This is a genomic window from Streptomyces sp. NPDC040718, from assembly GCF_055593565.1.
In genome coordinates, this window is sequence record NZ_JBVIXO010000005.1 from 1 (window position 1) to 57,671 (window position 57,671).

The following is a 57,671-nucleotide window of genomic DNA, read 5'->3' on the forward strand; positions in this document are numbered from 1 at the left end:
GCCGCCGGCATCTGGCACAACTGGACCACCGGCACCAAGATCAAACGATCCCTGATCGCCTACGACCACTAAGAACATCGGACTCACTCATCTAGGCGGTCGGCAACGGCGGGACACGATCGGGACCGATGCTGACCACTTGCTGACCTGGACCCCGACAGCATGGCGCTGACCTGCGGAAATGCCCAAATACTAGGTGTTGGACTTGAACATGGTCCGAAACATGAAATAACTCCCGATATGTCTGCTCCCTGCCCGCTTCACGCAAGTCAAGGGCGGTCCCGGCAGCCTACAACCGTTCGCAAGTTCGGTCAGCCTTCCCCAGGTCTTTCAGGACTCATGCTGACCGATTGCTGACTTTCCTGACCCGTCATCATTCCCTTTCCGAGTCGTGCGCAGGGGATGCCGGAAGGTCGTGAGGTCACCGGTCCGCAATCGCGCTTGAGGACCTCGATGCCTTCCCTCATGCGGAGGTGCCCCCGCCGCAGCTCGGCCCACCCATTCGCGCCCAGGACGCTTTCGCGGTCCTCTGTCTCACCCTGCCAGCCTGGCCTGCGCCACCCAACCACACAGCGATCTCTGTGTGACCGAAGTCCCATCACCTCGGGAACCGACCGGTCACCTCAGCGGCAAAACACCACGCTCTCTGCGTTGAGCTCCGGCATGAACTGTCACCAGCGTCTTGACCTCTTCATCAGCATGCTCTCCATCCATTGAATTCATTCCGGGGCACGATCCCAGATCTCCGGATGTCCGCCAAACCGGTCCGACTTCGTAGGCTGAGTCAGCCTATCCACGCGCCAACACGGCGTGAGGGATGTCCTTAAGGTGCCCCGGCTCTCTCTCCCCTGCATGTCCAAAGTGCAGATCATGAAACGCCCGAGTCGACAGCACGTAGTACGCCATCCGCAGTTCCGCGGAAGTGGGGTCTGTTCCTGCGTCGGTCTCCGTGTCAGGCACCACGACCGTGTCGAACTGGAGCCCCTTGGCACTGGCGCGGTGGACGATGACGATGCCGGGGCGCGATAGGTCGAGTGTCCGGTACCGGCCAGCCGTCGCTTGCGCCGTGTACATCTGTGGCCGGAGCTGCGGGGCTCTGCGTTCCAGCCGGGTGAGGAGTTCGAACTGGGACTGGGTGGAGTGCAGGACCACGCCGATGCTATGGCCGGGCCGTCTCTCGGCAAGACCGATCACCAGGTCCGCGACCGCCCCCTGGTGCGAGAGCGAGTGCAATCGGGGCACGGGGCCCTCCCGCTCCGGAAGTGCGGGCGCACGGGGACCCAAATGGAACCTGGCCCCCAGCTCGGCTGTCTGCCGGGTGTTGCGGTAGTTGGCGTCGAGCACGTGGGGGGAGCACTTGCCCAGGCTCTGCGCGATCTCCACCAGGGTTGAGCTCGACTCGGTCAGCCTCTGGCATTCGTCGGCGAAGACTGTGGTGCGGGCCCCGAGTATCCGGCACAAACGGTAGAAGGCAGGGGGCAGATCCTGCCCTTCATCGACCACCAGCGTCAACGGACCGCCGGGCTCCGCGAGCGCGGCTCGCTCGTAGAAGGCCGGCCAGTCGTACCAGCCGTCGTCGGAGCGGGGGGCGTCCGGGCCGTACCACCTGGCGAGCCAGGAGTGGGCGGTCGCCACGGTAACGGCCGCACTGCTGGAGCACAGCGCCGACACCATCGGCGCCAGGGACTGCCGCAGGAGGTTGGAGCGGGTCAACAGGACCGCCGGCGTACCGGTGAGGGCCAGCATGACGGCCCGCTGGGCGGCCAGCACGCTCTTCCCGCTCCCCGGTGGCCCGTCGATCACGTGGTTCCCGTCGAAGGGCAGCCCATCGAGCAGCGCGCGCTGCGTGGGTGTGAGGTCGAGGTAGGTCAGAGTCACGGTTCCGCTCATTCCCGGGTGGCCGCGGTCCGGGCGGCCGCCACGATCGGCTCGAAGAAGCCGGGGACACCGCCTCCGCCCACGACGAGGGCTCGGTCCAGCAGGGTGTTTCCGGTCTCGCAGCTGGTCTCCGGAAGCAGCGCGCAGGCATGGCAGGCGGCGCGGTTGAGATTGCCGAAGCCCTGACCGGTGTGCTCCGAGCACAGCGGGTCCGCGGAACACCAGGCGGCGGCCTCGGCCATCCGCAGCAGTGTCTCGGCGAGCCGAGGCTGCTCTCCCTGCTGTACGAGGCCCCCGAGCGTCCCCTCCGCATCCCCGGCCGCCGTGTACACGAGCACCCCGTACTGGTCGTGTTCGGGCCGGGCATAGACACGCTCGCGCAGGCTGGCCGTGGTGTAGCCCGACTCGAAGGACAACTGGCGCACCAACAAGTGCCCGAGAGTGTGCAGGAGCACGAAGCGAGGGGGGAGCTCCGAGCCCGTCAGGGCCTGGAGCCGGTCCTTCTGGAACGAGCGGTCCAAGTCGGCTCGCAGGCCCGCCACCCGGGCCCGTACGGCGTCATTCTGTTCCCAAGCGGTCAGCGCAGCCGGGTCCAGGGTGATCAGAACCCCTTCACCGAAGACTTCCACTGCGGGCAGCCAGCGCAGCCTGCGCGAGGTGTCGGCGGGGACGATCGCGGCATCCGGGGAGACCCGGCTGAAGCCGGACAGGGCGCGTACCTCCCGGAGCCGGTCGGCGAGGATGATGCGCCCGACGCGCCGGTGCAGTGCGGCCCAGGGCTCAGCGGTCTCCCCGTCCAGCCCCAGCCCGGAGCCGCGTACCAGGAAGTCCGGCGTCATCGGCGGTTCGGTGGCCGTCAGCGCCGACCATTCCTCGCGGCGCAGGTCGGATCCCGCGGCAGACGCCGTAGCGGCGGTGGCACCACCGGCAGGGGCAGGCGTGCCCGTCCCCGTCTCCTCGGCGATGAGCGCGTCCAACAGCTCGTCGCCCGCCCCCGTGTCCTCCTTGACCATGTCCCGGAGGATCTCACCGCGGGGGGTCCCGGCGGCCTTGCACAGTGGTACCCAGTAGTCGCTCTCGCGGACCCGGTCGGCGAGAGCCGATCCATCCGGAACCGGCGCCTCGGCTTCGGGGAGGGAGAGAGCCGAGTGGACCACCGGGTAGTAGAGGTTGCCCGCGGTGCGCTGCACGACCTGGACGGGCTTGGCGCAGTCGGTGGCTTCACGCGCCCTCTGCCAGGGGTTCCGTCCGGAACAACGCATGCCGTGAGTGCCCAGGACGTCCAACAGGTCGCGGGACGCGCCGCACCCGGGGGCCGCGCAGGAGACGGAGAGCGCCTCCAGACCGGTCGCCCGGTCCGAGACACGGAAGCGCAGCTGCTCGCGCGAGCCGCAGGACTGCCGCTGCGCGGCGTCGAGCCGTGCGTGCGCCCAGAACCACCAGTCCACGTCGCCGAGGTGCCCCCCGGCGCAGATCTGCACGAAGCGCATGGGGGCGAGTCGGCGTACGGGCGGGCAGGACGGGCAGCTCGGAGGTGTCCCGGGCTTCTCGTCGGTGATCCGCCAGCGCACCATGCGGCGACACGACCCGCAGAACAGCCAGGCCGGGAAGCGGATGTACGGTGCTCCGGGCGCGTCGGGGCGGTCAAAACGGTCGTTGAGGGTTGCTGGCGCGGCGAAGAATCCGGTCACGCCGAGCCGCGAGGCCAATCGCGGGGATTCCACCGCCTGGCGCAGCCGCGGCCAGTCCCCGATACCGGTCGCGACGAACGACTCGCCCTGGATGTCGAAGACCGCGCCGACGCCGAACGGGAGCACCGTCTGGGCCTGACGGACTCTAAGCTTGCGGTTCACTGGTCGGCTCCCTTCACCGTCACCTGGCATTCACGATCCACGCTGCGCATGGAGTGGAGGGTCTCCCACAACCCCCCGTGCTGTTCGAAGTTCTTCAGCAGGTTGTGCTGCCCCTTGCCCTGACTGCGGTAGTAGAGCTCCTTGCCCTCCTGCCTGGCGTTGCGGGCCGCCTCCTCCCAGGCAGTGAGCAACTCCGCGAGTTCGGTACGGACCGCGTGCGCCGCGCGCCGGTCACTGGCTCCTGCCTTCCGCGCGAGAAGTTCTGCCAGCGCCCGTGCCGCACCGGTGTGGTCCGGCAGGTCCCCTGCCTGGTTCTCGGCGCTCAGGCCGAGCCGGTGCCGTACGAGGATGACGAGCGCTGCGTGCAGGGCGCGTCGGCGCGCCGGCACCGACCACGGTGTGACGCTGGTTGGTTCGACGTTCCGGTAGAGGGCCCGGTGATAGGGGTCGAATGTCTCGTAGTGTGAACGGTCCCTGGGGCGGGTTGCGTTGAAGAAGGTGACGATCAGTCCGGGTACACCATGACGGCCGACCCGGCTGGTGGCCTGGATGTACTCGGCCGTGGTCTTGGGCTGCCCCTGCATCAGCATCAGCGCGAGCCGTTTGACGTCCACGCCGACCGACAGCATGTTGGTGCAGGGCAGGAAGGAAACGGCTTCAGGTTCCGTCCAGGGCTTCTCCAGCCGGTCCAGCAGCACGGGCTGTTCGGCCCTTGCCAGGTTGCTGGTCAGCTCTTGTACCTGGTGGTCGGCGAGTTGCCGGGCACCGGATCCGGCGTCCAGGCCGGTGAGCTGGGCGGGGATGTCGTCCGCCGCTGCGGTGACGGTTCGGCCGAGTTCGCGAAGGCTGTGATGGTAGGCGACGAGGGTCCAGTAGGAGTCCCGGTGCTCCTCCGGTAGTTCCCATGCTCCCTGGAGCATGGCCGCGGCGGTGGCGACCGCTGCACGGCCGGCGGTATGCCCTTGGGCCATGACGCCCAGGTAGCGCCGTCCGGGGCGTGAGGTGTCGGGCTCGGCGAAGTAGGAGTGCCGGGCGTCGAGCCCGGCGGGCGGGAAGAGCTGTACGTCGGTTCCGTAGAGGGAGCGGACCTGTTCGCCGGAGCGGCGGATCGTCGCGGTGGAGGCGACCACCTTGGGGCCCGTTCCGTCGGCCGTCGCGCATAGGCCGAGGATCGCTGCCTCGTACAGTCCGACGGTCGTACCGAGCGGACCGGTCAGCAGGTGCAGTTCGTCCTGGATGACCAGGGAAGGCGGGAGGCTGCTGCCCCCTGCCCCGAACAGGCTTCCCGCTCGTGGCTCCCAGGCGAGCCGCGCGAACTTGTCGACAGTACCGAGAACGAAGGTGGGCGGCCGGTCGTACAGCTGCTGGTCGACCACGGCTACTGGGAGCTCGTCATGGAAGGCGCACGCGTCGCGCGGGCAGAAGAACGCGAAGGAGTCGGCGCCCGCCCGGATGCCGTAATCGGCGTGGTCGGCCGAGCGGTGGGCGGGCACGATGCGGGTGCCGCACCAGGGGCAGCGGTCGAGGATGAAGACGTCCTCAGGTCGGGCGGCGGACCGCACGTCCTGAGCCGCCGCTACCGCTGCCTCGTACGTGTTGGGCGAGGTCGCCTCGCCGACCCACAGACCGATCGAGAACGGCTCGTCACCGTAGCGGGCGGGATCGCCGCGGCGCATCGTCTCCAGGGCGCACACGGTGGTCGCGGCCCGCTGGAACTGCTGAGTGGTCAGCAGGCTGAGGGTGTAGCGGCTGAGGACCGCGGTGCCACCCCCCTTGGGGTCGCGGCGGCGCAGCACCATAACGAAGGCGGCGAGCAGCAGGTAGGCCTCCGTCTTGCCACCGCCGGTGGGGAACCAGATCAGGTCGGTCATGCCCCGGTCGGGGTGGCGGGGGTCGGCGACGCCGTCCAGGGCCAGCAGGAAGAACGCCAGCTGGAACGGGCGCCAGGCGGACTCGGGGTCAGGTGCCGGGTCGACGGACACGGCGTCGCGCCGGGGCCGCCGCTCGCCCGCCTGGTCACGTGCGGAGTGACGCATCTGCAGGGCCATGGCGAGGTTGGCGGCGCGGAAGGCCTCGAGGACTTCGGGGCAGCCGGGATCGCACAGGGTGCGGACGCCGGACTCCATCCGGGCGACGGCAGCGCCGATGCGCTCCAGGATCCGGTCGGCGGCATCCCGGCCCCAGGCGGGTACCTCAGCGTGTCGCTGTTCCTCGTACCAGCGACGGTAGTCGGAGGTGAACTCCGTCAGTTCCTGCCGCAGCTGCGCGACGGGCAGGTCCGGGTCGGCGAGGTGCAGCACGTTGAGTACGGGGGTGCCGCTGAGGCCGGCTGCACGGGTCGCGGGTACTTCGGCCTCCGGCAGGACCACCGCGCGCAGTCCGGTCACGGCCTCGCCGTCGCGGTCCTCCTCGACGGCGCAGCCGTGGCCGACGGCATGGGTCCGCACGTGCCGGTACTGGAGCCGCAGCTCCTGCTCTTCCGGGTCCCGGCTGGCCAGCCGGACGCTGGGGTACTCCAGTACCCGGCCCTCGCAGGGACGGACGTCGAGCGCCACCTGGAACAGCATCCGGTCCCACTGGGCCGGGCGGCCCAGCGCCGGTTCGGTGCGAGCCATGTTCACCAGCGCCACCGTGACCAGCAGGCCTTCTCCGAGCGGGCGGCGACGGATCCTGAGTTCGGCCCGTCCGTCAAGAACGCTGACGGCATCGCGGTCCGGCCCGACCCGGTGGGTCTCCTGCGGCAGTGCGACCCGCTGCCAGCGGCGCCCCTGGTCACCGTGGGCGCGCAGAGTGCGGTAGTGGGCGCCGACGCAGCCGATCTCGATGGTGTCGCTGTCCGTGTAGAAGCTGAGGCCGAGGGAGGACGGCAGCCAGGCGTTGGATTCGGGTACGGGGTCGTCCGCCGGGTCGGTGTCGAGGGCCGCTGCTTCGGTTCCGATGCCGTCGGCGTCTTCGGCTGCCAGCGTCAGCTGCCTCTGGAGATCGGCGTCCTGGGGGTAGAGCGTGCCCATGAGGTACTGACGGTCGGGCGGCGCGTCGAGGACTTCGTCCTCGCCGTGGGCCGGTCCGACCAGCTGGCGGCTCAGATAGTCGACGAGTTCCTGTCGGGGGTCCATGGTGTCCTCGGGAGAAGTACGGGTGTGCGGGCCGGGGGTACGGGGTGCTCAGGCGCGGCGCCACCGGTCACGCAGCGGCCTGCGTTCGGAGGCGGTCATGGCCGCCAGCTGTTCCTGGAGTTGGGCGATGCGCATCCACGCATCGTGCTCGGCCTGAGCCACCCGGCGGTTCGCTGCGGACTCCACCTCGGCGACGCGCTGGGCGGCCCACCTTTCGACGGCCTCCACCCGGGCATCCGCCTGTGCATCGGCGTCCTGGAGAGCCCGCTCCCGCTGCGCGAGTGCGGACTCGGCCGACTGCAGGCGCTCGGCCAGCGCGGAAATACGCGCCTCGTGTTCCTGCTCGGCACGCCGGAGCAGCTCCTCGGCTTCGTCCGCCCTGCGCCGGGCTGCTGCCAGGTCGCGTAGCGCGTCGGCCGCGGACTCGGCGGCCTGTCGTGCTGCCTGGCGGTCCGCCTCGGTCTGGCTCCGCAGCCGGACCATGCGTTCGCCGGCCGCGCGACGCAACGAAGCCGCTTGATGCTGCAGGGACCGGTCGACGCGCTTGAGCAGGGCGGACTCCAGCTCGTCGAGCTGACGCTCGGTGTCGGCGGCAGCGCCAAGGGCGCGCTTCTGCTCCTTTTCGAGCGCGTCCGCGTGCTCCTCCCGGAGTTGGTGCTCGGACGCCGCCGCCTCCGCCCGCAGAGCGGCAATGCGCCGCTCGTAGCTCTCGCGCACGGCGTCCGCACGGTGCCGCTCGGCCGTGCCGTCCTCGGCACGCGGCCCGATCGGCGCGACCGCCCTGACGGGCTCGACCGCCCCCGCGGCAGCCACCGCGTCGGCCGCGGGCACCCGCTCCGTCGCCGGAGCCCCTGCGGCAGCCCGCGCGACGGGTACCGCAACGACCTGCTCGGGGGTCGCGGTCCGCAGGGCTACCTCGACGGGCTCGTTCTGCCGGGCAGGTTCCGCGGCGGCCGTCCCCTCGGCCGCGGACCGCAACGGCGTCGAAATCTGCTCGACGCCAACCGGTCCAGCGGTCTCGACCGGCGTGGACACTGCCGTGGCCTCGCCGCGCGCGGTCGGCTGTGAGATGAACTCCCGCAGGGCATCACGCACCGCGAGCCGCGACTCGCTGCGCACCAGGGGGCGCTCGGCGAGGTAGGCGCGGGGGGACGCGCCGTTCAGGGCCTCGAAGGACCGGTCGAGGAAGTCCGGGGGACGCTGCCCCGCGTCCTTGAGGGCGTCGAAGAGCTTCTGCAGGACCTGCAGAGCCGCGACAGCCGGGCGGTCCAGCGTTCCGCGGCTCTTCACCGCCTCCACCACGTCATCGGCGGCGGACTGCCCCATGAGTCCGGCCAGTTCGACGTCGCCGAGAGCCACCAGCGCGTACTCGGCGAGCCAGACGACGGTCCCTGAGAACACGACGGGAATGGCCAGCGCCTGATCCCAGTCCGGCGGGTACGTTCCGGCCGGGCGCGCCTCCGGCTCGGGCCCGGGGTCCGGCCTCGGCGGCGACTGCGAGCCGGCATCGGGCGCCCGCTGAGGCTGCGGCTCCGATGCCCGCTCCGGGCCCGTCCCGGCGGCCGGCCGTGGGTCCGGCTCCGGCTCCGGGTTCCGATCTGGTCCTGCCTCCGCAGGCAGCACTGCGGAGGCGTCGGACAAGGACAGCTGCACAGGCACCTCCAGCGCCGCTGGAGCCTCGGGCTCGACACCGGCAGCCACATCAGGCTCCCTCGGGGGCTGCGGAGCAAGGGGTACCCGCTGAGTCGGCACGGTTGCCGGTGTGCGCAGTCGGCGGGCCCGCTTCGCCGTCGCCTTGCGTTTGCGCGGCTTCGGGTCCGGCGGTTCGGCATGCCCCGGGCCGATCCCGTGGGCCAGCAGCATCTCGCGGAAGACCGCGAACGCCTTCACTTCCACCTGACGGATCCGCTCCCGGGTGACGCCGAACTCCTTCCCCAGGTCGTCCAGGGTCGACCGGTCGCCGCCGTCCAGGCCGGTGCGGCGCAGCAGGATCCGCGCATCACGTGCGTCGAAGAGGGTGAGCAGGGAAAGCAGGTGCTTGTGCCCGATCGCCTCCATCGCCAGGTGTTCCGCCGACGGCAGCGGCCGTTCCAGCGCGACCAGGTCCCCCAGGTGCACACCGTCTCCGATGACCCGGTCCAGGGAATCCGTACGTCGGCTGACCTTTCGGATCTCCTCGACCCGCTGCACGCTCAGGTCGCAGGCCACGGCGACATGGACAGCGCTCCACGGGCGGCCTTCCGACTGGAGCCGGCGTTCCGCTGCGGCGACCTTGCGGATCTGCTCGTGGAAGTGCACGGGGATGCGGATGACCGCCCCCTCGTCCGCCACGGCCCGGCTCATCGACTGCCGGATCCACCACGTCGCGTACGTGGAGAACTTGTAGCCCTTGACGGGATCGAACTTGACCGCTGCCCGAATCAGCCCGAGAGCCCCGTGCTGGAGCAGGTCCTCGTGGTCGAGTCCCTGTCCCGCGTGGCGGAGGGCGATACTGTGCGCGAGCCCCTGGTTGTGCACGACGAAGCAGTTGCGTGCTCTGACTCGGAGGTCGGTGGCCGCGAGTGCAGCGATCTCTGCCTCGGTCGGCCTGCTCTCGATCCGATCAGCGCCACCCCGCACCAATACAGCGAGGCCCACTTCCTCCTCGGCCGTGAGCATGCGCTTCTCGGGTCGCCGGGTGAACCGGTCCTCGTTCAACACCGCCAGCGCGGCCCGGACCGCTCGGCCGACATCCCCGAGAGGCCGCGTGGGCGCGCCCGAGTCCGGGTCCTGATCCGGCTCGAACTCCTCCTCTTCGGCGCATTCGGGTTCCGTCACGGGAGGTTGCGTCTCCGCCTCGGCCTGCACGTCATGCACACCAGGCCCCCTGGAGGCTCCCGTCACATCCTGCGGCCGGGCCGCTTCCCGGAGCGAGCGCATCTCCGCCGGGGTCAACCCCGAGAGCCGGGCCACCCCCTCCACGACGGTGGCACTCACCCGGCCCTGCGCATCCGCGTACCTGCCCAGCAGCGCATGCGCCGCCGGCACCCGGCCCGTCATCGCCGGATGTACAACCTTTCGCGCGTCACGATCGTCGTGGTCCGTATGCTCCGCTTTCCGTCGGACCTGAAGCCCCAGGCGGGCCAGCTCGCCCCGCAACCGCTCCTGCTCGGCCTGCGCCAGTCCGAGGCTTCCGACGCGGCGCCGGAAGTCCTGCTCGGAGACCACACCGCCCACCGCAGCCTTGCCGAGTTCGGCGTACAGCTCGCGAAGCGCGTTCCGGAGTCCAGCCGCATCCCGCTCGCCCCGAGCCTCTTCACTCACGGCCACCCCTTCCTCACCCGTTCAAGAAATGACCCTAAGTTCGATCTGTTGACAATGTCAACAGGTTTCACACTAGGAATCACACGGAAGACGTGTGTACATTTTGAGCTGCGAGGAAGGCACGAGAGGGCCATGCCATCTCTGCGACCATGAACAGAGCACCTGCCCGCCCATAGGGGGCAGGTGCACGGGGTGGACCAGCAGGGGGCGCAGCGACGTGGCAGGGAGAGGGGCGGCAGTGACCGAGCGGCTGATCGGGGGCCGGTTCCGGGTGACGGGAGTCATCGGGGCCGGGAACATGGGCGAGGTCCACCGGGCCGAGGACCTGCACCGCGCGGAGGGCGACGTGACGCGTACCGTCGCCGTGAAGACCGTGCTCCGCCGCCGCTCCGGAGCCGTGCTCGACACCGGTGCGGATGCCAAGGCCGTCCAGCGGTTCGCCCGTGAGGTCCGGATCATGCGCCGCCTGGACCACCCGAACCTCACCCGCCTCATCGACGGCGGTGTGGACGACGCCGACGGCGGGCGCCCGTACCTCGTCATGGAGTACCTGGACGGCGAGACGCTGCGTGACCTGATCGAGGAGGAGCGGCAGCTCCCCGTTGCCTGGGCCGTCGCGATCGGCGCTCAGATCGCCGCAGGTCTGGCCGCGGCGCACACGGCGGGCATCGTCCACCGCGATCTGAAGCCGGCCAACACCATGCTGATCACCGGCGGCACCGTGAAGGTGCTCGACTTCGGCATGGGCCGGATCGCCGACGATCCGGAGGAGGCCCGGCTCACCAGCACCGGCGTGAGCGTCGGCACGGCCCGCTACATGGCGCCCGAGCAGTTCGAGGCCAAGCAGGTCACGCAGGCGGCCGACCTCTACGCCCTCGGCTGCGTCCTGTACGAAATGCTGGCCGGGGTGCCGCCGTTCACCAGCGGATCGGCCTACGAACTGGGGCGCAAGCACGTCGAGGAAGAGCCGACGTCCGTGCGGCTCGTACGGCCGGCCGTACCTGCCGGACTGGCCCGTCTGGTGGACCGGCTGCTGGCCAAGGACCCCGCCGAGCGGCCCGCCGACGCCGTCGCCGTCCGCGATGCCCTGCTGCCCCTGCTCCCCGATGCCTTCGCGGCGGACGGGACCGACCCCGGCGACGAAGCCTCCGCACTCCCCCACTGGAACGCCCTCGACCCGGTGCGCGTCCTGCGGCACACCACCAGCCCGACGGCGACCACCGCACCCGCACCGGTCGCGGAGAAGCGGCCCTCCGCGGGTCCTGGCGGCACCGCGATGGACGTCTTCGGCGTGCACAGCACCCTGATCGAGGACTACCGCTCCTTCACCGAGGGCGGCACCATCATCCGGGACGAGCGGATCGCCGCGTTCGTCGAGGACGACCTGGACGCGAAGTCGCAATGGCCGGACCCGTGGCTGTCCCTCAACCCCTTCTTCGCGGGCGGCGGCACGGTCGTCGAGCTGGCCGGGCAGGGCGTCCTGCACCGCGAATGCGCGCAGATCTTCCAGGCCCGGAAGACCGAGGGCGCCACAGTGTGCGACGGCCGCCCGCTGACCCTCCACCAGCACCAGCGCGAGGCGATCGACGCCGCCGCGTCCGGTGACTCGTACGTGCTGACCACCGGTACCGGCTCCGGCAAGTCACTGTCGTACATCATCCCGATCGTCGACCGGGTGCTGCGCGAGCGGGAAGCGGAGGGACCGCGCTCGGCCAAGCGCGTGAGGGCGATCGTCGTGTACCCGATGAACGCCCTCGCCAACAGCCAGCTGAAGGAGCTGGAGAAGTACCTGCGGGACGGGTACGGCGAAGGCCGCGAGCCGGTCACCTTCGCCCGTTACACCGGCCAGGAGGACGACCAGCGCCGCAAGGAGATCCGCGACAACCCGCCGGACATCCTCCTCACCAACTACGTGATGCTGGAGCTGATGCTGACCCGGCCGGCCGACCGCGCCAGCCTGATCAGCATGGCCCGCGGCCTGGAATTCCTCGTCTTCGACGAACTGCACACCTACCGCGGCCGGCAGGGCGCCGACGTCGCCCTGCTCATCCGCCGGGTACGTGAGGCCTGCCAGGCGGAGCGGCTCCAGTGCGTCGGCACCTCCGCCACCATGTCCACCGAGGGCACGGTGGACGACCAGCGCAAGGTCGTCGCCGACACCGCGAGCACCCTCTTCGGGACCGCCGTCCACCCCCGGAACGTCATCGTCGAGACCCTGATCCGGGCGACCGACCAGGCGCCCGAGGCCGTCCCGGCCGAGCGGCTCCGCGCGCCCGCCGCCCCCCGCGCCTATGCCGACCTGGTCCGCGACCCGCTGGCCCGCTGGATCGAGACCCGGTTCGGCCTGGCGGTGGACGCCGGACGGCTGGTACGCCGGCAGCCGGCCAAGATCGAGGTCGCGGCCGAGGAGCTCGCCGACGCCTCGGGCGTGGATGCCGAGCAGTGCCGGGACGCGATCCGCGCCACCCTGGAGTCCGGCTCCGAGGCGCACCACCCGGTGACCGAGCGGCCCCTGTTCGCGTTCCGGCTGCACCAGTTCCTCTCCAAGGGCGACACGGTCTACGTCACCCTGGAGGACAAGCTCACCCGCCACCACACCCGCTCCTACCAGCTCGAACAGCCGGGCAGCGGCGGCAAGCTGCTGATGCCGCTGGCGTTCTGCCGGGAATGCGGCCAGGAGTACCTCACGGTGTGGCGTACGGAGAAGGACGGCGAGGTCCGCTACGAGGCCCGCCGGGACACCATGGCCACCGGCGGACGGCAGGGCGACGGCTACCTGTACGTCGACCACGACCGGCCGTGGCCGTCGACCACGCAGTACGCGGTGGACGACCGCCGGCTGCCCGAATCCTGGCTGGAGGTGGACGACAAGGGCCAGGAGGTCGTCAAGAAGACCTACCGCGACCGGGTCCCGCGCGCGATCACCGTGGACCCGCGCGGCATCGAGGGCCAGGGCGACCTGCAGGCCGCCTTCATTCCCTCGCCCTTCCTGTTCTGCCTCCACTGCGGTGTGGCGTACGAGCAGACCCGCGGCAAGGACTTCGCGAAGCTGGCGACCCTCGACCAGGAGGGGCGCTCGTCGGCGACCTCCCTGATCTCCGCCTCCGTGGTGAAGTCGCTGAAGGCGGTCCCGGAGGAGGCCCTGGACAAGGAGGCGCGCAAGCTCCTCACTTTCGTCGACAACCGCCAGGACGCCTCGCTCCAGGCCGGCCACTTCAACGACTTCGTCCAGATCACCCAGCTGCGCGGGGCGCTCTACCGGGCAGCCCTCGAAGCGGGCGAGGACGGCATCCCGCACGAGGAGCTGGCCACCCGCGTCGGGGAGGCCCTCGCCCTCGGCCTCGTCGACTACACCGGCGAGAGCGAGCTCGCGCCGTCGATCGCACGGGCCGCCGCCAAGACCCTCCGCGACGTCATCGCGTTCCGGCTCTACCTGGACCTGGAGCGCGGCTGGCGCATCACGATGCCCAACCTGGAGCAGACCGGTCTGCTGGAGATCGACTACGAGGACCTGGACTGGGTCGCGGCCAAGCAGGACCGGTGGGACGGCACCCACGAGAAGCTGCGTACCGCCGACTCCGCCCTGCGCGCCGAGATCATGAAGGCGCTGCTCAACGAGATGCGCCGGTCCCTGGCCATCGACGTGTCCTACTTCCGGGACGACTTCGACGCACTCCAGCGGGCGAGCGAGGAACGGCTCGTGGACCCGTGGGTCCTGTCCGCCTCCGACCGGCCCAAGGTGGGCACCGCCTACCCGCACCCCTCGGGCAAGGGCATGGACCGCTCGGCGCTGTTCCTGTCCGCCCGCGGCAAGTTCGGCAAGTACCTGGTCCGGGCCGACCGAACGTTCAAGGAGCTGTCCACCGACGACCTCCAGCTGGTCATCGAACAACTGCTGAAGGTCCTGGCGAAGGCCGGGCTGGTGAAGGAGGTCTCCGAGGCCCCGCAGCGCGCCGGCCGCTTCCGCCGCCCTACGGGTCCCGCCACGACCGGCTACCGGGTCGCCGCGCAGTCCCTGGTCTGGCGGGCCGGCAAGGGTGAGACCGGTACGCACGACCCGCTGACCCGCACCTACCAGAGCGGCGACGGCCCCCGGGTGAACACCTTCTTCCGCGAGCTGTACAAGGACGCGGCGGGCGCCCTGGCCGGCCTGTTCGCCCGCGAGCACACGGCGCAGGTCTCGCCGCAGGAGCGGGAGCAGCGGGAGGAGGCCTTCCGCAAGGCCGAGCTGAAGCTGCTGTACTGCTCGCCGACCATGGAGCTCGGCGTCGACATCTCCTCGCTCAACGCGGTGATGATGCGCAACGTCCCGCCGACGCCCGCCAACTACGCCCAGCGCTCGGGCCGGGCCGGCCGCAGTGGCCAGCCCGCCCTGGTCACCACGTACTGCGCCACCGGCAACAGCCACGACCAGTACTACTTCCGCCGCTCCGAGCGGATGGTGGCGGGCGCGGTCGCCCCGCCCCGCCTGGACCTCGCCAACGAGGACCTGGTGCGCTCCCACCTCCAGGGGATCTGGATCGCGGAGGCGGGCCTGAAGCTGGGCCGCGCCATCCCGGACGTCCTCGACGTGTCCTACCCGGACACCGGCGAACGGCCCGCCCCGGACCTGAACCTTCACCCGGAGATCCTGGCCGCGTCCCTCGACAGGGACGCCCAGCGCCGCACTGTCGACGCGTCCCAGCGCGTCCTCGGCCCTCTGCTGCCCGACTTCGCCGACACCACCTGGTGGTACGACGAGTGGATCCAGGACCAGGTCCGCACCGTCCCCGAGCGCTTCAACCGTGCCTTCGACCGCTGGCGCAAGCTGTTCACCTCCGCGCTCGACGACCAGTTCATCCAGAACCGGCGCCGGCTCGACTACAGCCTGACGGAGGGCGACCGGATCCGGGCGAACTCCCGGCGCCGTGAAGCCGAAACGCAACTGAACCTGCTGATGAACGAGAGCGCCGACAACAAGTCGGTCCTCTCGGACTTCAACCCGTACCGTTACCTCGCCTCCGAGGGCTTCCTGCCCGGCTACAGCTTCCCCCGCCTGCCCCTCGCCGCGTACATCCCGACCATCGGCAGCCGCCGCGGCAACGGCGACTTCCTCCAGCGGCCCCGCTTCCTCGCCATCCGCGAATTCGGCCCCGGCGCGCTGATCTACCACGAAGGTGCCCGCTACCAGGTCACCCGGATCCAGCTCCCCCCGGACTCCTCCGGCGACCTCGCCACCAGCGAGGCCCGCCGCTGCGCGCAGTGCGGCTACCACCACGACCCCAAGGAGCGCAACGACCGCTGCCTCATGTGCGACGAGCCGCTCGGCTCGGCCACCTACGGGCTCCTTCACCTCCACACCGTGTACACCACGCGCCGTGAGCGCATCTCCTCCGACGAGGAGGAGCGGCGCCGAGCCGGCTTCCGGCTGGAGACCTCCTACCGCTTCCACGACCACGGCACCCGCAGCGGCCGGCTGAACGCGTCCGTCACCGACACGGCGGGTGCCCCGGTCGCCGAGCTGGCGTACGGAGACTCGGCGACGGTCCGCATCACCAACACCGGCCGGGTACGCGCCAAGAGCGACGAGCCGAACGGCTACTGGCTGGACCTGGCCGACGGCCGCTGGATGAACGACCGCGACGCCTCCCAGGCCTCCGGCGACTCCGCCGAGCTGCCGGTGATCGACGAGGACGGCAACGAGCGGCGCCGCAAGAAGCGGGTCATCCCCTTCGTGGAGGACCGCCGCAACATCCTGGTCCTCACGCTCGACGAGGCCCTGCCCGAGCCGATCGCGCTGTCACTCATGTACGCGCTGGAGCGGGGCATCGAGGCCGCGTTCGAGCTGGAGGACGCCGAGCTGACCAGTGAGCTCCTGCCCCCGGATGACGGCCCCCGCCGCCGCATCCTCTTCACCGAGGCCGCCGAGGGCGGGGCAGGCGTCCTGCGCCGCCTGCAGGCGGAGAAGGGCGCGCTGGCGAAGGCGGCCCGGCAGGCCCTCACCATCTGCCACTTCGACGAGGACGGCGCAGACCTGGGCGGCCCGCACCCGGACCGGCCGTGCGCTCTGGGCTGCTACGAATGCCTGCTGACCTACGGCAATCAGCTGAACCACTCCCTCATCAACCGACACGCGGCAAAAGAGCTACTGGTCCGCTTCGCCTCAGCCACGGCCAAGCGCGAGACGCGCGGCGAATCCCGCTCGGAGCAGTTCCGCCGACTCCTCGACCAGGCGCCGGACACCCCCGCCACCACCCGAGTGGAGGCCGCGGTCGAGGAAGCCGTCGCCGTCGCCCAGGACAACCTGCTCACCTGGCTGAAGGCACGCGGCCTGCGCCTGCCCGACGAGAGCGAGACCCTGATCACCGAGGCGAACGCCCTCGCGGACTACGTGTACCGGCTGCCCGGCGTCAATCTGGCGGTCTTCGTCGACCTGCCCGAGACCGAGCCGACAGCGCTCCGCGACGAGGACGCCGAAGAGCGCCTCCTGGACGCCCGCTGGGACGTCGTCCGCTTCCCGCACGACGCCGACTGGGACAAGCTCGTCGCCCCGCACGCCCGCTACTTCGGCACCCCTTCCGCTCACTGACTTCCGCCAACTGACACGAGGACGAGACGACTCATATGGCACTGACGTACACCGCGGGTTCCCTCGTGACGGCCCGCGGCCGCGAATGGGTGGTGCTGCCCGAGAGCGAGCACGACCTGCTCGTCCTTCGCCCCCTCGGTGGTTCGGACGACGACATCGCCGCGGTGTTCCCCGCGTTCGAAGAGGTCAAGGGCGCCGAGTTCGCGGCCCCTGAGCCCTCCGACCTCGGCGACCAGCGGGCGGCCGGCCTGCTGCGCACCGCCCTGCGCATCGGCTTCCGGTCGGGCGCCGGCCCGTTCCGCTCCCTCGCCGGCATCGCGGTGGAACCGCGCGCCTACCAGCTGGTACCCCTCCTCATGGCACTGCGCCAGCAGACCGTCCGCATGCTGATCTCGGACGACGTCGGCATCGGCAAGACCGTCGAGGCTGGCCTGATCGCGAGCGAGCTCCTCGCCCAGGGCGAGGCGACGGGCCTGGCCGTACTCTGCTCGCCGGCGCTCGCCGAGCAGTGGCAGCAGGAACTGCGGACCAAGTTCGGCATCGACGCGGAGCTGGTCCTCTCCTCGACCGTCTCCCGCCTCGAACGCGGCCTGGACCTCGGCCAGTCACTCTTCGACCGCTACCCCCACGTCATTGTCTCCACGGACTTCATCAAGTCCCCGCGTCACCGCGACGACTTCGTCCGCCACTGCCCCGACCTGGTGATCGTCGACGAGGCCCATACCTGCGTGGCCGCAGAGGACACCGCCTCCGGTGCCCAGAACCAGCTCCGCTACGAGCTGCTGCGCCGCGTCGCCGAGGACACCGAGCGCCACCTGGTGCTGGTGACGGCGACTCCGCACAGCGGCAAGGAGTCCGCGTTCCGCAACCTGCTGGGGCTGGTCAAGCCCGAGCTGGCGCAGGTGAACCTGGAGTCGGAGTCGGGCAGGAAGCTCCTCGCCCAGCACTTCGTGGCGCGCAAGCGGGCCGACGTACGCCAGTACCTCACGAAGGAGGACGGCCTCGGCGACGACAGCCTCGCCGAGCGCACCGCCTTCCCCTCCGACCGGTACTTCAAGGACGAGACGTACAAGCTGTCGCCTGCCTACCGGGCCCTGCTGGACGACGCCATCGCCTACGCGAGCGAGCGCGTCGAGGCGGCCGGCAGCCAGGGCAAGCGCGAGGCCCGCATCGCCTGGTGGTCGGCGATCGCCCTGCTGCGCTCCCTGGTGTCCTCCCCACGTGCCGCGGCCCAGACCCTGCGCACCCGCTCGGCGGCGGCCATCGCCGCCTCCGCCGAGGAGGCCGACCGGCTCGGCTCCCCGCTCAACAGCGACGCAGCCGACAGCGACGCGCTGGAAGGCATGGACGTGGCACCCGGCGCGGAGACGGACGGCACGGGTGACCGCCTGGCCGAGCTCGCGCAGCGGGCCGCCGCCCTTGAGGGCGTCGGCGGCGACCTCAAGCTGAAGGCCCTGATCAAGCACCTCAAGGGTCTCCTGGCAGACGGCTACCACCCCATCGTGTTCTGCCGGTACATCCCGACGGCCGAGTACCTGGAGGCCGAGCTGGGCGCGGGCGAGACCGAGGACGGCAAGAAGAAGCGCTCCCCGCTCGGCGCCAGCACGGTCGTCAAGGCCGTCACCGGAACGCTCTCCCCGCAGCAGCGGGTCCAGCGCATCGAGGAGCTGGCCACGGAGGCCGGCAGCGACAAGGCGGCCCGCCGCGTCCTGATCGCCACCGACTGCCTCTCCGAGGGTGTCAACCTCCAGCACTACTTCGACGCCGTCCTCCACTACGACCTGGCCTGGAACCCGACCCGCCACGACCAGCGCGAGGGGCGCGTGGACCGGTACGGGCAGAAGCGCGACGAGGTCCGCGTCATCACCCTGTACGGCGACGACAACGGCATCGACGGCAAGGTCCTCGAAGTCCTCATCAAGAAGCACCGGCAGATCAAGAAGGACCTCGGCATCTCGGTCTCCGTTCCCGACGAGCTGTCCACGGGCGTGACGGACGCGATCGTAGAGTGGCTCCTGATGCGCGGCCGGGAGCAGGAGGACGCCCTGTTCAGCGCGGACGCCTTCAAGGTGAGCACGGCGAAACTGGACAGCGACTGGAACTCGGCCGCCGAGCGGGAGAAGGCCTCCCGGTCCCGGTTCGCGCAGCGCTCCATCCATCCGCAGGAGGTGGCCCGGGAGGTCGCGGCGGTCCGCGAAGCCCTGGGCGGCACGGGCGAGGTGGACACCTTCGTCCGCGAGTCGCTGAACGCGCTGGGCGCCGTACTCCGTGGCGCCGGTGAGGACTTCACCGCCCAGGTCGGCGGCACCCCGGCGGGCTTGCGCGACGCGCTCGCGCCGGTCGTGGGGGCGGAGGTGATCGAGAAGGACCGCCCCATCCCCTTCCTCAGCGATCCCGCGGTCGGCCGCGGCGAGGCGGCCCTGGTCCGCACCGACCCGGTGGTCGGCGCCCTCGCGGCCCACGTCCTGAACGCCGCCCTGGACACCCAGGCCGACGGCGCCCGCCCGGCCCGCCGCTGCGGCGTCATCACCACGGACGCGGTGAGTACCCGCACCACGTTGTTGCTGGTCCGCTACCGCTTCCACCTCACGCTGCCGTCCCGCACGGGCGAGAAGCAGCTGGTCGCGGAGGACGCCCGCCTGCTGGCCTTCCAGGGCTCCCCGAAGAACGCGGTATGGCTGTCGCAGGAACAGGCCATCGCGCTGCTGGACGCCACGGCCACCGAGAACACCGACGCGTACTACGGCGAGCGCACGATGACCCGCATCCTGGGCCAGCTCCCGGACGTGTCGGACCGCCTCGCCGCATACGGCGACGAGCTGGCCGTCGACCTTGACGCCTCGCACCGCCGTGTCCGCGCCGCGTCCGGCGAGATCGTCCGCGGCCTGACGGTCACCGCCCAGAAGCCCGCCGACATCCTCGGCGCCTACGTCTACCTGCCCGCCGCTGTCGCCGCCGGAGTGTCCGCCTGATGTCTGCCACCACCCGCAACCAGGTCTTCACCGCCGTCCAGACGGTCGGCGCACTCCTGCCGGCCGACATGCTGGTCCGGATCTCCGAGGGCAAGGACGTCCCCGGCTCGAAGCCGGTGGACTACGGCCTGCCGACCTCCCGTTCCGTACGGGACGAGGCGGAGCGCAGCTGGGAGTACCTCAAGCCGCTCTGGCGCGACCTGCGCAAGCGCCTCCCGGAGCACGAGGAGACCGGCCTGCCCTCCGCCGACCCGACGGGCCTGGCGGGCAACGACTGGCTGACCCCACTCTGGCGCGAACTGGGCTTCGGCCCGCTGACGCCGGTCGGCCCGGCCGGCATCACGGCCGACTCGGACGCGGAGAAGTCCTTCCCCGTCTCCCACCGCTGGCGCCACGCCCTCATCCACCAGGCGGCCTGGAACGCCAACCTGGACAAGCGCCCCGGCGGGGCCGGCACGGTCCCGCCGCAGTCGATGCTCCAGGAATGCCTGAACCGCGTCGACGCCCACCTGTGGGGCGTCCTGACGAACGGCCGCCAAGTCCGCCTGCTGCGCGACTCCAGCGCCCTGGCCACGGCCTCGTACGTCGAGTTCGACCTGGAAGCGATCTTCGACGGCGAGCTGTTCAGCGAGTTCGTCCTCCTGTACCGCACGCTGCATGTCTCCCGCTTCGAGATCGCGGAGGACGCGGCCCCGTCGGCGTGCTGGCTGGAGAAGTGGCGCACGGAGGCCATCGCCTCGGGCACGCGGGCGCTGGACCAGCTCCGCAAGGGCGTCCAGGAAGCGATCACCGCACTGGGTACGGGCTTCCTCCGCCACCCGGCGAACGCCGCCCTGCGCGAGGACGTCCAGCCGAAGGCCCTCCAGGCGGCCCTGCTGCGACTCGTGTACCGCCTGCTGTTCATCTTCGTCGCCGAGGACCGCGAAGCGCTGCTGTCCCCGAAGGCCGACCAGCAGGCCCGCGACCGCTACGCGTCCTACTTCTCCTCGGCCCGGCTCCGCGCGCACGCCCGAAAGCGCCGGGGCACGGCCCACGGCGACCTGTACGAGGCGCTGGGCATCGTCCTGGCGGCGCTGGGCGACGAGGCCGGCCGCCCGGAACTGGCCCTGCCGGGCATCGGTGGCCTCTTCAACGACACGGACGCGGACGCCCCGCTGCGCGGCCTCAAACTGTCCAACGAGGCCTTGCTGACGGCTGTACGGCACCTCTCCCAGGTCCGCGACGGCAGCCGCTGGCGGGCCGTGGACTACCGGCACCTGGACGCGGAGGAACTGGGCTCCGTCTACGAGTCGCTGCTGGAGCTGGAACCGAAGCACAGCGCGTCGGACCGCACCTTCACCCTGGTCGAGGTCGCAGGCAACACCCGCAAGACGACGGGCAGCTACTACACCCCGTCCTCACTCATCGAGTGCCTGTTGGACTCAACGTTGGACCCGGTGATCGCGGACGCGATGAAGCGCGGCCAGGAGGCGGCCACGGCCGCCGGCGCGGCCGACCCGGCGGACTCCATCGTCAACGAGCTGCTGTCCCTGAAGGTCTGCGACCCCGCCTGCGGCTCCGGCCATTTCCTGGTCGCGGCGTCCCGACGCATCGCCAAGCAAGTGGCGGCTGTACGGGAACGCAACCCCGAGCCCACTCTGGAGGCGGTCCGTCACGCCCTGCACGAGGTCGTCGCCTGGTGCATTTACGGCGTCGACCTCAACCCGATGGCGGTCGAGCTGGCCAAGGTCTCCCTGTGGCTGGAAGCCCTGGAGCCGGGCAAGCCACTGGGCTTCCTGGACGCGCACGTCAAGCACGGCAACGGGCTGATCGGGGCGACGCCGAAGTTGCTGCGGGACGGCATCCCCAACGACGCGTTCATCGCCACCGAGGGCGACGACAAGAAGCACGCCAAGGCGCTGGAGAAGATCAACCAGCAGGAGCGGGTCGGTCAGGGCAGCCTCTTCGAGCTCGACAACGAGTCAGTCAAGGTCGCCAACTCCGCGTTCGCGAGTGGGCTGCGGTCGATCACGCACGCCCGGTCGGACGAGCTGACGGACGTACGTCGCCAGGAAGAGGCTTACGAAAAGTGGTCTCAGACCTCTGCGTACAAGCGCTCTCTGCTCGTTGCCGACGCCTGGTGCGCCGCGTTCGTTTGGCTCAAGACGCCGGAGGCACCGCGCGCGGTGACGCACTCCGTTTTTAAGGCACTGGAGGATCCCAGCAGCGCGGGTGCCGCGCCTGAGACGACGGCCGAGATCGGACGTCTTCGTACCCAGTATAAATTCTTCCACTGGCACCTGGAGTTCCCGGAGGTATTCTCCGTCCCCGAGAGCACTCAGGGGGTATCCCAGGAAACCGGCTGGGCCGGCGGCTTCGACTGTGTGGTCGGCAACCCGCCCTGGGATAGCGTTGAATTCCGCGAGCAGGAGTTCTTCGCCCAGCGTGCGCCCGAGATCGCAGAAGCATCGCGCACGTCTGTGCGGAAGAAGATGATCGACGCACTCAAGGACTCCCCAGAGACCCTTCCGCTGTACGCGGAGTTCGAGGTAGGAAAGAGGAAGGTGTACGCCGAGAGTCACTTCCTGCGCCGCGCCGGGCGAGTTCCGCTGACCGGCCAGGGGAACCTCAACACCTACGCCGTCTTCACGGAGACAGACCGGATCCTGCTCGGGCCGAAGGGGCGAGCAGGGGTGATTGTGCCAACCGGAATCGCGACGGATGCGCGAACACAGTATTTCTTCAAGGATCTGGTGCAGAACGGGTCAATCTCCGTACTGTACGACTTCGAGAACGCGAAGCCGCTCTTCCCTGGCGTGCACCGCTCGTTCAAGTTCAGCATCCTCTCTCTGACCGGCAGGCTCCTGCGTGAGCCAGCGGCGAACTTCGCCTTCTTCCTCCATGATCCAAGCGAGCTGGACGACTCAGAGAAGGCGTTCACACTGACGCCGGAGGAAATCGGACTGCTCAACCCCAATACGGGGACCTGCCCAGTCTTTCGAAGCCGCCGGGATGCCGAGATCTCGCTCAACATCTATCGCCGCCTCCCTATCTTGATCAACCAGCGCGGAGCGGGAGGCAATCCGTGGGGCGTAGCCTTCATGAGAATGTTCGACATGTCTCATGATTCTCATCTTCTCCACTCTCGCGAAGCTTTGGCGAAGGATGGATGGAGCCTCAAGGGGAACACCTTCACTAAGGGTGAAGAGAAGATGCTCCCGCTACACGAGGGAAGGATGGGACACCAGTACACCCATCGCTTTGCCGACTCAACCGGGACACGGGAGTCATCAGCAGCTGAACTCTCCTCGCCGGAGTTCGTAGTCCAGCCGCAATATTGGATGACATCCGATGACACCGACGCACGGCTCTCTCGCCGCCATTTCGGCTGCACGACTGCCCTGCTCGGCCACAGGAGAGTTGCGCGCAATAACGACGAGCGGACTGGCATTGCGGCACTCATCCCATGGGGCGCAGCATCCTACGGATGGATCATCTCCACAGGACCCGACGCACGCCACCTCACCATGCTTGCAGCGACCTTCAACTCGTTCGCGTATGACTACGCACTACGCAACAGCTTCAGCCAGCCGAGCATCCCGCAGAGCACCTCTGAACAGGTGCCTGTACCATCGCCCGAAACTCTCACAAAACACTCAGCTTTCATTCAGTCTCGTGTCCTGGAGCTGACCTACAGCGCCAACGACATGCAGCCCTTTGCTGCTGACCTCGACGACACCGGCCTCCCCTTCCACTGGGACGAATCCCGCCGTCAGCTAATCCGCGCCGAACTGGATGCCCTCTTCTTCCACCTCTATGGAATCTCGCGCGAAGACACGGGCTACATCCTGGACACATTCCCCATCGTCCGCCGCAAGGACGAGGCCAAGTACGGCTCCTACCGCACCAAGGAGCTGATCCTCGCCGAGTACGACCGCATGGCGGCGGCCGGCGTAAGCCTCACCACCCCCCTCGTGGACGGGGAGAACTACACCTCAACCCTCACCCCGCCTCCGGGCCACGGCCCGCGCCACCCGGCAGCCTGACGCTCACCACGCCTACGCGGCCCGGACCGGAGGGGAGCCACGGCCGGGGCCGCGACCCGAAAGGGGTCGACCATGGATGACGAAATCCAGCTGTTCAGAGACGGTGATGGCCTGGCGGTCATCGGAGACCCGGCGGCGGTCGAACGCTTCCTCGTCTCAGAAGGACTGCCGGCGAAGGGCCTCGGGACGCGACGGTTCGGGCCCGCCCTCGGCAGCGCGTCCGGATTCGCGCAAGTGGGTTCCGACATCGCCGCCGGCTCGGGTCGCTGGGTGAAGCTGACCAAGGAGTCCGCGCAGCGTATCGACAAGATCGGGCTGAGGAAGAGCGCCACGACGGGTCTCGAAACAGGCGTGCTGAAGGGGCCCAAGGGCCAGGTCAAAGGGTTCGTCGAGTTCGTGAAGGGGTCGGGACCGCTCAAGGGCAACCCGGCCCAGCTGGCGGGCATCGCGACGGTCATGGCGCAGCTCGCGATGCAGCAGGCCATGGACGAGATCGCCGACTACCTCGCAACGATCGACGAGAAGGTCGACGACGTGCTCCGCGCCCAGCAGGACCAGGCGCTGGCGCAGATGATCGCGGTGGACCTCGAGATCAAGGACGCCCTCACCATCCGGGAGAAGGTGGGCCGGGTTTCCGAGGTCACGTGGTCGAAGGTGCAGAACATGCCGACGACGATCGCGTACGCCCAGGCGTACGCGCTGCGTCAGCTCGACGCGCTCGCGGAGAAGACGGAGCGCAAGAGCAAGATCGGTGAACTGGCCAAGGCGTCCAAGGAGATCGAGTCCAAGGCGCGGGAGTGGCTCGCCGTTCTGGCGCACTGCTTCCGGCTCCAGGAAGCTTTCGCCGTACTCGAACTCGACCGGGTACGAGAAACGGATCCGCACGAGTTGGACTCGCACCGCCTCGGGCTTCGGGCCTCCAGGAAGAACCGGATGGATCTCATCTCGGAGAGCACCGAGCGGCTGGTGGACAGGATGCACACGGCCGCCGGGACGGCCAACGCGAAGGTGCTGCTGCACCCGACCACTTCCCGCGATGTGGTGCACGCGCGCAACCACGTCGAGGTCGCCGTCGTCGACTTCCACGGGCGGCTTGGGATCGAGCGCGATCAGGAGTCGTTGGAGGCGCGACGCTGGAAGGACGCGGCCGTGGAGGTGAGGGACAAGGCGCTGGAGAAGGGCGCGGAGAACGTCGATGCCGCCCGGCGCCTGGGCACCGAGACGCTCGGCCGGGCCAAGTCGGCGACGGGCAAGCTCTCCAGCGGGATCGCCAATCGAGCGCTCCGCCGACACGGGGGCGACGACGAAGGCTGAGAGAGCGGCGGCCGTCAGCCACGTGGGTCCCGTTGGACTGAGTCAGTGAGCCTCTCGGGCTCTGCATAGGCCCCGACAGGGGCTCACATGGGCCCGTTCCGTGTCAGCGGCCACCTCGTCTGAACTCCACGCGCTCGCGGTGGGCCAGTCGCTGCTAGACGCCGCCGGACTCAGGCGCCACCCGAACCCCCGATCGCGACGAGCCCCGAAGCAACCCCGCCCGCCCCCGAAGGGCCCGCACCTCAGGAGTCTTCTGTCATGATCCCGCCCAAGCCCACCGACGAGCCCACGCTCCCCGCCGCTCCGGTGCCCGCGCCCGCCAGATCCAGACCGTCCCGCCACGCCGCCGTCCTGCTGGCCGTCTGGACGCTGCTCGTCGCCGGCGTGTCCTCAGGAATCACCGCCGCCGTTGTCGGAGGCGACAGCGGCGACATCGAGGGCGCCGCCGCCGCGCCGACGGTCAGCCCGTCGATACGGCAGGACACGCACACTTACCCCGCCGATCCCCCTCAAGAGCCGGAGGCGGTCCCGTCCCCCACCGCCGAGAGCTTCGCCATGGGGGAGAAGGCGAAGAGCGGCGGTGCGACGGTCGTCGTCAAGAAGGTCAGCGAGTCCGCGTCGGTGACCCTCGACGACTTCGAATCGGAGAAGGTCCTCAAGGCCGGGGCAGGAGCGAAGTTCGCCATCGTGGAGACGACCGTCTACAACGACGGCACCGAGCCCTTCGACCCCGTATGCGGCGGCGGCATCTCGCAAGGTCTCGTCGACGCCGAGGGCCGGAAGTTCGACCTCATCGAGGACGCGTATCTGGTCAAGGCCAACCGGAAGGCCGAGGCCTGCGGCCAAGAGGTGCAGCCCGGCTTCGAGCGTGACGCCGTCTTCGTCTACAAGCTCCCCGCCGATGCGAGCCCGGCCCAGTGGACGTTCTCCGGCTCCCGGGGGATGACCGAGGACGACCTGGCCGTCGTGAGGCTCGCCGTCCGCACCACGTCCAGCTGACACCTCGCCCCTCCGCACAATCCCAGCCCGGCACCCTCCGGACGGCCGGTCAGCGTCGACCGGCTGCCTCGAAAGGATCGTTCATGGAGCCTCGCGGCTACCGCATGGTCGTGTCGACCCGGCAGGACTTCGTCACCACGTCCGCTCATGTCGAGCGGCAGCTCTACGCATGGCTCGAAGGCAAGCGCTACGACACGTCGGCGCTCGACGAGGGGCGCAACGACATCGCCCCGAACGTGACCCTGGATCAAGACTCCTCGTCCGGCCAGCACGGCGCGTACACACGCTGGCGGATGCGCGAGACACTGTCGCCGCAGATCGGCACATGGCAGTCCACACTCGTCGTCCGCGCGGACCTCCAGGACGATCAGCGCCGCACCTGGATCCAGGTCGACATCGAGAACCGGCCCTCCCTCCCCGGACGGTTCCCCACCCCCGCGAACACCCCCGGCATCGCGCGCCTGCTCCTGGACGCGCTCGACGCCAGGGACGGCCTGGCCGAGGTGAAGGCGAAGCCGATGTTCATCGAGCCGGAGGACGTGCCGGAGGTCATTGAGGAGCTGTGCGACACCGAGCGTCGGCTGCCGATCGTCGTCGCCAGCATCCCCTACGGCGTGGACGCGGACGGCTGGGCGGAGGGAACCGTGGAGCAGGCGTACAAGCACCTGCCCGGCCTCGCCACGCTGTACGTCCTGTCACCCGAGGCCCAGCCGGCGTTCAACGAAGTGCTGGGATTCCACCCCGTGTTCGGCGGAGGCATCCGAACGTACCTTCCGGGCGTCGATCCCGCGTGGAAGCCCGATGCCCAACGGCACCCCGTGATGTCTCGGAGGGCGATCGAGGCCGACATACGCAAGGCCGGGAAGATCCTCGCCACGCTGCCGCAGCGTCAAGCCCAGCGCCACCCACTCCCAGAGGCGCTCGCCTCTCTGCCCATCCTGCGCACCCGGCCGCGCCCTCAGACTCATGGCTCGGAGGTCGAGAGGCTGACGAGCGACAACACGACGCTTCGGGAGATGCTGGACGAGGCCGGGGAGTCCGAGATCGCCCAGGCGAAGAGGATCAGCGACCTCAACTCCGATCTCGACACCGCCGATCTCACCGCGGACCAGCTCCGGGGTGAGAACGAGGAGCTCTACGACCAGTTCCAGGCCGCCCAGAGGCAGGTCCGTTTCCTCCAGGAGCGATTGACGGAAGCGGGGCAGTACGAGCTCGCGTACGCGGCGCCCGTCGCGCCGGACATCACCTACCCCGAGACGTTCTCCGACCTCCTCGACAGGTTTGGTGAACTTCCGTACCTGAGTTTCACTGGTAAGGAGAAGACCACACGCGATCTCGACAGCCAGTCCGTGGACAACTGGCTCCAGGTGGCATGGGACGGTCTCCTCGCCCTCAACCACTTCGCAGAGGTCTCGGCCAAGGGTGAGGCCAGCGGTGACTTCCTCAGCTGGTGCAAGGGGGAGAAGTCCCGGAGCTATCCGTTCCCGGCGGCGAAGGTGGCGATGCGGGAGTCGGACCGAGTCGCTCAGGACGAGAAGATGCGCAAGCAGCGGATGCTGCCGGTGCCGGAGGAGGTGGAAGAGAAGGGGGTGGTCTTTATGCAGGCCCACCTGAAGATCGGTCTGGGCAACACGGTCGCTCCCCGGCTGCACTTCTACGACGACACGCCTCGGACCGGAGTGGTGTACGTCGGCTACCTCGGCCCGCACCTCCGGAACACCAGGACCTGAGCCGGGCCCGGCGGCGGGTGTCCTCACCCGCCAGCCGGGCGGTGCTCCGCTCAGGCGTTCGCCACGAAGGACATGAACCGACCCCAGCCTTCGAGCCCGACAGCGAAGGCGGGGCGGGTCACGTCCTTGGAGTCACGCACGTGGACAGCGTGTTCTGCGATGGCGACCTCTACGCAGCTATCGCCTTGGGTGCCGCTGTAGCTGGACTTGAACCAGGCGAGTTCGGTCGTGCTCATAGCTCTCCTCGCAGTCTCTCCAGCAGGCCACGCGATTCCTTGGGGTTGAGGGCCTGCGAGCGCAGTGTGTCATAGCGCTGCTGGAGGAAGCTCACCTCCTTGGGGGCGGCGATCAGCCTGCCATTCTGCTGACCTTCGGAATACGCGAGTCGCCGCCCATCCGGCGTTTCCATCAGTTGCACCGGACCATCCAGGCACGCATGGAACTCCGCACTCAGCGGCACCACTTGAAGTGTCACATTGCGTGGCGCGCTCAGCTCCAACACGAGGTCCAGCATGCCCCGCTGCACCTCCGCCCCGCCCAGCCGGCGCCGGAACACCGCCTCCTCCACGATGAAGCTGAACGGGACCGTCGGCCGCTCCCGAAGCATCCTCTGCCGGTCCAGTCGGGCGGTCAGCTGCGCCTCCACCTGCTCGTCCGTCAGCAGCGGAATGCTGTTGTCGAACACCGCCCGCGCGTACCCCTCCGACTGCAACAGCCCCGGCACCAGCCGGCACTCGTACGTGCACAGGCTCACCGCCACCCGTTCCAGCCGCGCCCACCGGCGGAACCACGCCGCCAGGCCCGGCTCGCCCCGCGTCAGGTGCCGGGCCGCCTTCCGGAGGGCGCCCGTGTTGCCCAGCGCCTCCTCCGCCCGTTCCACGAAGTCCTCGTCCGGCATCCGGCGACCCAACTCCACCGACTCGACAGTGTGTTTGGAGAACCGGACCCGCGTCCCGAACTCCACCCGGCTCAGCCCCGCATGCTCCCGCAGGGCCTGGACGACGGCCCCGAACGTCCGCAGACTGTCCGACGGGTCGGGTTCGCGCTCCCAGTCGCCCGCCACCCCGTCGACCTCGCCACCCACGATCGTCATACGCGGCCACCTCCAAGTACGTGCATGGGTCCTCCCCGCGACTGACTGACCCAGCGTGACGGAAATCAGCCCGTACCGTCCACTCCGCGTGCCCGTACGCTGACTCCGCGTACGGGGCGCACCCCTCGCGGACCCCAACCCACTACCGTCACCGTGGCCTCTATGGACTCCTCCCCACAACTCGACACCATCCCGGGTGTCTTCTCCCTGCTGCTGTCGTCCACCCGGCGCGGGGCCCGCCTCGGCCGGTTGCTCGCCGTCACCGAACTCCGCAGCTGGGGCGTACCGCCGTGCGTCACGGACCGTGCCGAGCAGATCGTCGCCGAGCTGGCCGCGAACGCCGTGCTCCACGGCCAGGTGCAGGGCCGGGACTTCCGGCTCGGGCTGTCGCTCTCCCCCGCTCCCCGGACGCTCCGCATCGAGGTCACCGACGCCCGCCGCGACCGGATGCCCGTACTGCCACAGCCCGCCGACGGCGAGACCGGCCGCGGTCTGCTCCTCGTCGCCGCGCTCGCCGACCGCTGGGGCATCGTGCCGTACCCGCCGAGCGGGAAGACCGTGTGGGCGGAGGCGGAGCTTCCGACACCAGACCCGGGAAACGAATCCGGCCAACCGGCCGGACAACGCCTTTGATCATCTGAAGCCGACCGCTCTACCCTTCCCCCGGCGGGCGGCATCGCCCGCCGCACCCGGCTCGACCGTTCCAGGAGCGTGGTCCGTGCAATTTCCGCCCAGCGACGTGCGTGCTGCGCATGGCAAGTGGCTCTACTTCCAGGGCCTGGAACACACACTGCGCGAACGTCATCCCGAGCTGGCCCACCGGGTCTTCTTCAACTCGGGCGGCCCTTTCCTCTACCTGAAGGTCAACCTGTCGGGCGAGTCCGGAGTCGCCCTGGCGATCACGCGGTTCGGCAACACCGAAACCTGGGCCATCCTCGATCCCCAGTCGGACAGCGAGCCCTCCGTCTGGGCCCCGAGCACCCCCGGCGAGGTGCTGGTCGACTCCCTCGCCGCCCATGCAGCCGCCCATCTCGCCGGCGTACCCGTCGCCTCCCCCTGGCGCTGGCACCAGAGCGAGCGAAGCGACATGACCGACCTGGCCGACCTCCTCACGGACAGCGGGGTCAAGGTCCGGCGTGTGGTGGCGGGGAACGGGTGGTTCGCTTACGGCCCCCGGCACGAGCCGAAGCTCGGCCTCATCGAGAGCTCCAGGGGCCACCACCTCGACGCCGAGCTTCCCGGAGGCGTCCTCGTCCGGGTGTCGATCAAGCCGAACCTCGGCTGGACCGCCCACGTCCACACTCCGGAGTGGAACGCGTGGGGACGTATTGATCTCAGTCGCGCGCTGACGGGCCAGGAGCGTCCCATCCCTGGGCTACCACTCGCCTCGACCTCGGTGGAACGGATCGCTGAGGTGATCAGCGGAGGGTTCGGGGCATGGGCGGAGGTCCGCCCATGGAACCCGTTCCGGGGCTACTCCCCGCCCTCGCCCTTCGGTTTCAACCACGTTGATGCCGTTCTCGCTCAGCTTCCCCCGCTCGGCTTCAACGATCTCCGCGAGGGCGTTGACGGCGCGCTCGTCTCCGACTCCCACCACGTCGAGTGGTACGAACAAGAGCCCAAGACGCCCGGGAACCTCTTGAAACCCGAGCTGGTGCGCCTGAACGGGCTCGCCGCCGCGGCCGGGGAGGACACCCCGAAGCGTCTCATCCTCCTCACGACCTGCTGGCTCAGCCGCCCCGCAGCCGCCTTCGCCGACCAGGCCAAAGCGTTCGCCTTCCACTTGGACCCCGATACCGGCCGCCTGGAACCGCTGAACCCGCGCGCCCAGGAGGCCCTCCCGCCCTGGGAAGACCCCCGCAAGCACGACTGGGAGACCTGGTAGCCCTCCGTTGCCCGTCCCCACCCGCCAGACTGTCAGTGCACGGCTCTACGGTGGCGTCCACGTCTCCACGACTAGGAAGGTACGTCCATGTCCGACGGCTACCCGGAGTTCCAGCTGCGGTTGCCCAACGGTGACGAGATTCCCCGCGCCCGGGGTGTGCTGTTGGACGAGAAGGGGACGAACGGCAGCAGGAAGTTCCTGCTCCGCGCCGGCTCACCGGCCCGCGCCCACGTCATGCCGTCGTTCGCGAAACACTTCAGCGGCCAGCTCAAGCGACGGGAGGAGTTGCAGGCACAAGGGTTCCTCATTCCTTCGGACCGCTGGCCCGGCTGGCTGGAGCTGGTCAAGGACGTGGAATGCGGCTCGCCGTCCTTCGCCGCCGAGCTGCTGGTGGGTGCCCCCCGCAACGGTTGGGTGGAGTGGCGCACGGAAGAAGGAGCCCCTCTCTCGGACTTCATGACGGGCGTGTGGGCCGGCCCCAACCGCGCCTGGCTCGTGCGCGGCTCCAATGTCACCGGCCTCGATCTCGTCCAGCGGATGTGGCTCCCCGAGGGGCTGGTAACCCTGGCCGCCTCCCGGCTCCGCCAAGGCGTCGCCCAGGGCAGCAGCAAGGAACAGCTGCGCACCCTCGTCCAGGAGGACTACGAGTCCACGGCGACCTACAGCCAGAAGCAGGACCTGGTAGAGGAGCTGCACGCCTTCCTGTCCCGGATGAAGCCCGGCGACACCGTGTGCACCATCTCCGGAGGTCGCCTGTACGTCGGGGAGATCTCCGGCGAAGTGGAGCAGACGGAGTCCGAGGACCACCGGTCCAACCTGCGCCGCCCGGTGACCTGGCAGGACCAGGGGTACGCATACGACGAGCTACCCGAGGAGCTCCAGCAGAGGCTGTCCATCCAGCACGATGTGGTGGAACTGACCAGCGTCCAGGCCGTCATCGACGGCCTCGGGCTCACGGACGAGGAGCTGGCCGACGAGGCCGAGGCGATAGAGCGGGATCCGAGCGTGGAGATCCCGGCTCTCGCCGCGCGGCGAGAGCTGGAGCTGCCGGAGCCGACAGACGAGCTGGCCGCCGAGCTGCTGGTCCACAAGACGGACTGGCTGCGCGAGGTCCGGGACCTGCTGTGGGACGACCGGCAGGTCGTCCTGTACGGGCCGCCCGGCACCGGCAAGACCTATCTGGCGCTGAAGCTGGCCGAGTTCCTCGGCGGCGGACCGGAGCAGGTGAAGCTGGTCCAGTTCCACCCCTCCTACGCCTACGAGGACTTCTTCGAGGGGTTCCGGCCGCAGGAGGACCCCGAGACCCGGGAGGTCGCCTTCCGGCTCACCGCCGGACCCCTGCGCGAACTGGCCGACCTGGCCTCGCGGGAGGGCAACCGGCACATCCCGCACTTCCTGATCATCGACGAGATCAACCGGGCGAACCTGGCCAAGGTCTTCGGCGAGCTGTACTTTCTCCTGGAGTACCGGAACAAGTCCGTCCGGCTGACCTACTCCGGCGATGACTTCGCGCTGCCCCCGAACCTGTTCGTGATCGGCACCATGAACACTGCAGACCGCTCGATCGCGCTCGTGGACGCGGCCATGCGGCGCCGGTTCGCGTTCGTGGAGCTGTCCCCCCGCACCGAGCCCACCAGCGGGCTGCTGCGGCGCTGGCTGGAATCCCAGAAGAAGGACTCCGAGCCGGCCGAGCTGCTGGACGCGCTCAACGCCCGTATCGACGACGCGGACTTCCGGATCGGGCCGTCGTACCTGATGAAGAAGGGCGTGTACCGGGACGGCGGGCTGGAGCGCACCTGGCGGACGAAGATCCTTCCGCTGCTGGAGGAGCACCACTACGGCGAGGGCATCGACATCGAGAAGCGGTACGGGCTTGCCGCGCTGCGGCGGTCGCTCCCCCAGCCGCCGGAGGCCGATCCGGTGTCGCCCGCGTGACCCCGGTCATCGAGCTCGTCGAGCACGCCCGGGCCACCGGCCACGTCCTGCCGGAAGCGGTCGGCCGGGCTCTGGCCGCCGCCCGCATCGTGGACGCCTCCCCCGATCCGTACACGCCGGGCCGTTGGCTGCTGCGAGCCGGCAGCAAGGTCGGTGCGGTGTCCGTCGACGTACCGGGCGGCGGGAGCGGGCCGGTCACCGTTCGCGTCACACCCAAGGTGCCCATCGCGCGGCTGTTCTTCCTGCTCGGCTACAGCCTCGACCCGAAGGGCGGCTGGCGGGGCGGTCAGGTCGACGTGGGTGAGCACCGCGAGGTGCTGCCCGCGCTCGCGCACGCCGTCGAGCGGCAGACAGACCGGGCCCTGCGGAAAGGACTGCTCCAGGGGTACCGGGCGACCGAGGAGAGCGCGCTGGTGGTCCGCGGGCGGATCCGCGAGGCGGACCAGATACGACGCCGCTTCGGGGCGGCCCTGCCCGTCGAGGTGGCGTACGACGAGTTCACCACCGACATCGCCGAAAACCGCATCCTGCGGGCGGCGGTCGAGCGTCTGCTGCGCCTGCCCGGCGTGCCGCACGAGGTACGCCGCCGCCTGCTCCACCAGCGGGCCCGCCTCGCGGACACCACCCCGCTGGTCCCCGGACAGCCGCTGCCCGCCTGGCATACCTCCCGCCTCAACACCCGCTACCAGCCCGCCCTGCACCTCGCCCGTGCCGTGCTCGAGGGGTCCTCACCCGAGCACATCCCCGGCGGCCTGCGCATCGACGGTTTCCTGTTCGACATGAACAGGCTCTTCGAGGACTTCGTGACGGTCGCCCTGCGCGAGGCGCTGCGCGGCTCCGATCTCACCGGCGCCCTCCAGGACCCACACCACCTGGACGAGGAGGATGCGATCCGCATGAAGCCGGACTTCGTGCTGTACGGGCCGGACGGCGCCCCGCGCGCGGTCGCCGACGCCAAGTACAAGGCGGAGAAGCGGGACGGCTACCCGGACGCCGACCTGTACCAGATGCTCGCCTACTGCACCGCGCTCGGACTACCCGAGGGTCACCTCATCTATGCGAAGGGCAATGCGCCGCACGCCGCCCACCGGGTCCGGCACGCGGGCATCGTCCTCCACCAGCACGCCCTGGACCTGGACCGGGAACCTGCCGCGCTACTGGCCGATATCGCCGCCCTTTCCCAGCATATGGGCACTGACCTGCCCGTATGATCAGCGGCGGAGTGTCCGTCCAGGGTGGGGAGTTCACGTCGTGCCACAGCTCGCGTTCGCCAACAGCTTCTGGGAGAGCTACGACGTCCTGGAGAAGCCGATCAAAGCCGGCGTGCGCAAGGCGATGGAGAAGTTCCAGAAGCTGACCGTCGCCGAGCTGTACGCCGACAAGGGACTGCACCTGGAGTCCGTCGACAAGGCACGCGACCCCCGGATGCGGACGATCCGCGTCAACGACTTCTGGCGCGGGGTGGTCCTCTCCCCCGACGACGGCAGTGACGTCTTCCTGCTGGTCAATGTGGTGCCGCACGACGACGCCTACACCTGGGCGGCCAAGCGCCTGTACACGACGAACAAGGCCACCCGGGGCCTGGAGGTCCGCAACGTCGTCGCGATCGAACAGCTGACCCCGGCCCTGGAGAAGGCCGCCGCGAAGGCCCCGGCCCTGCTGTTCGGACCGTACTCCGACACCGTGCTCCGCGATCTCGGCATCGACGACCAGGTGCTGCGGGCGGTACGCACGGTCATCGACAAGCCCCAGCTGGAGGCGTTCGGGACGCTCCTGCCGGAGGACCAGTTCGAGGCCCTGCAGTACCTCGCGGAGGGATTCACACCCGAGGAGGTCTACCGGGACGTCGTGGCGGTACGCCGCCCGGCCGACGCCGGGCCCGACCCGGACCAGAGCCTGGCCGTGGCCATCGCCAACACCACGAGCCGCATCACGCTCGTCACCAGCGCGGACGAGCTGACCGAGATCCTGAACAAGCCGTTCGCCGCGTGGCGGGTGTTCCTGCACCCATCGCAGCGCCGGGTCGCCTACCGGGTGTCGTACGGCGGACCGGTTCAGGTCACCGGCGGACCGGGCACCGGCAAGACCGTCGTGGCCCTGCACCGCGTCAAGCACCTGCTGTCCCGCGCGCCCGACACCCGGATCCTGCTCACCACGTACACGAACGCCCTGGCCCAGGCCCTGCGCGAGAACCTCGCTCTGCTGCTCGACGGGGACGAGGCACAGCTGGCCCGGGTCGATGTCACCACGGTGAACGCCTTCGCCCACCGGACCGTCGCTGAAGGCGGCACGCGGATGCCGTCCCCCGTCAGCGACCGGGAGGAGCGGCAGGTCTGGCAGCGCGTGCTGAAGAAGCTGCAACTGCCGTGGTCCGAGCAGTTCCTGGCGCAGGAGTACCGGCACGTCATCCTGGCCCAGGACATCCGCGATCCCGACACCTACCGCACGGCGCTGCGGCGGGGCCGGGGCAACGCCTTGTCCGCCGCACGGCGGGAACAGCTGTGGCCGGCCGTCGAACTCTTCGAGGCGATGCTGAGCGGGCAGGGCTCCACCACCCATCTCCAGGTGTGCGCGCGGGCCGCCCGGTTGCTCGCGCAGACCACGCCGCCCTACGACCACGTCGTGGTCGACGAGGCGCAGGACCTCCACCCGGCCCAGTGGCGGGTGCTGCGCGGCGCGGTCGCGCCCGGCAGCGACGACCTGTTCATCACCGGGGACCCGCACCAGCGGATCTACGACTCGAAGGTGTCGCTCAGCTCGCTGGGGATCTCGGTGACCGGCCGTACCTCCCGGCTGCGCATCAACTACCGCAGCACGGAAGAGATCCTGGCCTGGTCTACGGGCATCCTCGCCCCCGTGGCCGTCGAAGACCTCGGAGGCGCGGGCTCGGACAGCCTGGCCGGCTACCGCTCCGTCCTGCACGGGCGGCGGCCGAGCGTGGCAGGGCACGGTTCCGAGCCTGTAGAGGTCGCGGCGCTGGTGGACCGGGTACGAGAGTGGATCGCGCAGGGTGTGAGGCCGTCCGAGATCGGCATCTGCGCGCGCTTCAACCTGCTCCTCGACAAGGTGTACGAGCGGCTGGCGGCGGACGGGATCCCGGTGGCCCGGGTGCGGGACAACCCGGGCCCGGAGGTGGAGGGGGTGCGCCTGGCCACCATGCACGCGATGAAGGGACTGGAGTTCCGCTGCGTGGCGGTGGTCGGGGTGACGGCGGGGGCGCTGCCGTTCGGCCGGGAAATCACCCCGGCTTCGGTCGATGCCCTTCAGCACGAATCGGACCTGCTGCGAGAGCGCTGTCTGCTGTTCGTCGCATGCACCCGGGCCAGGGAGGCGCTGTACGTCTCCTGGTCCGGGCCGGCAAGCGAGTTCGTTCCGCAGGCAGCCGAGCGCTGACCCCGGCTGCGGCAACGGGAGCGAGCGCTCCCCCGGCTAGGCATCCTTGTCGGGGGACGGGATGAGTGCCCCGTTGCCCAGTCCGTCGCGGGCCAGCTCCACTGCCTGACGGCTGAGGTCCGCGGCCTCGCGGACGCGTTCCTCGAACTCCTGGATCGCGTTGAACGCCCGCCCGTAGCGGCGCTGCGCCTCGATCTCCATCTTCGGGACCCGGCCGCTTCGCACGTCGAAGCGATAGGTGCCGCTGGCGCTGGTCGAGCGCCGCGTGTTCGCCGTGCTGTGCAGGAAGCCCCGAAGGTAGTCGGTGTCCAGCTGGTCGCTGACCGACGTCGGCTCGGCTTCGCCGTACTCGACGAGGCCGGCCCGCGCGAGCTCGGCGACACTCACCGTCGAGGTTTCCAGGGTTCCGGGCCCGGTCCCGTCGGCGAGCGTCGGAAGGAGTGCGGCAAGCTCGGCGAGCTGGTGCTCCAGCCGGGCCCGCAGTGATTCGTACTCGGCACGGTAATCGCGGTGCGAGGCCAGGATGTGTCGGCCGGGGGTGAGGTCGACGGTGTCGTCCAGCAGGTCGACCAGGGGGGCGTCCACCACTTGGTGTGGGGCGGGATCCAGTGGTCCGTCCGGCTGGTTGGCGGTCAGATCGACGAGCCGCACAGCCGTCGCCGCGTCACCGGCGTTCAGCGGGCGGGTGAGCTGCCAGACATGGACGGGGAGTGCATGCGAGGCCGCGACTCCGCCAGGCAGGGCGACCACTTGTGTCAGTACCCCGCGCCGCACGAGCTCGGCCCGAATCCGGCGGCCTGCCTTGCGGTACGCGACCGAGGCGGGCATGACCATGAGGACCCGGCCGCCCGGAGCAGTATGGGCGTATGCGTGTTGCAACCAGGCCAGCTCACCCTCGGCCTTGGGCGGTGTGCCGAACTCCCACCGCGAGTCGAGCAGTAGGGACTCCCGGCCCCAGTCGGTGATGCCGACGGGCGGATCACACACCACCAGATCGGCACGCACCCCAGGCCACTGATCGGCGCAGAGCGAATCGCCTTCGGTGACGGAGACATCCGCCTGCCCACCCAGGTCGGCCCGGAGCTGAGCCAGGCGCGCGCTATTCGGTTCCCGCTCCTGCCCGAAACGTTTCAGCCCGCGCCCGGGTCCGACGGTGAGCAGCAACGTGCCGATGCCACAGGCCGGGTCCAGCACGGTGGCATCCGCGGGCAGGTTCCCGGCGAGATGACGCAGGGCACGGAGGATCCGCTCCGAGGTGACATGGTCTGAGCCGGACCGGCCGACGGAGTCGGTGATCCGGGTGGCCAGCCCCTCGACGACCGCGGCGGCGGAACCGGAACGGACAAGCCGTTCCGACAGCCGCACCGCGTCAGCGGGAAGATCCGGAGTCGGTTCCGCCTGCGCCAGCCGCCGGGCGACGTCTGCGACGCCCGAAACCGTCTCCTCCCCGTATGCGGCTCGCACCGCCTGCCAGAGCCTGACCTCGTCCGAGACGTCCTGTCCCTTGTGCTGCCTCTCCAGCCAAGCCTGCACCTCGGTGAAAGCGAACAGCGGACTGTTCACACCGCCGCCTCTGGGAGCGGGGAAGTCTTCATAGCGACGACGCCAATTGGACACAGCCGCCCGCGTCACACCTGCGAGGCGGGCGATCTCAGACCCGGACACCAGCTGTTCCGGCGAAGCACCCTCCATATCAGCCATGACGCCAGCGTACACGACAACCCTGCAGGGTGACTTTCACAACACGTTGACACCGTACACACATCGCGTCACCTGAAACCACCCGATCACGCAGCCGCTACTCCTCGTCTGATTCGTCCAGGGCGAAGTCGAAGGACAACTGCTCGACGGACCTCTGACTGTCAGCAGCCTGCTCCTCCTTTACATTGGTGTCGACCGTGTCGTCCTCGTCGTGTGGGAGGGCGTACTCATCGGCGAGCCGGGCGAGGTGCAGGACCAGCGGCAGCCCGAGCACGTCGCGGTAGTCGTCGCCACAGATGCGTTGCTGGTGGACGAACGCTGCCCATGCCTCCGCGTCGTCCCCCTCCTGAAGGCAGGCGACCGTGAGTTCCAGGAGCTCCGGATTCCATGCATTGGCCTTCGGCCGGAAGGCGTTCTTGCCCGAGGCGTTGGTGTGAGCGGTGAGCTTCGCGTCCTCGTTGGTGAGCTTGGTCTGGGTACTGGCTTTGCCTGCCGTGCTGTAGAAGACACGGCCTGAGTCGCCGTCCGCACGGGACACCCACAGGCCGGCGGCGAACCCGGCGCGCTGCATGCCTTTGTGCTTCGCGTCGAGCTCCTCGGCCTCCGCCCACCACTGAGGGGTCTCGTCGCGCCCGCTGTCGGCCACCCGCACGACCCGGAGCTGTTTGCCGTAGAGGCCGATCCGCTGGACGGGCCCGCCGTCCAGACCGAGCCGGTCCTGCTGCAGTCCGTCGTTACGCAGCCACGGCCAGCGCTTGCGTACGTCCTGCGCGTGCACGAACACCAGCGTCGGGGCGCTGCGCAGGCCGGCCACGGTCTTCTTGACGAAGGCGGCCACGTGCGCGGACTGCTGTGCCGCCGAATTGAGATCCGTGTCCCTGACCCGTCCTGTGAGGGACTTCAGCAGCTCCGGGTACGGCACCCACTCGTGCATGTCGGCGGTCTTGCCCAGTACACACGTCGTTCCGGGCCGGATGAGGACGGCGACGGGAGTGAACTGCGCCCTTCCGGTGGGACCGTCGCGGCGCTGTTCGACAAGGTGGAAGGCCAACTGGTTGAGTCCGGGCGGAATCAGCTCATCGCCGAGGGTGTGCTGCGGAATGAAGCGCGTACCGGTCTGCCTGATGCCGTCTGCCCAGGCCGCCTCGGCGCGGATCACGGCCTCCTGAGCCGCCTTCTGCGGCTCCAGGTCCTGGTCCAAGGGGCGGAGGAACTGCGTGACCAGACCGGCCTCGGCGCAGCCGAGGCGGATGGCGTACTTGGGGTCGGCCCGCCGCTTGGCGTGGCGGAAGCTCTCCTCCCCCTCGAGCTCCACGAAGGCGACCTGCGCACCGCTCACCGGCAGGTGGCCCGGCGCCAATGCCGCCGCGATCTTGCGGCGACGCTCGTCGATCGCCTGCTCGTGTTCCTTTCCGCGGCGGGGCACCCGCTCTCCGCCGAGTGGTGCGCCCAGGTCACCGAGCGGCAGTGCGCAGAGCTTGACAGAGAGCTCCGGTGTGTCCCACCGCCAGATCTCACCCGTTCCTTTCCTGCGATGGCCGGTCAGGCCGAGGCCCGCTTCCGCAGCCGCGAGCACCCGGTCTCGCTGGTCGTCCGTCTGGTAGAGGATCAGGCCGACGAGCGCCGCGCCGTCGAGGGCCTCGGCGAGGCGGACCCTGCGCATGACCGCGTTGTCCGCGCCACGCTGTTCCCGCTTACCGAGTGCGGCGGCCAGGTCTCCGGGCTTCTTCTCCACCTTGGGGACGGACGGCAGAGGCTGGAGCTGGCGCTTCGGCGGGCCGGCGTACCGGCTGCGTCCGAGCAGCGGCACCGGTACGAGCTCGGGGGCGAGCGCCTGCTCGGCCCACTCCGTGAGCCGTCGCCGCTCGCTCGGCATCAGACCGGTGCCGACGGGATGTGCCCCCATCGCCGCCTGGTGGCCGACGGCCAGAGTGAGCCCGTCCCTCCCACCGATCCAGTGGTCGGCCTCCTTGACCAGTCGGTCCACGGACGGCAGGGCGTCGAGCGCGGTGACGTAGCCGAGCATGCCCTGCACTCCGCCCTGGCTCCAGTCCGTGGTGCCGTTGCGCCAGCGGATGGCCGCCACGGAGAACGCGGGCGAGGACAGCCCGTCCGGGACGAGCGAGGTGTCGGGCAGCAGATAGACGGAGACGCCCTTTTGGTACGGCATCCACACCTTTCCGGTGACGAAGCGGCGGATGCCCGTGGCCAGGTGCACTCGGGGGACCGACGAGAAGGGTGAGGTGCGGACCGTGATCCTGATACTGGCCGCATAGTAGGAGGGCGCCTTGCCCGACTCGATCTTCCGTGGCGGCCAGGACATCAGCTCCGCACCGCCGCTGCCGAGGCCCCGGGCGCCCGGGAGCTGGGCCACCCGTCGGAACATCAGGCGTTCGCCGTTGTGCTCGTAGGGTTCCTGCCGCTCGATCCGGCCGGCCAGGACCTCCGGCAGCAGCCGGTACACGTGGTTCGCAGGCAGCGCGGTCCCCCCGGGAGACAGCTCCTGTTCGAACAGGTCCACCATGCCGAGCTGCCAGTGCGGGAGCGCCGGCCCCAGGTCCCGGAAGGTGTCCATCAGCTGGGCACCGGTGGCGGGGTCGTCGGGGTTCTTGCCGAGGTTCCTGAGCCACGCGGCGATGTAGGTGTTCATGACCGACATCGGGTATTCCTGCTCGCAGTACAGCCAAGGGCGCTGCGAGCCGAAGGTGGCCGTCCCGTCGACGGTGACGATGTCGGGCGCGGTCGCACGCATCAGCTGGTTGACCGCCTGCGTGGGCACGGTGCGGCGCCAGGTGGCCTCGCGCTCCGTCAGGCCCGCACGGCGCAGCTCCAGAAGCGGCTGCTCCCATTCGGCGGGCAGCGCGAGCGTGTGCATCGGGACCGCGAAGGAGCCGCGCGACGGGTCGGCCGTGTAGGCCGCAGTCCGGATGTGCTGGTATTCCACTGAGTGGTTCTCCCTGTACGAGGGCGGGTGGGGCACAGAGGTCGGTTCGGCGTTGGTTCGGCGTCGGTCAGCCCATGTCGGCTAGCGCCCGGTAGAGGGGCTCGTACAGCTCCTGCACGAGCGACTTGTCGATGGCGGCCAGATCGGAGTCGGGGTCGTCGAGGAAGTAGGGGGCGAGCACCTCACGCATGCTCGCCAGCAGGCTGGTCTCGGGGGTGTCGGTGGCCTGGAAGCCGGCCTCACGCGGCGAGAACGCGGCGTCGACGAAGACCACACGGGCCGGCACACCTCCGCGTACCAGACGGCCGATGACCTGCCAGATGACTACCAGTTGGTCCCAGGTGAACGCGGTCTTCTCGTCCTCGCGCAGACTGGACCAGGCCAGGCGCCGGGTCAGCAGACGGTTCCACTGGCGGCGCGCGCGGCTACGGAAGGCGACCGCTGCCCGGTCAGGGGTGGCCGCGGCCAGCGCGGCCTGTTTGAACGTCCCATCGGCGTCCCTGAGCTGGCGCACCGCCCAGTCGTTGATCGCCTGAATGGCGAGAGAGATGTCGTCGGGTCTGGGGTGGGGCCGGGCCAAGAAGTACACGCCTCCGATGGCGGCCTTCCCCCCGCTGAGCACGATGTTGTGCCCGCGCTCCACAGCGAGCAGGGGAGCCACCAGCAGGTCACCACCGACCGCGGGAAAGGACCGGACGTCGCCACGAGGCAAGGTGCGCACCCCGTTGTCCTCGGGCATCCTGGTCCAGGCGGTGTCGGAGTCGGCGTCATCGGAGACGAGTTGGGTCACCCGACCGTTCCACTCGGGGATCTGGTTGAGGTATTCAGCGGCCCGGCGGGCCTCGTCGTAGCTACCGACGAGCAGCAGGATCCGGCGCCGCTCCGGGTCTTCGATCTCGGCGAGCTCGGTGTCGAGCATGCTGACGGCGTCCGGCAGACTGCGGTCGGGTACGGCGAGCTGGTGCAGCATGTGGATCAGCGCCTGCGGTCGCTCTTCCGGGTCGCAACCGGACAAGCGGAGGGGTTTGGGGTGGGGGCTGTCGGGCCAGTAGAGGAACTCCTTGCGGAACTCGGTATCAAGCACCGCGCGGATCTCGGAGTCGAGCGGACGCAGGATCGCGCCGACCGGGGCATGGAGGTGGTATCGGCTCGACGTCCCGGCCCAGCTGGTGGCGGACATCAGCAGGACGTGCGGGCCAGGGCGGCCGTCGACGGCGCACAGGTCGCCCAGTCGCATGAGCAGCTCCCTGCCCACCCCGTTGCAGCGGAAGAAACGCAGCTCGCCACTTCGGTCGCCGTCTCGCTCGCGCTCGTCGTGCCGGAACTGGAAGCCGAGCACATTGCCCATGGGTGATTCGGGAATTACGGCCTCGTAGTCCTTGGGCGGCCGGCGGGAGAGCACGTTGGAGGTGACGTCCAGGTTCAGGGCCGCCTCGACCCGGGGCCACAGCGTGGTCATGAAGTCCAGCCGGCTGTGCAGCGCGGCCAGCAACAGGGTGAACTCGAAACGCCTGACCTGGAGGTCCGGCTGCTCCAGGACGCCGGAGTCCTGCTCGACGACGGCTGCGAGGGTCTCCCGCAGGCGCTCCCTCGTCCGGGCACCCTGCGGGGCGTGCAGGAGTTCCAGGGCCAGGTGGACGAAGGTGTTGACCACGGGTGTGATCTCGTCCTGGTCGCCGTCGAACGGGTGCTCGTGCAACGGGCCGTCCCGGAACCGGAGCAGGGCCGCGTCCAGGACACGGGCGGCCGCCGGGAGCTCCTCACCCTTGCGTCGTGCGGGGAACCAGCTGTCGAGCAGCAGGTTGTGCAGGGTGAAGGCGCTGAAGTAGTCGACGCTGATCCACTTCCTGATTTCGGCATGCTGCACCAGCAGGGCGAAGATCCGGTCCGTCGCCGCGCTGACCGTGTTGACGGCGTTGGTCCAGTCGTCCACGTCCCGCGCGGACAGCTGAAGCCGCCCGTCGCGTGCCATCTGCTGGAACTTGTGCACGGCGACCTCGTCGAACCACGAGTTCGGCGACCGCCCCACGAGTGTGCTGGCCGGCGCGAAGGCTGTGTCGAGCTGCATCTGGACCCTGTCCGCCTCGTCGACGATGACCAGGTCGCTCAACCGGCAGGCGAGTTCGAGATAGCGCAGCTGCTCCTGGTGCTGGTGCCGGGGCACCGCACTGTGTACGAGCCCCGCAGGGGTGGCGACCCAGACCTGGGCGTCGACCAGGTCGCGGGCGGCCCGGTGGCGTGGGCAGCGGTTCCAGAGTGGGCATAGACGGCGTTGCGGAGTCGGCCGGCTCCGGCGCGGACCAGGATCCCCGTCGAGTGACGGGTCGCCCTCGTCCTCGGTGTGCTCGGGAACCGTGTAGAGGCCGAGGCAGGGCGCCTCCCGGATGCCGAGCGGCCGCCGGGCCTCCAGTCCGCGCAGCACGTCCACCGGGCAGGCGCTGCTGAGGTGGGCGAACCCGGGATGGTCGTGTCCGAGCATGGTGGCGACCCCTGCGGTGGCCGTCCGGCGGTGGAGGCGGCTGATGTTCCGCTCCCGGGTCGAGTGTCCGAGTACGGGAGCTGCTCTGATGCCCAGACGGTCGAACTGCTCGACCACGGCCAGGGTCTCGGAGACGTCCCCCACGACGATGGTGACCCGCAGGCCTGGCGGCTGGCTCACCACATGGAACGTGAGGATGTCGCGGATGGTCGACTTGCCCGCGCCGACCATGCCCACCATGTGCAGCAGCCGGTCAATCCGCAGCCGACCCTGTTCGATGAACCGCCCAAGATCGTCGTCGCGTACGAGCAGCCTGACGCGGCGCAGTCGCCGCGCCCAGCCGCTTCGTGGACCGTCCGGTGCGAGGGCTTCGATGGCGTCCATGGCCATGGCCGCCTTCTCCAGGTCCTCCCACGTCACCTCGACGGGGGTGCCCCTTCCCGCCGTGGGGGCGTCGAGTGCGTGGGACCTGGGCAAGGTGTCCGTCAGCAGGTCCTCGGTGAACTCGACGGAGTGGACGCGGTCCTGGACCCGGAAGGTGTACTCCCCGGCCGCGGCGGACGCCACCTCCTGGGTCGCGAACGCGGGTGCGCTGGTGAGTAGTTCCTCGAAGACTTGGAATCGCTGGGCGGCCCGGGCCGGAGTGCGGCGGCGTGGCCGGCTCTCCAGGCCGTCCAGGTCGTATCCGCGAAGCTGCTGGGGCACCGACATGTATGCCGTGACCTGCTCTCTCCAGGCCCGCCCCCGCCTCAGATCCCAGAGGTAGTGCCGGGCCCGGAGGATGCGCAGGCGTTGCTCGTCGGTATGGACATCGCCGAAGGCCTCGCTGTACGGGTAGCCACCGAGCAGCGGCCACGTGTCGGCGGCCGTGCGGCTGGGCATGGCGCTCTCCAGCAGGTAGAGGCCGAGCTCGACGTCGAGCAGATCTCCGGGCCGGAAGGCCGCCAGAGCCTGGGGCCAGGCCTCGGCGAGCTGCCGAGGTGAGCAGCGCCGGTGCCATCCACTGCGGTCACGCATGCAGGCCTCCGTCGCGTGTGTGCTTCGTTTCGGACAGTTCGTCGGCGACCAGCCGGAGAAAGGCGCGGTCGTCCAGCAGGGTTACGCGTTCGGCCAGGTCCTCGGGCAGGTTGCGCAGGAACTGGCGCCCGTACGCCTCGTTCTCCTGGAAGCGGTAGCGCGGTACGACGAGGAAGGCCCGCTCGTAGGGCGGTTCGGTGCGGAACGGGGTGAGCGTGCGGGCGAGCAGGACGGGGTTGACCCAGTCCTTAACGTCCACTGCCCAGTGGCGGCCGCCGGGCAACGGCACCCGGAGGTCGTAGGCGTCGTAGTTGGGCCACATCTCGGCCCGGATTCCGAACTTCGCCAGCAGAGCGGACTCCAGCTCGGTCTCGGCGAGCCCCGGGCTGGTGATGAACATCCTCAAGGGGCGGCTGAGCTGGAATACCCCTCCCCGCTCCGTCCGGAGCGCCCTGCCGGGGCGGCCAGCCCGCCCGTCGCGGCGGCAGCGGTCGAGCTCGCACCGGTGGCCGGCCCGCAGTAGTGGCACCATCAGGCAGCCGCACCGCTCGCACTGGTCGTAGGCACCGTCGCGCAGATACGAGGCAGGGGCCGGCTCGTAGCAGCGCTTGATGACCTGCTGAAGCAGCATCCCGCATGCGGGGTCGCCGCCGAGGAGAGCGAGCTCGACGCCCGTCAGGACGGGCTTGGTGGTGAGCAGCTTGCGGAACGCGGTGTATGCGTGAGGCGCATTCGCCGCGCGGCAGACCGCCAGTGCCTCCAGGATCCGGTCGTTCTCGAACAGTTCCGCTGCGGGGTCGGCCGCGCTGACCTCCCATTCCAGACAGAGCTGGTGCGGCAGCCGGGTCTCGGGGTCGACCAGCCGGGTGTCACCGGTGCGCAGTTCCTCGGGCAGGGCGAGTGGCCACCGCCCCAGCGGGCGTTCGGCAGCCCACCGCGCCATGTCAGGCACGCTCCCCGGTGGTTCCACGCCCACCCGAAGGCAGTGCAGGACCAAGCGGTTGTAGGCGTTCTGCACGTTGGCCGGATAGACCGGGTTCGGGACCGTGCGCTGCCGCGAGAGCATGAGCAGCGCGCCGGCGACCAGGCGCAGCAGGTTCTCGTCCGGCACGGCGGAAGTACCACCGGACCGTTCGGGCAGGCTCGCGGTTGTCATTCGCCCCCCGTCTCAAGCTCGTGTGCCATGGTGTTGCTGGGACACCACCGGGATACCGGACACCACTGACAGTGGCGCCCGGGGCGGGCCTCATAGGTCTCGTCCTTGCGCCACGGACCGGCGTACTTGCGCAGTACGGCCACAGCCTTTGCGAGCCGATCGGGGTCAGTGGGGTCGATGACGTACGGGTGAGAGCCCGTCGGGCGCAGAACCTCGACCTCCACCCGCGAGCCTGCGGGGTCACCACCGAAGGCTCCACGGGCGAGCAACGCGACGGCGAGCGCGAGTTGGGGGTACTCGTCCAAAGGGTCGTCGTGGTACCAACGCGCCGTCCGGGTGGTCTTCAGTTCGTGCCACACCCAGGAGCCGTCTTCCCGGTACAGCAGGTCGGGCTTGGCGATGACGACCGCCTGCGCGGCGGTGTCGTGTACGACCCGCAGCGGTTCCGTCTCGACCTGGTCAATGAGGGCGGCGTCGTGGAACGGGCAGGCGGTCACGTGGTGGAGCAGCATCTGCCGGCCGGTCTCGGCTTCCTCGTCGGACACCTGCCACCGGCCACTCGTCCAGTTCTCCGCCTCGGTGGGCATGTCGGCGACCGTGCAGGCCGGCCACCCGTCCCGCTGGTGCAGATGCTCGATCCAGGCGTGCACTGCCTGGCCGAGCTTGGCCGCACTGCTGTACTCGTCGTCCTTGGGCAGATGCAGCCCGCGCAGGAGCTCCTGCGCCGGGCATTCCCGGTGGTATCGCAGATCACTGACGGACACCTTGCGCTGGGGGCGCACCTGCGAGGGCAGACCGAGCACGCCAGGGGTGCGAGGCACTGCGGCGCACCCCGTGAACTGCTTGCAGTCGATGCACGAGGAGCCGGGCACCGGGTCTCCGCCCGTCACGACACGGGTGACGTGCGGGTGGCCGTGTTCGGCGTAGAAGGCCTCCGCTTCCTGAACCGTGCCGTCGAACTCCACGGTGTGGCGCCCGTCGCCCAGCCCTACTTCGACGACTCGGATACGTGCCGGTCCACTACTCGGTCCGTACGGCTGGAATTTGTTCCTCCACTTTCGCGGCCAGGGGGCGGTGCGGCCGCGTGCCGCCACATAAGCCGCGATGGCGATCTCACCGGGGGTGGAGCCCTTCGGGGTGCCATGACGCAGCCGCCGGAACTCCCGGGTGAGTCCGTCGGCGGACTCGTATCGGCGCCACCAGGCATACATCTCCCAGAACTTGCCATTCTCACGCTGCACCACCCAATAGGGGCGTACGGGCCGCAACCGGCCCGACACGCCCCCCGCGTCGCCGCCGTGGCCGAGGTACGTGCGCACCGCGTGCTCGGCGTAACGACGGTGCCCGGGGTGCAACCCGGGTGTCCGCGAGGCGAGTGCGGCGAGCGCCACCTCGGGAGGATCGCCCCCGAACTCGACCCGGTCGATGACCTCCATGACCGGTCCGAGGGTGAAAGTCTCCAGCACGGGCTTGGGAAGCTGCGACCCATAAGCGGGGAAGAGCGCTGGGCGCGCCTTCGCCGCTGCGTGGGACGGGCAGGTGCGCTCTTCGTCCCCACCCGTTCCCGGTCCGATGCGCAGCAATCCCTCATCCCCGGTCAGCCAGGCCGGCTTCTGCCATACACCCATGAGCCCTCCGTTGCGCATCCGCCAGACGTCCGTGCACATCAACCAGGAAAGCGACCGTTGTGGATATAGTCAACCAGATTCGAGGTTCACAGTCACAAGCTTGCGTGTACTTGGCTGCTCACCGCTTGCCGCGTAGAGTCCGGCTCAGGCGCACGCGATGCGTGCAATCTCCCGCGCATGGGCAGGTCGCGCCCCTCACAGGGCGGACGGCCAAAAACTTCGAGGAGGGGAGGCACCATGTCCGGCAACCGCGTGGAGGTCACTTCGGCGGACATCGCCCGGATCACTGGTGTTCGCCCCACCGCCGTCAGCAACTGGCGCCGCCGCCACGAGGACTTCCCCCAACCCGTCGGCGGCACAGAACGCAGCCCCCGCTTCGACCTCGGGGAGGTCGAAGCGTGGCTGCGACGAGAAGGGAAGACGCCGGAGATCCCCCCCGCCCAGCGGCTGTGGCAGACCCTGGGCTCGATGGGGGACGTCATGCCCCTGGACGACGCCGTGGGCATGGCAGGAACGCTCCTCCTCCATCTCCATGAACATCCGGGCACCACGGTCCCCCCGACCGCCTCCGGATGCAGCCGACTCATGCAGGCGGCCGACCAGACCCTGAGCGTCGCCCGCGGCGCCCGCGCCGGTGTCACGGCTCTCCTGGCCCACTCCCCCGGCCACGAATTCGGCCCGCGTCAGACCCAGTTGCTCCGTGCTGCCGCCGATGCAGCCAACGCGGACGGTCCGGCCGCCGCGTTCGAAGAGCTCTGCACCCAGTACCTGTCAGGCGGCCCCAGGGCCGCCTTCAACCCGACTCCTCCGGCCCTGGCCACCCTCATGGTCGCCCTTGCCGGCCCTGCCCACGGCACATTGCTCGATCCCGCCTGCGGCAGCGGCACGATCATGCTCGCCGCGGCCGATGCCGGTTTCACCCGCCTTCACGGCCAAGAACAGAACCCCTCGCTCGCCAGGCTCGCCGCCCTACGCCTGGCCTTCCGTGCGGCGGTGTCCGGCGGCCCGACGGTCGTGTACGACGTACACGCCGAGGACTTCCTGCGGCATCCGGCCTATCCGCGCCGCGCCTCCGCCGTCGTCGGCAATCCACCCTTCGCCGACCGCGCTTGGGGCTACGAGGACCTGGCCGACTCTCCCCTGTGGGAGTACGGCGTGCCGCCCCGCGGCGAATCTGAACTGGCCTGGGTGCAGCAGGCCCTGGCGCACGCGTTGCCCGGCGCCCCGGTCGTCCTGCTGATGCCGCCGGCCGCCGCGGTACGCCCCTCCGGACGCCGCATTCGCGCCGCCCTGCTGCGGCGTGGCGCCCTGCGCGCTGTCATCTCACTGCCGCCGGGCTTTGCCGCGCACTACGCCCTCCCGCTGCAGATCTGGGTGCTGCGCCGCCCGGAGGCCTCTGCCCCTCCCCTCGGGGAACGAGCGGGCAACGACCACCTGCTGGTGGTCGATGCCAGCGAGGTCACCGAGCCCCTCCCCGTAGTGACGGAGATCTGGTCCGACTACCACGCAGCTCCGGAGTCCTTCGCGCCCCGCCCCGGCATGGCCCGTACGGTCCCACTGATCGAGCTGCTCCACGACGCCGACGTCACTCCCCGCCGCCATCTTCCGCAGGCCGAGCCTGGCAGAATGCCCCAGGAGGCGCTGGTGGCCGCCCGTTCGGCGTTCGAGGCCGCCTCATCCGCTCTACCCACACGCATGCCCCCGCTGCCGCTCCGCCCCGAGCCGTCCACGGACGAGCGGCTGACGGCGCAAACGGTTGCCCTCGGAGACCTGATCAAGAGCGGCGCGATCGTCCACCATCGACCGGGCCCGCCGAGCGGCGCCGACGAGGTACCCTCCGAGCCGGGCGAAGCCCGTTACCTGCTGGTCCGGGACATCACCTCGGGCCGCCCGGCCTCCGGCGTCGGACCGGCCCCGGCGGAGCCATTGCTGTACCCGCTCATCCGGGCAGGCGACATCCTCCTCCCCACGCTGGCGCGGGAGGTCGTGACACGGGTCGCCACCGGGGAAGACGTCGGGACGTACGCGGGCTCCGGTGTTCATCATCTGCGGGTCACCGACCCCGAACTGGTCGACCCGTGGTATCTCGCCGGGTTCTTGGCCAGCGCCGAGGGCGGTCGGCAGGCGGCCTCTGTGACAAGCACCCTCAGCACCCGCACCCGGGTTGATCCGCGCCGGGTACGGATTCCGCTGCCGCCGATCGACAGGCAACGCGCGTACGGCCACGCCTTCCGCTCCATCGCGGAATTCACCACAGCCGTACGTGCCGTCCACGACCTTGGAATTGATCTGGCACGTGACCTGGCAGAAACCGTCGCGGCAGACCTGCGGGCGTCCTTGACCGACAGCCGGCCCACCGCACACCGATAGAACCCGTGGCCGCCGACGTTGTGCAACACGCCTGCTCCCTTGCCTCGCCGAGCACCCGGCGCCGACGAGCTCGGGCCGCGGCCGCCCGGGGGCTGCCGCGGCAGTCCTTGCCTTCACGGCCAGCTCTCCCGAGGTGAACGTGCGGGTGACCGCGCTCCCGGAAGCGGGGTCGGGCCTCGCCCGTGACCTGGACCGCGAAAGGGCCGGACCCTTCCGCACAGCGCGGTGGCGAGGGCTTCCGTCCGATTGAATGAATGCCGTGACACATGCTCTGGGTTTCACCGAGGAAGACCTGCGCCGACTGGCCGGGGCGCGCTCCTTCGAGCGGGGGCTCGGCTACTTGTCCACGATCTCACGGCTGGAGATCGGAGACGAAGCGATCACCGCCATCGTCGACGGAAGCAACACCTACCAGGTGGAACTGACCGAGGACGAGGACAGCGGGCTCACCGGCTGGTGCGACTGCCCGTACGGCCAGGAGGGCAACTTCTGCAAGCACTGTGTGGCGGTCGGCCTGGCCGTCCTGGGGCAGGCCGAATCCGTACCGCAGCAGCGGTCGGCCGCCGCTTCACGCACCCGGCTGCTGGACGGCTGGCTGGAGTCCCGTACCCAGGAGGAGCTGCTTGCCCTGGTACGAGAGCAGCTCGCCGACGACCGTGACCTGCGGCGCCGCCTGGAGTTGCGCGCGGCCGCCGCCGGCGAGGACACCGGCATCGTACGCGAGCGCGTTCTGAGCCTCCTCGACACCCGCCCCTTCGCCCGCTACGGCTACGTCGAGTACGCCGACGCCCACGCTTACGGCCGGCAGGCGGCAGAGGCGGTCACCGCACTGCGAGCACTGACGGCGAGCGGCCGGTCGGCGGACGCGGTGGAGGTGGCCCGCGAGGCTCTCCAGAGTCTGGGCCGCGCGTACGGCAAGATCGACGACTCGGACGGCCTGGTCGGGGACGTGGCCACCAGGCTGGCCGAAGCCCATCTCGAAGCCTGCCAGACCGCGCGGCCCGACCCGGTGGGCACCGCCGAGTGGCTGGTGCCATACCTGCTGAACGAGGCGAACGACACCACCGACATCGACCTCTTCGACTACCGGGAGGTGCTCGGTGACCCGGGCCTGACCCGGGCGCGCGCGCTGGTCGTGGCTGCCTGGCGGGCCAACCCGAAGGGGTGGGCGGAAAAGTACCTCATGGAGCGCGTCCTGAAGGCCGACGGCGACAACGTGGACGCACTGATCGCGGTACACGCGGCGGACCTCGCCCCGAACGGCCGAACCCACCTGGTGATCGCCAGGGAGCTGAAGGCGGCGGGCCGCACGGGCCAAGCCCTCGAGTGGGCAGAACGCGGCCTGCGGGAGACCATCGCCGAATGGGGACCCGACGATGATCTGGTCAACTTCGTCTGTGAGCGCTACGAGCAGGCCGGCCGTCTGGCCGACGTGGTCGGGGTCCGCCAGGATCTGCTGCGCGCCCGTCCCTCGCTGGCCGCCTACCAGCACCTGCGTACGGCGGCGCGTGCGGCCGGCACCTGGGAGAGCGCCGAACGCACGGGCGCCCTGGAAGCACTGAAGGCCGTCGCCCAGCCCGAGAAGGGCCGCTGGTACAACGGCTCCGTGCTGGTCGACGCGCTCATGGACGACGACGACCTCCAGGCCGCCTGGCAGGCAGCCTCTGGCGGCTACGCCGACGAGGGTCAATGGCTCGCCTTGGCCGACCGGATCCGCGACCGGCGACCGGCCGACGCGCTGAACGTCTACCTGCGCCAGATCGAACCGCTGCGCAGGCAGACCGGTGACGGCACGTACGAGCGCCTTGCGGAGCTCCTGCTCAGCGCCCGCGCCTGTCATCGCCTGCTGGGTTCGGAAGCTGAGTTCGCCAGCTACCTGGCCGCCCTGCGCTCCGACCAGAAACGCAAGCGGAAGCTGATGGCCATCCTTGACCAGCACGGGCTCTGAGTGACCTACCCGCTGCCCGCCGCCGAGGTGCGCTCAGCGCACCAGGACATCCCGGCGCCGTCCGAACCTGGTGGCGGAAGCCCGGCGGCGGCTGACCGCGCAGGCGCGTGTGCGCCGCTCTGCCCGGTCGGCAAGCCGGCGCGCTACAGCTGGTGGGCGCACACCTACGACAGGGCCGGTTACGTTCGAGTCCTCTCGCCCAGCGAAAGACTCCTGCCGACGCTAGGAACCCCGAGATCGAACTCTGTCGAGATGGCGATCGCCTCACCTGAACGAAGGAGACGAAGCTGCCGCCGCCTACTATGCACCCTCGCCATCCGGTGGATGACTGCACCCGTGCCGCCGGCGAGGACGGCCGGGTGCGGTCTCGACGACGTCGGGCTCCACGTGACAGAGGCCGTCACAACGTACCGACAAGTCCCCTGCGCCAGCATCATGCGCGACCGCCACTTGGTGTGCTTCCGTGAGTAACCCCAGGGGCTGATGCTGACCGATTGCTGACCAGAGCCCCGACTCCACGCCGCTGACCTGCGGAAACGTTCAGATGTCAGATATAGGACTTGAACATGGTACGAAACATGAAAAAGCTCCCGAAATGTCTGCTCCCTGCCTGCTCAATGCAGGTCAAGGGCGGTCTCCGGAGCCTACAACGATTCGCATGTGCCGGTCAGCTGCCTGACCGCCCTGCGTGCCGACCGGAAGCGCACACGGCAGCCGATGGCGAGGCTCGCCCAAGACGGACTCCGGGGCGCGCACCCGGCGGCGCGCAATCGCCGCACCCCGGGCGAGAATACCTCCGTTCGCGAGATGAGAATTTAACGGAGCGCGCGCTGAGGGTTTTTCCCGGCTTCAAGTAGGGCGTCGACATTTAAGGCGCGAGTTACCGCGCCGTGCTACTGTCGATCTCGGTTGCAGTTGTGGTTCCCAAAATTTCAAACACCCAGCAGGACTTCACGCCCGCTGAGTGCTTGTGTATTTCCGGTCTTCTTGATCCGGCGGGGCAATCATCGCGGCGACACGAGGTCCGCAAGTTGTGGATCGCGTTGTACTGCCCCAAAGGAGATTTGACATGGCTACTGGTACCGTGAAGTGGTTCAACGCGGAAAAGGGTTTCGGCTTCATCGAGCAGGACGGTGGCGGCGCTGACGTGTTCGCCCACTACTCGAACATCGCCGCCCAGGGCTTCCGCGAGCTGCAGGAAGGCCAGAAGGTCAGCTTCGACATCGCGCAGGGCCAGAAGGGCCCGACGGCCGAGAACATCGTTCTCGCCTGACGCTGACGCGTACTTCGCAGCTGGGGCCCGCATCCCTCGGGGTGCGGGCCCCAGCTGCACGTTTTCCCCGCAGTGAGTTCACCTGCGGACGATCCGAGGTTTCCGCGGCCCTCCGCACGAGGATCCTCTCACCCGGTGGACCCCCCTTCGCACTGCGTCCCCGTTTCCAGCGCCTGAGTCCGCACTGATTTCCGTCGGCCAGATTCGCTTCCACGTTCCATCCGGCCCATTCTTGCAATTCTCCGTGCGCTCATCGCTGCGGGAGTTCCTTGATATGCGCCGCATTCGAGGAAGGTTCCGCATGAACCGCACACGTACCAACAATCGCTCCTCCGCCTCCTCCTCCCGCACGGGCGGGAGCCGGTTCGGCTCGGCGGCCCCCACCCGTTCGGGCGGTCAGTCCCGTTCGGGCGGGTGGGGCCGCTCCGGCGGCTACGGCCGCCGGAGCGCCGCTGTAGGGGGCGAGTTCGCCCTCCCCCGGACGATCACCCCCGCGCTGCCCGCCGTGGAGGCGTTCGCCGAGCTCGACATGCCCGCCCCGCTGCTCGCCGCGCTCGGCGCGGAGGGCGTGAGCGTCCCGTTCCCGATCCAGGCCGCGACCCTGCCGAACACCCTCGCGGGCCGCGACGCGCTCGGCCGCGGGCGCACCGGCTCCGGCAAGACCCTCGCCTTCGGCCTCGCGCTGCTCGCCCGTACCGCCGGACGGCGGGCAGAGCCCCGCCAGCCGCTGGCCCTGGTACTCGTCCCCACCCGCGAGCTCGCCCAGCAGGTCACGGACGCCCTCGCCCCCTACGCCCGCTCCGTGAAGCTGCGGCTGGCCACGGTCGTCGGCGGCATGTCGATCGGCAAGCAGGCCGGCGCGCTCCGCGGTGGCGCCGAGGTGGTCGTCGCGACCCCCGGACGCCTCGCGGACCTCATCGAGCGCGGCGACTGCCGGCTCGACCAGGTGGACGTCACCGTGCTCGACGAGGCCGACCAGATGGCCGACATGGGCTTCATGCCGCAGGTCACCGCTCTGCTCGACCACGTGCGTCCGGGCGGCCAGCGGATGCTGTTCTCCGCGACCCTCGACCGCAACGTCGACCTGCTCGTGCGCCGCTACCTGAACGACCCCGTCGTCCACTCCGTCGACCCCTCGGCCGGCGCGGTGACCACGATGGAACACCATGTGCTGCACGTGCAGGGCGCCGACAAGCACGCCACGACCACGGAGATCGCCGCCCGCGACGGCCGCGTGATCATGTTCCTGGACACCAAGCACGCCGTCGACCGGCTGACTCAGGACCTCCTGAACAGCGGCGTACGGGCCGCAGCCCTGCACGGCGGCAAGTCCCAGCCCCAGCGCACCCGCACCCTGACCCAGTTCAAGACCGGGCACGTGACCGTGCTGGTGGCCACCAACGTCGCCGCCCGCGGCATCCACGTCGACAACCTCGACCTCGTGGTCAACGTGGACCCGCCCACCGACCACAAGGACTACCTCCACCGCGGCGGACGCACCGCCCGCGCGGGCGAGTCCGGCAGCGTCGTCACCCTCGTCACCCCCGACCAGCGACGCGATATGACCCGCCTCATGGCCACCGCCGGCATCACCCCGCAGACCACTCAGGTCCGCTCCGGTGAGGCGGAGTTGCAGCGCATCACCGGCGCCCGCACCCCGTCCGGCATCCCCGTCGTCATCACGGCGCCGGTGAGCGAGGGCCCCAAGCGCAGCGCCGCCTCGCGCGGCCGGCGCGGCCGCCCCTCGCAGGCCTCGCGCCGCGGCGGCCGGCGCCAGGGCACGTTCGACGCCGCGGCCTAGAGCCCCGGTGCGCGCAGGTCGGACCCCCTTCCGTACTTCCCCCTTCCTCCTGTGAGTGAGGCATCATGCGCTGTGTCATCGCCCGGTTCCCGTTCGACCTCACCAAGGCCGGCGTGCTGGAATCGCTGAAGGGCGTGAAGCCCGAAACCGTCGTGGGTGAATCGGTGATCATCGGCCGCCGCCGCTACCCTGTCATGCAGGTGGGACAGGTCCTCACCCGCCAGGACCGCCGCGACTTCAACGCCCGCGAGGTCATCCGGGCCATGAGCCGGCTCGGCTTCACCGTCAGAGGCCTGCCCGAGGCTCCCTCGGCGGCCCTGAGCCCGCTCCAGCAGGCGTCCGCGATGCTCGGCAGCCCCCTCTCCGTCTGAGCGGCAGAACGACACCGAAGGCCCCGACCGGCACACCGGCCGGGGCCTTCAGCCATGCGCGGGGTCGCCAGCGCGAGCACCCGGGCGCGTCGCGGTGAGCGGTCCACCGCCAACCGGTCACGAACCCGGTCCGCCACCTGTGGCGAGCCGGGCCGCACGACCGGCAGCCCGGAGCGTCCCGCATGGCAGGTACCCGTGGAGGGGGCCAGTCTGGAGGTGGGGGTCGGCTGGACCCGAGGGAAGCGAGGCTGTCATGGCAGCGACGACACGGCAGGACACACCGGTCGCGATCGAAGGCGGAGGCGTCGAACTCCGCACGCAGGTGCTCGGCGGGGACCTGTCCGTCGCCTTCGTGCGGCTGCCCGAGGGCACGGATATGCGACCGGCGGTGAAGGGACTGCCCGACGACCTCTGTCCGTGCCCCCACTGGGGGTACATGCTCAAGGGCCGCCTGAAGATGGTGACCAAGGACGGTGAGGACGTCTACGAGGCCGGACAGGCGTTCTACTGGCCGGCCGGCCACGCGCCCGTGGCGCTCGAGGACTGCGAGTACGTCGACTTCTCGCCCACGGACGCGTTCACGGCCGTCATCAAGCACATCACGTCACAGGGCTGACCGGCCCCGACCGGTGCGAACCGCCCACGCGACGGCGACGGCCAGCGCCGCGGCGGGGTACGCGGCCTCGCCGGCGCCGGGGGCGGCACGGGCCGTGAGGTAGGAGGCCGCGCCGGCGACGGCGACGCCCAGCCACTCCCAGCGGCCGTCGAGGGCCACGAGGGCGACGAGGAGCAGGGCGTACCAGGAGTAGCCGGGTGTGGTCAGCAGGAAGGCGGTTCCGGTGACGAGGAGGGCTCCGTTCCAGGGGCGTTCGGGGTCGCCGCGGCGGATCACGTACAGGCTGACGGCGAGCATGCCCGCGATCACGGCGGGAAGTGCCCAGGAGTCGGGCAGGACCAGGCGCAGGAGGGCGTAGCGGTTTCCGGAGGAGGCGTCCTGGTAGCCCTCCTCCTCCGCGTATCCGCCCAGGTAGCCCAGGACGGAGGAGTGGGAGAGGAGGACGTACGGGAGGTAGAGCGCGGCCAGGACCGCGGCGACGGGCAGGAGGGCGGCCGCGGCCTCCCGTGGGCGGCGTACGCCCGAGAGTGTGGCGGGGAGCAGGACGGCCGGCAGGAGTTTGACGGCGGTGGCGAGGCCGAGGAGGGCGCCGCCCCACCAGCGGTGCCGGGCCGACAGACCGAGCGCGGCGACGGCCAGGAGCACGGCGAGGGTGTCGGCGTGGGCGTTGTTGACCGCCTCGACGGGAACGGCCGGACACCAGGCCCAGTAGGCGGCGGTGCGCGGGTCTCCGCGGTCGCGCAGGATGCGGAGCAGCAGGATCGTGGTGGCCACGGCGAGGACGGCCCCGCCGGTCTGGAGCCCCTTGTGGCGCGCTCCGTCCGGGGAGACGGTGTGCACCAGGAGGAAGTAGAGCTCGCCCGCCGGAGGGTAGACGGTGTGTACCTGGGGGCGGTTGATCCGGGTGCAGACACCGTCGGAGACCGGCGCGAGGTCCGGACCGCCGCAGGCGGGCCCGGTGGGGAAGAGCCAGGTGTCGCGGAGCGGGACGAGTGCGGGGTCGGCCGGGGCGTGGTCGTACGGGGAGATGCCCGCGGCCTGCACGCGCCCGTCCCAGGCGTAGCGGAAGGCGTCGGTGCTCGTGCCCGGCGGGGCGAGCAGCCCGGTCGCGGCCAGGGCGATGCCCCCCGCGAGGACGAGGGCCGCGGTGTGCCGGGCCGGCGCGCGGCGCAGGGCCAGGACGGCTGCCGCGAACAGGACCCAGCACGCGGCGTACCACCAGGACAGGCCGGCCGGGTCGGTGGAGTAGCCGTCCTTGCGGATGGTCAGGGCGGTCGCCGCGGTGAGCACGGCCAGCAGGACGGACGCGGCCGTCGTCGCCCGGCGCGTGGTGGTCGGTGCCGTGTCGTGGGCCGTGGTGGGCGGGTGGGTCACGCCGCCACCCTGGCAGCCCGCGCGGCCACGGGGAGCACGGCGCGGCAGGGCGTCCGCGTTTCGTAAGGTGTCGGAGCGGGCCTCGCGGCGGGTCGGCGCGGTTGCATGGGGCCATGGGATCTCGATTCGGCCGGCGCCCGGGACTGCCGGCCTTCCGGCTGCCGTCGCCTCACGCACCGCGGTTGCGGCTGCCCTCGCTCCGGACGCCCGGCTCCTCGGGGCGGCTGCACGACGTGCGGACCGCCACGACGGTGGGGCGCTGGCTGGGTCTGGCGTTCGCCGTGTGCTTCCTGACCGGGCTGGTCAGCCATTTCCTGCAACGGCCGCCGGGATGGCTGGCCGACTCCCTGCCCGCGCGGCCCGTGTGGGGCTACCGGCTGACACAGGGCCTGCACGTCGGAGCCGGGCTCGCCGCGATCGTGCTGCTGCCGGCGAAACTGTGGGCCGTCTACCCCCGGCTGTTCGTGTGGCCGCCGGTCCGGTCGGTGCGGCACGGGCTGGAGCGGCTGTCCGTGGCGGTGCTCGTGGCCTCGGCCGTCTTCCAGGTGTTCACCGGACTGCTGAACATCGCCGAGTGGTATCCGTGGCCGTTCTCTTTCGTGCCCGTCCACTACGCCGTGGCCTGGATCGCCGCGGGGTCGGTCCTGCTCCACCTCGCGGTCAAGGCCCCGGAGATCCGCGCCCATTGGAGCCGGCGGTCCGCCGGCACCCTCGCGCTGCCCGACGAGGAGCGGGACGGCCCGGACCGGCGGGCGCTGCTGCTCGGGGTGGGGGCGGCCGTGGGGGCGGTGACCGTGACGACGGCCGGTCAGTCCTTCACCCCGCTGGCCCCCCTCGATCTGCTGGCACCCCGTCACCCGGGCCACGGGACGCAGGGACTGCCGGTCAACCGGACTGCCGCCGCGGCGGGGGTGACGGTTCCGGCCGTG

General features: G+C 70.0%; 30 protein-coding genes (1 of these 30 running past the window's edge). 18 read left to right on the plus strand and 12 right to left on the minus strand.

Annotated elements, in window-relative coordinates:
- Positions 1–789: 789 nt before the first annotated feature.
- The 4 genes from ACZ597_RS14255 to ACZ597_RS14270 are packed head-to-tail and all read right to left on the minus strand — an operon-like array spanning position 790 to position 10,150.
- Complete coding sequence (locus ACZ597_RS14255; protein WP_471328917.1) at positions 790–1,878, minus strand: DEAD/DEAH box helicase; 1,089 nt, start codon at positions 1,876–1,878, stop codon at positions 790–792.
- An 8-nt stretch (positions 1,879–1,886) separates the two neighbouring features.
- Positions 1,887–3,731 (minus strand): DrmB family protein, encoded by a 1,845-nt coding sequence (drmB, locus tag ACZ597_RS14260; protein ID WP_471328919.1) that lies wholly within the window; start codon positions 3,729–3,731, stop codon positions 1,887–1,889.
- Positions 3,728–6,847, minus strand: coding sequence for a helicase-related protein (locus tag ACZ597_RS14265; RefSeq protein WP_471328921.1), 3,120 nt, complete (start codon positions 6,845–6,847; stop codon positions 3,728–3,730). Before ACZ597_RS14265 ends, drmB begins: the two co-directional genes overlap by 4 nt.
- A gap of 48 nt (positions 6,848–6,895) precedes the next feature.
- Entirely contained in the window at positions 6,896–10,150 is a 3,255-nt protein-coding gene (locus tag ACZ597_RS14270; protein ID WP_471328923.1) for a sigma-70 family RNA polymerase sigma factor, read from the minus strand.
- Between the two features lie 298 nt (positions 10,151–10,448).
- Here ACZ597_RS14270 and ACZ597_RS14275 point away from each other — a divergent pair, with 298 nt between their 5' ends.
- The 6 genes from ACZ597_RS14275 to ACZ597_RS14300 all read left to right on the plus strand — a co-directional run bounded on the left by ACZ597_RS14275 (position 10,449) and on the right by ACZ597_RS14300 (position 27,758).
- A complete protein-coding gene (locus ACZ597_RS14275; RefSeq protein WP_471330081.1) occupies positions 10,449–16,718 on the plus strand; it encodes a protein kinase domain-containing protein in 6,270 nt (2,089 codons plus the stop codon).
- Positions 16,719–16,753: 35 nt separating this feature from the next.
- Complete coding sequence (locus ACZ597_RS14280) at positions 16,754–19,690, plus strand: helicase-related protein (RefSeq protein WP_471328925.1); 2,937 nt, start codon at positions 16,754–16,756, stop codon at positions 19,688–19,690.
- A complete protein-coding gene (locus tag ACZ597_RS14285) occupies positions 19,690–23,715 on the plus strand; it encodes an Eco57I restriction-modification methylase domain-containing protein (protein WP_471328927.1) in 4,026 nt (1,341 codons plus the stop codon). The genes ACZ597_RS14280 and ACZ597_RS14285 overlap by 1 nt, the downstream gene beginning before the upstream one ends.
- A gap of 72 nt (positions 23,716–23,787) precedes the next feature.
- Positions 23,788–25,029, plus strand: a complete 1,242-nt coding sequence (locus ACZ597_RS14290) for a hypothetical protein (protein WP_471328929.1) — start codon at positions 23,788–23,790, stop codon at positions 25,027–25,029.
- Positions 25,030–25,287: 258 nt separating this feature from the next.
- Positions 25,288–26,028: a DUF4352 domain-containing protein gene (locus ACZ597_RS14295; protein ID WP_471328931.1), complete on the plus strand. Its 741-nt coding sequence runs from the start codon at positions 25,288–25,290 to the stop codon at positions 26,026–26,028.
- Between the two features lie 83 nt (positions 26,029–26,111).
- A complete protein-coding gene (locus tag ACZ597_RS14300; protein ID WP_471328933.1) occupies positions 26,112–27,758 on the plus strand; it encodes a hypothetical protein in 1,647 nt (548 codons plus the stop codon).
- A gap of 50 nt (positions 27,759–27,808) precedes the next feature.
- On the opposite strand, the gene ACZ597_RS14305 is transcribed toward ACZ597_RS14300, so the two are convergent.
- Positions 27,809–27,994 carry a DUF397 domain-containing protein gene (locus tag ACZ597_RS14305; protein WP_471328935.1) on the minus strand — a complete coding sequence of 62 codons (186 nt, stop codon included), beginning with the start codon at positions 27,992–27,994 and terminating at the stop codon, positions 27,809–27,811.
- Positions 27,991–28,851: a helix-turn-helix domain-containing protein gene (locus tag ACZ597_RS14310; RefSeq protein WP_471328937.1), complete on the minus strand. Its 861-nt coding sequence runs from the start codon at positions 28,849–28,851 to the stop codon at positions 27,991–27,993. Before ACZ597_RS14310 ends, ACZ597_RS14305 begins: the two co-directional genes overlap by 4 nt.
- Before the next feature lie 162 nt (positions 28,852–29,013).
- On the opposite strand from ACZ597_RS14310, the gene ACZ597_RS14315 reads away from it, so the two are divergent.
- The 5 genes from ACZ597_RS14315 (at position 29,014) to ACZ597_RS14335 (ending at position 36,064) form a co-directional block, all read left to right on the plus strand.
- The gene (locus ACZ597_RS14315) at positions 29,014–29,484 is read left to right on the plus strand and encodes an ATP-binding protein (protein WP_471328939.1); all 471 of its coding nucleotides are present in this window, start codon (positions 29,014–29,016) and stop codon (positions 29,482–29,484) included.
- Between the two features lie 106 nt (positions 29,485–29,590).
- Entirely contained in the window at positions 29,591–30,736 is a 1,146-nt protein-coding gene (locus tag ACZ597_RS14320) for a hypothetical protein (protein ID WP_471328941.1), read from the plus strand.
- An 87-nt stretch (positions 30,737–30,823) separates the two neighbouring features.
- Entirely contained in the window at positions 30,824–32,671 is a 1,848-nt protein-coding gene (locus ACZ597_RS14325) for a DUF4357 domain-containing protein (RefSeq protein ID WP_471328943.1), read from the plus strand.
- Complete coding sequence (locus ACZ597_RS14330; RefSeq protein WP_471328944.1) at positions 32,668–33,882, plus strand: McrC family protein; 1,215 nt, start codon at positions 32,668–32,670, stop codon at positions 33,880–33,882. Before ACZ597_RS14325 ends, ACZ597_RS14330 begins: the two co-directional genes overlap by 4 nt.
- 40 nt (positions 33,883–33,922) lie before the next feature.
- On the plus strand, positions 33,923–36,064 hold the full coding sequence (locus ACZ597_RS14335) for a UvrD-helicase domain-containing protein (RefSeq protein WP_471328946.1): 2,142 nt from the start codon (positions 33,923–33,925) through the stop codon (positions 36,062–36,064).
- Between the two features lie 36 nt (positions 36,065–36,100).
- On the opposite strand, the gene ACZ597_RS14340 is transcribed toward ACZ597_RS14335, so the two are convergent.
- The 5 genes from ACZ597_RS14340 to ACZ597_RS14360 form a co-directional block, all read right to left on the minus strand.
- Positions 36,101–37,765 (minus strand): N-6 DNA methylase, encoded by a 1,665-nt coding sequence (locus ACZ597_RS14340; protein WP_471328948.1) that lies wholly within the window; start codon positions 37,763–37,765, stop codon positions 36,101–36,103.
- 97 nt (positions 37,766–37,862) lie between these two features.
- Entirely contained in the window at positions 37,863–40,709 is a 2,847-nt protein-coding gene (locus ACZ597_RS14345) for a pPIWI_RE module domain-containing protein (protein ID WP_471328950.1), read from the minus strand.
- 67 nt (positions 40,710–40,776) lie between these two features.
- Complete coding sequence (locus tag ACZ597_RS14350; RefSeq protein ID WP_471328952.1) at positions 40,777–44,205, minus strand: pPIWI_RE_Z domain-containing protein; 3,429 nt, start codon at positions 44,203–44,205, stop codon at positions 40,777–40,779.
- Complete coding sequence (locus ACZ597_RS14355) at positions 44,198–45,361, minus strand: pPIWI_RE_Y domain-containing protein (RefSeq protein WP_471328954.1); 1,164 nt, start codon at positions 45,359–45,361, stop codon at positions 44,198–44,200. The genes ACZ597_RS14350 and ACZ597_RS14355 overlap by 8 nt, the downstream gene beginning before the upstream one ends.
- The gene (locus ACZ597_RS14360; protein ID WP_471328956.1) at positions 45,358–46,989 is read right to left on the minus strand and encodes a PD-(D/E)XK nuclease family protein; all 1,632 of its coding nucleotides are present in this window, start codon (positions 46,987–46,989) and stop codon (positions 45,358–45,360) included. Before ACZ597_RS14360 ends, ACZ597_RS14355 begins: the two co-directional genes overlap by 4 nt.
- Before the next feature lie 237 nt (positions 46,990–47,226).
- On the opposite strand from ACZ597_RS14360, the gene ACZ597_RS14365 reads away from it, so the two are divergent.
- The 6 genes from ACZ597_RS14365 (at position 47,227) to ACZ597_RS14390 (ending at position 55,368) form a co-directional block, all read left to right on the plus strand.
- Entirely contained in the window at positions 47,227–49,359 is a 2,133-nt protein-coding gene (locus ACZ597_RS14365) for an N-6 DNA methylase (protein WP_471328958.1), read from the plus strand.
- A gap of 259 nt (positions 49,360–49,618) precedes the next feature.
- Complete coding sequence (locus ACZ597_RS14370) at positions 49,619–51,307, plus strand: SWIM zinc finger family protein (protein WP_471328960.1); 1,689 nt, start codon at positions 49,619–49,621, stop codon at positions 51,305–51,307.
- A gap of 1,069 nt (positions 51,308–52,376) precedes the next feature.
- Positions 52,377–52,580: a cold-shock protein gene (locus tag ACZ597_RS14375; RefSeq protein ID WP_469175036.1), complete on the plus strand. Its 204-nt coding sequence runs from the start codon at positions 52,377–52,379 to the stop codon at positions 52,578–52,580.
- A gap of 301 nt (positions 52,581–52,881) precedes the next feature.
- Positions 52,882–54,381 (plus strand): DEAD/DEAH box helicase, encoded by a 1,500-nt coding sequence (locus ACZ597_RS14380; protein WP_471328962.1) that lies wholly within the window; start codon positions 52,882–52,884, stop codon positions 54,379–54,381.
- 65 nt (positions 54,382–54,446) lie between these two features.
- Positions 54,447–54,752 carry an SCO5918 family protein gene (locus ACZ597_RS14385; RefSeq protein WP_471328964.1) on the plus strand — a complete coding sequence of 102 codons (306 nt, stop codon included), beginning with the start codon at positions 54,447–54,449 and terminating at the stop codon, positions 54,750–54,752.
- Between the two features lie 253 nt (positions 54,753–55,005).
- Positions 55,006–55,368 (plus strand): cupin domain-containing protein, encoded by a 363-nt coding sequence (locus ACZ597_RS14390; protein WP_471328966.1) that lies wholly within the window; start codon positions 55,006–55,008, stop codon positions 55,366–55,368.
- Here the strand turns inward: ACZ597_RS14390 and ACZ597_RS14395 are convergent.
- Positions 55,357–56,742, minus strand: a complete 1,386-nt coding sequence (locus ACZ597_RS14395) for a glycosyltransferase 87 family protein (protein ID WP_471328968.1) — start codon at positions 56,740–56,742, stop codon at positions 55,357–55,359. The genes ACZ597_RS14390 and ACZ597_RS14395 overlap by 12 nt on opposite strands.
- Before the next feature lie 113 nt (positions 56,743–56,855).
- Here ACZ597_RS14395 and ACZ597_RS14400 point away from each other — a divergent pair, with 113 nt between their 5' ends.
- Positions 56,856–57,671: the 5' portion of a molybdopterin-dependent oxidoreductase gene (locus tag ACZ597_RS14400; RefSeq protein WP_471328970.1), read on the plus strand. It continues 396 nt past the right edge of the window; the window shows 816 of its 1,212 coding nt (coding positions 1–816); it begins with the start codon at positions 56,856–56,858; the stop codon falls past the right edge of the window.

Coding starts and splice junctions, on each gene's coding strand:
- ACZ597_RS14295 (WP_471328931.1), top strand. CDS start 25,288: ATGATCCCGCCCAAGCCCACCGACGAGCCCACGCTCCCCGCCGCTCCG.
- ACZ597_RS14350 (WP_471328952.1), bottom strand. CDS start 44,205: ATGCGTGACCGCAGTGGATGGCACCGGCGCTGCTCACCTCGGCAGCTC.
- ACZ597_RS14360 (WP_471328956.1), bottom strand. CDS start 46,989: ATGGGTGTATGGCAGAAGCCGGCCTGGCTGACCGGGGATGAGGGATTG.
- ACZ597_RS14390 (WP_471328966.1), top strand. CDS start 55,006: ATGGCAGCGACGACACGGCAGGACACACCGGTCGCGATCGAAGGCGGA.
- ACZ597_RS14375 (WP_469175036.1), top strand. CDS start 52,377: ATGGCTACTGGTACCGTGAAGTGGTTCAACGCGGAAAAGGGTTTCGGC.
- ACZ597_RS14310 (WP_471328937.1), bottom strand. CDS start 28,851: ATGACGATCGTGGGTGGCGAGGTCGACGGGGTGGCGGGCGACTGGGAG.
- ACZ597_RS14385 (WP_471328964.1), top strand. CDS start 54,447: ATGCGCTGTGTCATCGCCCGGTTCCCGTTCGACCTCACCAAGGCCGGC.
- ACZ597_RS14280 (WP_471328925.1), top strand. CDS start 16,754: ATGGCACTGACGTACACCGCGGGTTCCCTCGTGACGGCCCGCGGCCGC.
- ACZ597_RS14285 (WP_471328927.1), top strand. CDS start 19,690: ATGTCTGCCACCACCCGCAACCAGGTCTTCACCGCCGTCCAGACGGTC.
- ACZ597_RS14355 (WP_471328954.1), bottom strand. CDS start 45,361: ATGACAACCGCGAGCCTGCCCGAACGGTCCGGTGGTACTTCCGCCGTG.
- ACZ597_RS14300 (WP_471328933.1), top strand. CDS start 26,112: ATGGAGCCTCGCGGCTACCGCATGGTCGTGTCGACCCGGCAGGACTTC.
- ACZ597_RS14265 (WP_471328921.1), bottom strand. CDS start 6,847: ATGGACCCCCGACAGGAACTCGTCGACTATCTGAGCCGCCAGCTGGTC.
- ACZ597_RS14325 (WP_471328943.1), top strand. CDS start 30,824: ATGTCCGACGGCTACCCGGAGTTCCAGCTGCGGTTGCCCAACGGTGAC.
- ACZ597_RS14365 (WP_471328958.1), top strand. CDS start 47,227: ATGTCCGGCAACCGCGTGGAGGTCACTTCGGCGGACATCGCCCGGATC.
- ACZ597_RS14290 (WP_471328929.1), top strand. CDS start 23,788: ATGGATGACGAAATCCAGCTGTTCAGAGACGGTGATGGCCTGGCGGTC.
- ACZ597_RS14275 (WP_471330081.1), top strand. CDS start 10,449: ATGGGCGAGGTCCACCGGGCCGAGGACCTGCACCGCGCGGAGGGCGAC.
- ACZ597_RS14340 (WP_471328948.1), bottom strand. CDS start 37,765: ATGGCTGATATGGAGGGTGCTTCGCCGGAACAGCTGGTGTCCGGGTCT.
- ACZ597_RS14315 (WP_471328939.1), top strand. CDS start 29,014: ATGGACTCCTCCCCACAACTCGACACCATCCCGGGTGTCTTCTCCCTG.
- ACZ597_RS14305 (WP_471328935.1), bottom strand. CDS start 27,994: ATGAGCACGACCGAACTCGCCTGGTTCAAGTCCAGCTACAGCGGCACC.
- ACZ597_RS14380 (WP_471328962.1), top strand. CDS start 52,882: ATGAACCGCACACGTACCAACAATCGCTCCTCCGCCTCCTCCTCCCGC.